The 55,965-nt window shown below is 73.9% G+C and carries 59 protein-coding genes and 1 tRNA gene (1 of these 60 only partly in view); 33 read left to right on the forward strand and 27 right to left on the reverse strand.

All coding sequences use genetic code 11. The features are described from left to right. Positions 1–174 precede the first annotated feature (174 nt). From FVA95_RS05385 to FVA95_RS05405, 5 genes are read left to right on the forward strand one after another with little or no spacing between them, the layout of a single operon-like run. A complete protein-coding gene (locus tag FVA95_RS05385; protein ID WP_149663218.1) occupies positions 175–567 on the forward strand; it encodes a cupin domain-containing protein in 393 nt (130 codons plus the stop codon). Further along, positions 564–2,039 carry an aldehyde dehydrogenase gene (locus FVA95_RS05390; RefSeq protein ID WP_240051292.1) on the forward strand — a complete coding sequence of 492 codons (1,476 nt, stop codon included), beginning with the start codon at positions 564–566 and terminating at the stop codon, positions 2,037–2,039. Before FVA95_RS05385 ends, FVA95_RS05390 begins: the two co-directional genes overlap by 4 nt. A gap of 29 nt (positions 2,040–2,068) precedes the next feature. Further along, entirely contained in the window at positions 2,069–2,458 is a 390-nt protein-coding gene (locus FVA95_RS05395; protein ID WP_370460831.1) for a carboxymuconolactone decarboxylase family protein, read from the forward strand. 37 nt (positions 2,459–2,495) lie between these two features. Beyond that, complete coding sequence (locus FVA95_RS05400; RefSeq protein WP_149663221.1) at positions 2,496–3,404, forward strand: NAD(P)-dependent oxidoreductase; 909 nt, start codon at positions 2,496–2,498, stop codon at positions 3,402–3,404. Then, positions 3,401–4,210 carry an N-acyl homoserine lactonase family protein gene (locus FVA95_RS05405; RefSeq protein WP_149663222.1) on the forward strand — a complete coding sequence of 270 codons (810 nt, stop codon included), beginning with the start codon at positions 3,401–3,403 and terminating at the stop codon, positions 4,208–4,210. The genes FVA95_RS05400 and FVA95_RS05405 overlap by 4 nt, the downstream gene beginning before the upstream one ends. 374 nt (positions 4,211–4,584) lie before the next feature. Here FVA95_RS05405 and FVA95_RS05410 read toward each other — a convergent pair. After that, a tRNA-Lys gene (locus FVA95_RS05410) sits at positions 4,585–4,657 on the reverse strand. Positions 4,658–4,884: 227 nt separating this feature from the next. Here FVA95_RS05410 and FVA95_RS05415 point away from each other — a divergent pair. The 7 genes from FVA95_RS05415 (at position 4,885) to FVA95_RS05445 (ending at position 11,690) form a co-directional block, all read left to right on the forward strand. Next, the gene (locus FVA95_RS05415; protein ID WP_149663223.1) at positions 4,885–5,433 is read left to right on the forward strand and encodes a superoxide dismutase family protein; all 549 of its coding nucleotides are present in this window, start codon (positions 4,885–4,887) and stop codon (positions 5,431–5,433) included. A gap of 108 nt (positions 5,434–5,541) precedes the next feature. Next, positions 5,542–6,663: a tRNA dihydrouridine synthase DusB gene (gene dusB / locus FVA95_RS05420; RefSeq protein WP_149663279.1), complete on the forward strand. Its 1,122-nt coding sequence runs from the start codon at positions 5,542–5,544 to the stop codon at positions 6,661–6,663. A gap of 157 nt (positions 6,664–6,820) precedes the next feature. Then, positions 6,821–7,711, forward strand: a complete 891-nt coding sequence (locus FVA95_RS05425) for a GGDEF domain-containing protein (protein WP_149663224.1) — start codon at positions 6,821–6,823, stop codon at positions 7,709–7,711. 106 nt (positions 7,712–7,817) lie between these two features. Then, the gene (locus tag FVA95_RS05430; protein ID WP_149663225.1) at positions 7,818–9,902 is read left to right on the forward strand and encodes an LCP family protein; all 2,085 of its coding nucleotides are present in this window, start codon (positions 7,818–7,820) and stop codon (positions 9,900–9,902) included. 98 nt (positions 9,903–10,000) lie between these two features. Beyond that, a complete protein-coding gene (gene phoU / locus FVA95_RS05435; RefSeq protein ID WP_060713545.1) occupies positions 10,001–10,657 on the forward strand; it encodes a phosphate signaling complex protein PhoU in 657 nt (218 codons plus the stop codon). Positions 10,658–10,755: 98 nt separating this feature from the next. After that, positions 10,756–10,956, forward strand: a complete 201-nt coding sequence (locus tag FVA95_RS05440; RefSeq protein ID WP_020626047.1) for a dodecin domain-containing protein — start codon at positions 10,756–10,758, stop codon at positions 10,954–10,956. Between the two features lie 71 nt (positions 10,957–11,027). Beyond that, on the forward strand, positions 11,028–11,690 hold the full coding sequence (locus FVA95_RS05445) for a PhoU domain-containing protein (RefSeq protein WP_149663226.1): 663 nt from the start codon (positions 11,028–11,030) through the stop codon (positions 11,688–11,690). A gap of 79 nt (positions 11,691–11,769) precedes the next feature. On the opposite strand, the gene pstB is transcribed toward FVA95_RS05445, so the two are convergent. The 6 genes from pstB to FVA95_RS05475 form a co-directional block, all read right to left on the reverse strand. Beyond that, positions 11,770–12,549 (reverse strand): phosphate ABC transporter ATP-binding protein PstB, encoded by a 780-nt coding sequence (pstB, locus tag FVA95_RS05450; RefSeq protein ID WP_149663227.1) that lies wholly within the window; start codon positions 12,547–12,549, stop codon positions 11,770–11,772. Positions 12,550–12,564: 15 nt separating this feature from the next. Beyond that, positions 12,565–13,680, reverse strand: a complete 1,116-nt coding sequence (gene pstA, locus FVA95_RS05455) for a phosphate ABC transporter permease PstA (RefSeq protein WP_149663228.1) — start codon at positions 13,678–13,680, stop codon at positions 12,565–12,567. Position 13,681: 1 nt separating this feature from the next. Next, the gene (gene pstC / locus FVA95_RS05460; RefSeq protein ID WP_043280504.1) at positions 13,682–14,626 is read right to left on the reverse strand and encodes a phosphate ABC transporter permease subunit PstC; all 945 of its coding nucleotides are present in this window, start codon (positions 14,624–14,626) and stop codon (positions 13,682–13,684) included. Between the two features lie 120 nt (positions 14,627–14,746). Beyond that, positions 14,747–15,850, reverse strand: coding sequence for a phosphate ABC transporter substrate-binding protein PstS (pstS, locus tag FVA95_RS05465; protein ID WP_149663229.1), 1,104 nt, complete (start codon positions 15,848–15,850; stop codon positions 14,747–14,749). A 200-nt stretch (positions 15,851–16,050) separates the two neighbouring features. Further along, on the reverse strand, positions 16,051–16,935 hold the full coding sequence (gene mshD, locus FVA95_RS05470) for a mycothiol synthase (RefSeq protein WP_149663230.1): 885 nt from the start codon (positions 16,933–16,935) through the stop codon (positions 16,051–16,053). A gap of 16 nt (positions 16,936–16,951) precedes the next feature. Beyond that, positions 16,952–17,740, reverse strand: coding sequence for a response regulator transcription factor (locus tag FVA95_RS05475; RefSeq protein WP_149663231.1), 789 nt, complete (start codon positions 17,738–17,740; stop codon positions 16,952–16,954). 201 nt (positions 17,741–17,941) lie between these two features. On the opposite strand from FVA95_RS05475, the gene FVA95_RS05480 reads away from it, so the two are divergent. From FVA95_RS05480 to FVA95_RS05515, 10 genes are all read left to right on the forward strand, one after another. After that, positions 17,942–18,781: a DUF2993 domain-containing protein gene (locus FVA95_RS05480; protein ID WP_161992204.1), complete on the forward strand. Its 840-nt coding sequence runs from the start codon at positions 17,942–17,944 to the stop codon at positions 18,779–18,781. Positions 18,782–18,793: 12 nt separating this feature from the next. Next, a complete protein-coding gene (locus FVA95_RS05485; protein ID WP_149663233.1) occupies positions 18,794–19,225 on the forward strand; it encodes a thioredoxin family protein in 432 nt (143 codons plus the stop codon). Positions 19,226–19,296: 71 nt separating this feature from the next. Continuing rightward, a complete protein-coding gene (locus FVA95_RS33815) occupies positions 19,297–19,371 on the forward strand; it encodes a putative leader peptide (RefSeq protein WP_350662235.1) in 75 nt (24 codons plus the stop codon). A gap of 63 nt (positions 19,372–19,434) precedes the next feature. Further along, positions 19,435–19,899: a DUF4395 domain-containing protein gene (locus FVA95_RS05490; protein WP_149663234.1), complete on the forward strand. Its 465-nt coding sequence runs from the start codon at positions 19,435–19,437 to the stop codon at positions 19,897–19,899. Between the two features lie 34 nt (positions 19,900–19,933). After that, the gene (locus FVA95_RS05495; protein ID WP_149663235.1) at positions 19,934–20,770 is read left to right on the forward strand and encodes a sulfurtransferase; all 837 of its coding nucleotides are present in this window, start codon (positions 19,934–19,936) and stop codon (positions 20,768–20,770) included. 1 nt (position 20,771) lies between these two features. Further along, positions 20,772–21,071 (forward strand): DUF1416 domain-containing protein, encoded by a 300-nt coding sequence (locus tag FVA95_RS05500; protein WP_149663236.1) that lies wholly within the window; start codon positions 20,772–20,774, stop codon positions 21,069–21,071. A 141-nt stretch (positions 21,072–21,212) separates the two neighbouring features. After that, positions 21,213–21,383 (forward strand): hypothetical protein, encoded by a 171-nt coding sequence (locus FVA95_RS30735; RefSeq protein ID WP_161992205.1) that lies wholly within the window; start codon positions 21,213–21,215, stop codon positions 21,381–21,383. After that, a complete protein-coding gene (locus FVA95_RS05505) occupies positions 21,380–22,024 on the forward strand; it encodes an FABP family protein (protein WP_020626033.1) in 645 nt (214 codons plus the stop codon). The genes FVA95_RS30735 and FVA95_RS05505 overlap by 4 nt, the downstream gene beginning before the upstream one ends. Beyond that, positions 22,025–22,639 (forward strand): allophanate hydrolase subunit 1, encoded by a 615-nt coding sequence (locus FVA95_RS05510; protein ID WP_149663237.1) that lies wholly within the window; start codon positions 22,025–22,027, stop codon positions 22,637–22,639. Then, positions 22,636–23,499: a biotin-dependent carboxyltransferase family protein gene (locus FVA95_RS05515; RefSeq protein ID WP_193564302.1), complete on the forward strand. Its 864-nt coding sequence runs from the start codon at positions 22,636–22,638 to the stop codon at positions 23,497–23,499. The genes FVA95_RS05510 and FVA95_RS05515 overlap by 4 nt, the downstream gene beginning before the upstream one ends. Positions 23,500–23,502: 3 nt before the next feature. On the opposite strand, the gene FVA95_RS05520 is transcribed toward FVA95_RS05515, so the two are convergent. Both FVA95_RS05520 and FVA95_RS05525 read right to left on the reverse strand, forming a co-directional pair. Beyond that, positions 23,503–25,053, reverse strand: a complete 1,551-nt coding sequence (locus FVA95_RS05520; RefSeq protein ID WP_149663238.1) for a hypothetical protein — start codon at positions 25,051–25,053, stop codon at positions 23,503–23,505. 43 nt (positions 25,054–25,096) lie between these two features. Continuing rightward, positions 25,097–26,839 carry an ATP synthase F0 subunit B gene (locus tag FVA95_RS05525; RefSeq protein ID WP_149663239.1) on the reverse strand — a complete coding sequence of 581 codons (1,743 nt, stop codon included), beginning with the start codon at positions 26,837–26,839 and terminating at the stop codon, positions 25,097–25,099. Between the two features lie 289 nt (positions 26,840–27,128). Between FVA95_RS05525 and FVA95_RS05530 the strand changes: the two genes are divergently transcribed. The 4 genes from FVA95_RS05530 to FVA95_RS05545 all read left to right on the forward strand — a co-directional run bounded on the left by FVA95_RS05530 (position 27,129) and on the right by FVA95_RS05545 (position 30,053). Further along, positions 27,129–27,569 carry a Fur family transcriptional regulator gene (locus FVA95_RS05530; RefSeq protein ID WP_149663281.1) on the forward strand — a complete coding sequence of 147 codons (441 nt, stop codon included), beginning with the start codon at positions 27,129–27,131 and terminating at the stop codon, positions 27,567–27,569. Next, positions 27,566–28,690 (forward strand): folate-binding protein YgfZ, encoded by a 1,125-nt coding sequence (locus FVA95_RS05535; RefSeq protein WP_149663240.1) that lies wholly within the window; start codon positions 27,566–27,568, stop codon positions 28,688–28,690. Before FVA95_RS05530 ends, FVA95_RS05535 begins: the two co-directional genes overlap by 4 nt. Positions 28,691–28,911: 221 nt before the next feature. Then, entirely contained in the window at positions 28,912–29,118 is a 207-nt protein-coding gene (locus FVA95_RS05540; RefSeq protein ID WP_043281081.1) for a DUF3073 domain-containing protein, read from the forward strand. Positions 29,119–29,312: 194 nt separating this feature from the next. Beyond that, positions 29,313–30,053 carry an NUDIX domain-containing protein gene (locus FVA95_RS05545; RefSeq protein ID WP_149663241.1) on the forward strand — a complete coding sequence of 247 codons (741 nt, stop codon included), beginning with the start codon at positions 29,313–29,315 and terminating at the stop codon, positions 30,051–30,053. 110 nt (positions 30,054–30,163) lie between these two features. On the opposite strand, the gene purM is transcribed toward FVA95_RS05545, so the two are convergent. From purM to purS, 6 genes are all read right to left on the reverse strand, one after another. Next, entirely contained in the window at positions 30,164–31,261 is a 1,098-nt protein-coding gene (purM, locus tag FVA95_RS05550) for a phosphoribosylformylglycinamidine cyclo-ligase (protein WP_020626716.1), read from the reverse strand. 43 nt (positions 31,262–31,304) lie between these two features. Next, entirely contained in the window at positions 31,305–32,891 is a 1,587-nt protein-coding gene (gene purF, locus FVA95_RS05555; protein ID WP_149663242.1) for an amidophosphoribosyltransferase, read from the reverse strand. 119 nt (positions 32,892–33,010) lie between these two features. After that, positions 33,011–33,349: a sterol carrier family protein gene (locus FVA95_RS05560; RefSeq protein ID WP_149663243.1), complete on the reverse strand. Its 339-nt coding sequence runs from the start codon at positions 33,347–33,349 to the stop codon at positions 33,011–33,013. Beyond that, positions 33,349–35,655 (reverse strand): phosphoribosylformylglycinamidine synthase subunit PurL, encoded by a 2,307-nt coding sequence (gene purL / locus FVA95_RS05565; protein ID WP_149663244.1) that lies wholly within the window; start codon positions 35,653–35,655, stop codon positions 33,349–33,351. Before purL ends, FVA95_RS05560 begins: the two co-directional genes overlap by 1 nt. A gap of 163 nt (positions 35,656–35,818) precedes the next feature. Further along, positions 35,819–36,493, reverse strand: a complete 675-nt coding sequence (gene purQ / locus FVA95_RS05570; RefSeq protein ID WP_149663245.1) for a phosphoribosylformylglycinamidine synthase subunit PurQ — start codon at positions 36,491–36,493, stop codon at positions 35,819–35,821. Further along, positions 36,490–36,723, reverse strand: coding sequence for a phosphoribosylformylglycinamidine synthase subunit PurS (gene purS / locus FVA95_RS05575; protein WP_043278022.1), 234 nt, complete (start codon positions 36,721–36,723; stop codon positions 36,490–36,492). Before purS ends, purQ begins: the two co-directional genes overlap by 4 nt. Before the next feature lie 60 nt (positions 36,724–36,783). Between purS and FVA95_RS05580 the strand changes: the two genes are divergently transcribed. Genes FVA95_RS05580 through FVA95_RS05590 form a run of 3 tightly spaced genes read left to right on the forward strand, consistent with a single transcriptional unit; the run spans position 36,784 to position 38,829 of the window. Then, positions 36,784–37,788 carry an NAD-dependent epimerase/dehydratase family protein gene (locus FVA95_RS05580; protein ID WP_149663246.1) on the forward strand — a complete coding sequence of 335 codons (1,005 nt, stop codon included), beginning with the start codon at positions 36,784–36,786 and terminating at the stop codon, positions 37,786–37,788. A 37-nt stretch (positions 37,789–37,825) separates the two neighbouring features. Further along, positions 37,826–38,458, forward strand: a complete 633-nt coding sequence (locus FVA95_RS05585; protein WP_149663247.1) for an MBL fold metallo-hydrolase — start codon at positions 37,826–37,828, stop codon at positions 38,456–38,458. After that, the gene (locus FVA95_RS05590) at positions 38,458–38,829 is read left to right on the forward strand and encodes a VOC family protein (RefSeq protein ID WP_020623699.1); all 372 of its coding nucleotides are present in this window, start codon (positions 38,458–38,460) and stop codon (positions 38,827–38,829) included. The genes FVA95_RS05585 and FVA95_RS05590 overlap by 1 nt, the downstream gene beginning before the upstream one ends. Before the next feature lie 77 nt (positions 38,830–38,906). Here FVA95_RS05590 and FVA95_RS05595 read toward each other — a convergent pair whose 3' ends face one another. The 6 genes from FVA95_RS05595 to FVA95_RS05620 form a co-directional block, all read right to left on the reverse strand. Then, complete coding sequence (locus tag FVA95_RS05595) at positions 38,907–39,665, reverse strand: DUF2334 domain-containing protein (RefSeq protein WP_226361252.1); 759 nt, start codon at positions 39,663–39,665, stop codon at positions 38,907–38,909. Between the two features lie 75 nt (positions 39,666–39,740). Continuing rightward, a complete protein-coding gene (locus tag FVA95_RS05600) occupies positions 39,741–40,463 on the reverse strand; it encodes a GolD/DthD family dehydrogenase (protein ID WP_149663248.1) in 723 nt (240 codons plus the stop codon). Further along, positions 40,463–40,969 carry a ribose-5-phosphate isomerase gene (locus FVA95_RS05605; protein ID WP_149663249.1) on the reverse strand — a complete coding sequence of 169 codons (507 nt, stop codon included), beginning with the start codon at positions 40,967–40,969 and terminating at the stop codon, positions 40,463–40,465. Before FVA95_RS05605 ends, FVA95_RS05600 begins: the two co-directional genes overlap by 1 nt. Continuing rightward, complete coding sequence (locus FVA95_RS05610; protein ID WP_149663250.1) at positions 40,966–42,693, reverse strand: dihydroxyacetone kinase family protein; 1,728 nt, start codon at positions 42,691–42,693, stop codon at positions 40,966–40,968. Before FVA95_RS05610 ends, FVA95_RS05605 begins: the two co-directional genes overlap by 4 nt. Further along, positions 42,690–44,021 carry an RbtT/DalT/CsbX family MFS transporter gene (locus tag FVA95_RS05615; protein WP_240051293.1) on the reverse strand — a complete coding sequence of 444 codons (1,332 nt, stop codon included), beginning with the start codon at positions 44,019–44,021 and terminating at the stop codon, positions 42,690–42,692. Before FVA95_RS05615 ends, FVA95_RS05610 begins: the two co-directional genes overlap by 4 nt. Further along, the gene (locus FVA95_RS05620) at positions 44,018–45,109 is read right to left on the reverse strand and encodes an alcohol dehydrogenase catalytic domain-containing protein (protein ID WP_149663251.1); all 1,092 of its coding nucleotides are present in this window, start codon (positions 45,107–45,109) and stop codon (positions 44,018–44,020) included. Before FVA95_RS05620 ends, FVA95_RS05615 begins: the two co-directional genes overlap by 4 nt. Before the next feature lie 152 nt (positions 45,110–45,261). On the opposite strand from FVA95_RS05620, the gene FVA95_RS05625 reads away from it, so the two are divergent. Then, positions 45,262–46,212 (forward strand): sugar-binding transcriptional regulator, encoded by a 951-nt coding sequence (locus FVA95_RS05625; RefSeq protein WP_149663252.1) that lies wholly within the window; start codon positions 45,262–45,264, stop codon positions 46,210–46,212. Between the two features lie 150 nt (positions 46,213–46,362). On the opposite strand, the gene FVA95_RS05630 is transcribed toward FVA95_RS05625, so the two are convergent. From FVA95_RS05630 to FVA95_RS05640, 3 genes are all read right to left on the reverse strand, one after another. Then, a complete protein-coding gene (locus tag FVA95_RS05630; protein WP_149663253.1) occupies positions 46,363–47,220 on the reverse strand; it encodes a phosphoribosylaminoimidazolesuccinocarboxamide synthase in 858 nt (285 codons plus the stop codon). Next, positions 47,217–48,635, reverse strand: coding sequence for an adenylosuccinate lyase (gene purB / locus FVA95_RS05635; RefSeq protein WP_205015767.1), 1,419 nt, complete (start codon positions 48,633–48,635; stop codon positions 47,217–47,219). Before purB ends, FVA95_RS05630 begins: the two co-directional genes overlap by 4 nt. A 67-nt stretch (positions 48,636–48,702) precedes the next feature. After that, on the reverse strand, positions 48,703–49,287 hold the full coding sequence (locus tag FVA95_RS05640; RefSeq protein ID WP_149663254.1) for a TetR/AcrR family transcriptional regulator: 585 nt from the start codon (positions 49,285–49,287) through the stop codon (positions 48,703–48,705). Between the two features lie 116 nt (positions 49,288–49,403). Between FVA95_RS05640 and FVA95_RS05645 the strand changes: the two genes are divergently transcribed. The 3 genes from FVA95_RS05645 (at position 49,404) to FVA95_RS05655 (ending at position 54,022) form a co-directional block, all read left to right on the forward strand. Beyond that, positions 49,404–50,564, forward strand: a complete 1,161-nt coding sequence (locus FVA95_RS05645; protein ID WP_149663255.1) for a low specificity L-threonine aldolase — start codon at positions 49,404–49,406, stop codon at positions 50,562–50,564. 333 nt (positions 50,565–50,897) lie between these two features. After that, positions 50,898–51,875 (forward strand): ATP-binding cassette domain-containing protein, encoded by a 978-nt coding sequence (locus FVA95_RS05650; RefSeq protein ID WP_193564303.1) that lies wholly within the window; start codon positions 50,898–50,900, stop codon positions 51,873–51,875. Then, on the forward strand, positions 51,872–54,022 hold the full coding sequence (locus FVA95_RS05655) for a YhgE/Pip domain-containing protein (protein ID WP_149663256.1): 2,151 nt from the start codon (positions 51,872–51,874) through the stop codon (positions 54,020–54,022). The genes FVA95_RS05650 and FVA95_RS05655 overlap by 4 nt, the downstream gene beginning before the upstream one ends. A gap of 7 nt (positions 54,023–54,029) precedes the next feature. Here the strand turns inward: FVA95_RS05655 and FVA95_RS05660 are convergent, their stop codons facing one another. The 3 genes from FVA95_RS05660 to purD form a co-directional block, all read right to left on the reverse strand. Next, on the reverse strand, positions 54,030–55,148 hold the full coding sequence (locus FVA95_RS05660) for a pyridoxal phosphate-dependent aminotransferase (RefSeq protein WP_205015769.1): 1,119 nt from the start codon (positions 55,146–55,148) through the stop codon (positions 54,030–54,032). A gap of 164 nt (positions 55,149–55,312) precedes the next feature. Continuing rightward, positions 55,313–55,522: a hypothetical protein gene (locus FVA95_RS31355; protein WP_075550151.1), complete on the reverse strand. Its 210-nt coding sequence runs from the start codon at positions 55,520–55,522 to the stop codon at positions 55,313–55,315. A 199-nt stretch (positions 55,523–55,721) separates the two neighbouring features. Next, on the reverse strand, positions 55,722–55,965 hold the 3' end of the coding sequence (purD, locus tag FVA95_RS05670; RefSeq protein WP_020627151.1) for a phosphoribosylamine--glycine ligase. 1,025 nt of this gene lie beyond the right edge of the window; only the last 244 of its 1,269 coding nucleotides appear in the window; the start codon falls outside the window, past its right edge; its stop codon occupies positions 55,722–55,724.

The raw sequence follows: 55,965 nt of genomic DNA on the forward strand, positions 1-55,965 counted from the left end.
ACGAAGGCCTCCGGTGGGTGAAGCGGTTCCTAGACAGCTCCACTTCACAACCGGAGGCCTTCGTCTGTCAGCCAGACTCACCGCCCCCGGACGGGACAACCTCCCTGGACATCACACCTAGGAGCAGGACACCACTGAGCACGAGACCTTCCATCCCACACAGAGGACGTACGCATGCACCTCATCCCGGCACGCGCGGGGACCCCCAGCGTCCGCCGCACCGACACCTTCACCGGTGAGGTCTGGGCCGATCCGGTCTTCGGCGACGATCCCGTCGTCAACCTGGTGGTCTTCGCCCCACGGGCCCGGACCTTCTGGCACCGCCACGACAGCGGTCAGCTCATCGAGGCCACCCACGGCCGCGGGTTCGTGGTCGGGGACGACGGGCACGGCGGTCCCGTCCTCGCCGATCAGGCCGTGTGGACCCCCGCGGGCGGGGTGCACTGGCACGGCGCGGGCCCGGACAGTCTCCTGACCCAGGTCGCCTACTCCTTCGGACACACCGAATGGCTCGGCGAGGTGTCGGAGCAGGACTACGAACGAGCACTCGTGGCGGCGTCGTGGTGACCGACCTCGAGTCACTGGGCCTGGTCATCGACGGCCGGATGGTGTCCGCCGGGGACGGCCGCACCTACGAGTCCGTCGATCCGTTCACCGGACGACCGTGGGCACGGGTCGCCGACGGGACCGCCGAGGACGTGGATCGCGCAGTACGGTCCGCGCGCACCGCGCTCGAAGGACCGTGGGGCGCGCTGACGCCACCCGAGCGCGGACGGCTCCTCGCGCGGCTCGCCGACCTGATCGAGCTGAGCGCCGAACGGCTCGGCCTCTGGGAGACCCGGGACTCGGGCAAGCTGCTGCGCGAGATGCGGGGGCAGGCCGAGGCGCTGCCCGAGTGGTACCGCTACTTCGCCGGCCTGGCCGACAAGGTGCAGGGCGACGTCATCCCCACCGCGAAGCCCCAGTTCCTGGTGTACACCCAGCGGGTCCCCGTGGGTGTGGTCGCCGCCATCACCCCGTGGAACTCGCCATTGCTGCTGCTGACCTGGAAGCTCGCGCCGGCCCTCGCCGCCGGCTGCACCGTCGTGGTCAAGCCCAGCGACCACACCCCCGCGTCCACAGTGGCGCTGGCACAGCTGGTGACCGAGGCGGGCTTCCCACCCGGAGTGGTCAACGTCGTGACCGGATGGGGCCCGGAGACCGGACGGGCGTTGGCCGCCCACCCCGGCGTCGACAAGGTCGCGTTCACCGGTTCCAACGAGGTGGGAAGGTCGGTCGCCCACGCCGCGGCGGAACGCTTCGCCCGGGTCGCTCTGGAGCTGGGTGGCAAGTCCGCCCAGCTCGTGTTCCCCGACGCCGATCTCGACGCCGCCGCCAACGGCGTCGTCTCCGGGATCTTCGCGGCCGCCGGACAGACGTGCATGGCAGGTTCCCGGCTCGTGGTCCACCGGTCGATCGCCGACGAGCTGGTGGACCGCATCGTGCGACGCGCGGAGTCGATCGTGTTCGGCGACCCCACCGACGAGTGCACCGAGATGGGACCGCTGGCCACCGACGGCCAGTACGCGAAGGTCCTCGACCACCTCGACGCCGCCCGGGCCGCCGGAGCGACCGTCGCCACCGGCGGCGGGGCCGTCCCCGAACTCGGCGGCTACTTCGTCCGGCCCACCGTGCTGCGCGACCTTCCCGACGACGCCCGCGCACTGAACGAGGAGATCTTCGGGCCCGTGCTCGCCGTCGTCACCTTCGACGACGAGGACGAGGCCGTCCGCATCGCCAACAGCACGCAGTACGGCCTCGCCGCAGCGGTGTGGACCCGCGACATCCACCTGGCGCACCGCACCGCCGGCCGCCTGAGGGTCGGCTCGGTCTGGATCAACGCCTACCGGACGGTCGCGCCGCAGGTCCCGTTCGGCGGCTTCGGTGCCTCCGGCATCGGCCGCGAGAGCGGGATCGACGCGGTCAAGGACTACCTCGAGACCCGGTCCGTCTGGGTCGAGCTCAGCGGGACCACCCGCGACCCGTTCACCCTCGGCTGAGACCCGCCGCGTCTCCGCACACGACAAGGATGGTCATGGACGACATGTACACGCAGGGCATGCAGATCCGCCGCGCAGTCGTCGGCGACGACCACGTCGACGGCGCCCTCGCTGCCGCGGGTGACCTCGGCGCCCCCCTGCAGGACCTGGTCACCGAGTACTGCTGGGGCGCGGTGTGGGGCCGCCCCGGGCTCGACCGCCGGACCCGCAGCCTCCTCAACATCGCGATGATCAGCGCCCTGAACCGACCCAACGAGCTCCGCGCGCACCTTCGCGGTGCGGTGCGCAACGGCGTCACGGCGGAGGAGATCCGCGAGGTGTTCCTACAGGTGGCAGCGTACTGCGGATTCCCGGCCGCGCTCGACGGCTTCAAGATCGCGCAGTCGGTCCTCGATGCCGAGACCGACTCCGCCCACTGATCCACAGCTCACGAACCGGAGGGGTGAGGACGACACGATGCAACTGGGCTTCATCGGCCTCGGCCGCATGGGATCGAGGATGGCAGGCCGACTTCTCGGCGCCGGGCACGACCTCGTCGTCCACGACGTCGAGATCGACGCGGTCGGGTCCCTGGTCGTCGACCGTGGCGCGACGGCGGCATCCTCGGCCAGGGAGGTCGCGGACCTGGCAGAGACGGTTCTCACCTCCCTCCCGACACCCGCGAGCGTCCTCGACGTCCTGCTCGCACCGGACGGCGTCGCTCAGGGAACCGCGGTCCGCCGCGTGGTGGACCTGTCCACGACCGGTACCCGCACCGCCCGCCGGTTGGCCGAGGAGCTCGGCCTCCGAGGCGTGGCCTCGATCGACGCCCCGGTGAGCGGAGGTACGAGCGGCGCGGAGAAGGGCACTCTCGCCGTCATGGCGGCGGCCTCGGCGGTCGAGTTCGATGCGGTGAGCCCGGTGCTCGCCACCCTGGGCAGGGTCTTCCACGTCGGCACGGAGCCGGGTCTCGGCCAGGCCATGAAGCTGGTGAACAACTACCTGTCCGCGGCGGCGCTGGCGACCACCTCGGAAGCGATGGTGGTCGGGGTCAGGGCGGGCCTCGACCCGCGGACGATGCTCGACGTGCTCAACGCCGGGTCCGGGCGCAACAGCGCCACACAGGACAAGTTCCCTCGCTCGGTGCTGCCCGGGACGTTCGACTTCGGCTTCGCCACCGCGCTCATGGAGAAGGACCTCGGGCTGTTCGCCGACGAAGCGGCAGCGCTGGCCGTACCGACCTGGGTCGGCGCGGTCGTGCACCAGATGTGGAGACAGACCAGAGATCGGCTCGGACCGGACTCCGACTTCACCAGCATCGTCCGGCTCGTCGAGGGCTGGGCGGGGATCGAGGTGCGTGCCGACGTCCAGGGCGGCCCGTCGTGAGCGCGGAATCCTATGAGGTCTTCGCGATCCGGTACGGGCATGTGGATCGACGCGCGTCGGAGAACTTCCTCGGTGGCTGCCCGTGTGACGGCCCGATGCCGATGGACTACCACCTCTGGGTCGCGCGGTCGGCGAACCGCACCGTCGTCGTCGACACGGGCTTCAGCCCTGCGGAGGGCGCCCGCCGCGGCCGGACCCTCGTGATCCCCGTCGGCGCGGCCCTGGCGGCGTTGGACGTCGATCCTGCGACGGTCGACGATGTCGTTCTGACCCACCTTCACTACGACCACGCAGGCAACCTCGGCCTGTTCCCCAGAGCCAGGTTCCACGTCCAGGAATGTGAGCTGCAGTTCGTGGCCGGGGAGGCCATGGCCGACCCGACCACGGCCGCCGCCTACGCCCGCGCCGACGTCCAGGAGACCGTGCGCCTCGTCCAGGCGAACCGAGTGAGGTTCGCGGGGGAGGACGAGGAGCTCCTTCCCGGCCTGAGCGTGCACCTCGTCGGCGGCCACACCGGCGGCACACAGGTGGTGAGGGTGACCACCGAGCGTGGCCCCCTCGTACTCGCCTCGGACGCCGCACACTTCTACGCCAACCTGGAGCGACGGCACGTCTTTCCCGTCACCTATGCGCCTGACGACCTCGTGGATGCGTACGACCGACGCCTTCCCGGGTTCGTCGCCGACCCCACCGACATCATTCCAGGACACGATCCACTCGTGCTCGCGCTGTACCCAGCCGCCGGTGAGGGACTCGAGGGACGGGTCGCTCTGCTGAGCCGGGGCCGGAGGTCGTCGCCCGGATGAGGGCAGACGTGGTCGAACAACGCTGAACTCAATGTCCTTGGACGACCAGGCCGGGTGCATGGCCGGCCCACGCGGGGGACTCTCCCCCACGTGGCCTGCCCGTGATCTCCCGCGTTTCCCCGGTCTCCGGGGTGTCGGTCCAGGCGTAGTCCGGGGCAAGTGTGCAGGCGGTCCTCGGCGAGTTCTCGAACGACCGACCTGTCCGGGCAGTACACCTGGTCGGCGCCGCTACCTCGGGCGCAGGCTCACCGACCGTGAGACGGCCGAGGTCCTGGAGGGCATGTTCGACAGCGACGGGGACGGGTAAGTGGTCCCAAAGTGGTACTGCGATCTTGGTGAGATGATCAGCGCGACGCTGTGAACTGGTGATTGTGTGGGCCCCCGGGGGATCGAACCCCGAACCCGCGGATTAAAAGTCCGCTGCTCTGCCGATTGAGCTAGAGGCCCCGGCCCTCCCCCGCGCCCCGTGCTCGCCCGGCGGAACCTGAGGAAATCCTACAGTCCGTGAGCATCGCCGCCCGCGCTCCACACCCCATGTCGCACAGGATCGTGAGGACGAACGGTCGACGGCCGTCGAGCGCCACGTGACGCCCCTTCCCGACCACGGCACCCGTCCGGGCGTACCGGCCCGCGACGACGCGCCCCGAAACCGCACATCTCCGACACTGACGATCATGAAGCGTCCCGTGCTCCTGCTCATGACCGTGCTCCTGCTCACCGCCTGCGGCGGGCAGTCACCGGCCGCGGAGACCCAGGTGTCCGCGAGCTTCGCCCGGGGCGGCGAGGGGCCGGCGTTCACCTACGACCCGAGGCTCGTCCCGGTCGGTGCGACCGTCGCGGTCACCGACGCCGAGCAGGACGGGGCCACCGTCGCCACCCTCCGGGTGACCGGGCTGCTGCCGAACCGGACCTATGGCGCGCACGCGCACACGCAGCCCTGCACCGCGGCCTCCGGTGCCGACGCGGGCCCGCACTACCAGTTCTCCGAGGACCCGGTGACGCCGAGCGTCGACCCGTCCTACGCCAACCCGATGAACGAGATCTGGCTCGACGTCACCACCGACGCGAACGGCGCGGGCGAGTCGACCGCCACCGTCCCGTGGGTCTTCCCGGACGACCGGCGCGCGGAGTCCGTCGTCCTGCACGAGAAGCCGACCGCCTCCCACGCCGGGCACGCGGGCACCGCGGGCGGACGCCCCGCCTGCGTCACCGTCGACTTCTGAACGACGCCGAGGTCGGCGCCCGTCCGCGCGCCTGGGACACTGGTGGGCGTGACCGTGTTGGACAGCGTCCGCGACGCACGGACGGACACCCCCGCCCGCCGTGACCGCGTGCTGCCGCCGTTGCGCATCGGCCCGTTCGAGGTCGACACCCCCGTGGTGCTCGCGCCGATGGCCGGCATCACCAACCCCGGGTTCCGTCGCCTGTGCCGTGAGCAGGGCGCCGGCTACTACGTCTGCGAGATGATCACTGCTCGCGGGCTGGTCGAGAAGAACCCGCTGACGTTCCGCATGATCGCCTTCGACGCGGACGAGCACCCCCGCTCGATGCAGCTCTACGGCGTCGACCCGGCGTCGATGCAGCACGCCGCGGAGATGATCGTCGAGCGCGACCTCGCCGACCACATCGACATGAACTTCGGCTGCCCGGTCCCCAAGGTCACCCGCAAGGGCGGCGGGGCGGCACTGCCGTTCAAACGGGAGCTGTTCCGGCGGATCGTGCGGGCCGCGGTCACCGGCGCCGGCGACCGACCGGTCACCGTCAAGATGCGGATCGGCATCGACGACGAGCACCACACCCACCTCGAGGCCGCGCGGATCGCCGTGGACGAGGGCGCGGTCGCCGTCGCGCTGCACGCGCGCACCGCCGCGCAGCGCTACTCGGGCACCGCGGACTGGGACGAGATCGCCCGGCTGCGCGACGCCGTCCCTGCGCACGTTCCGGTGCTGGGCAACGGCGACATCTTCTCCGCGCAGGACGCCCTGGACATGGTCGCCCGGACCGGCTGCGACGGCGTCGTGGTCGGCCGGGGCTGCCTGGGGCGGCCGTGGCTGTTCGGGGACCTGGAGGCCGCGTTCGCCGGCCGCGAGCTGCCGGCGCCGCCGAACCTCGGCCAGGTCGCGGCGACGCTGCGCCGGCACGCCGTCCTGCTGTGCGAGCACATGGGCGACCACAAGGGCATCCGCGACGTCCGCAAGCACATCGCGTGGTACCTCAAGGGCTTCCCGGTCGGCCCGGAGCTGCGGCGCAGCCTCGGCATGGTGGAGTCGATCGACCACCTCGACGAGCTGCTGTCCGGGCTGGACCCGGACGAGCCGTTCCCGGCCGAGGCCGACGGGCCGCGGGGGCGCCAGGGCTCACCCGGTCGCGTCGTACTGCCCGAGCACTGGCTCGACGACCCGGACGACCCGTCGATCCCCTTCGGGGCGGACGTGGAGCACTCCGGAGGTTGATCACGGCGACCCCGGGGCGAGAACGCGTTACCCCGACCCGGGGGAACCACGGCGCCGAACGGGTGCCGACGACCCCGTACGCCTCAAGCGTCCCAGGGGTGTCACCGATGAACAGTCCCAGTGGCGCCGGAACGGCACGACGACGGGGAGGTGGATCATGACCGACACCGCATGGACGGTGCGCAGGCTCGTGCGGTCCGCCCGCCGCGTCGGACCGACGCCGCCCGCCCAAGGGCCCGACGCCCCGGACGACGACGACCTCGCCCCCGCCTCGCCCGCGGCCCGCGCGGCCCTGCACACCGCGGCCGCCGAGCGGCTCGCCGAGCACCACCGCTACGAGCAGGCCTACCTGCACCTGCGCGAGGCCGTCCGGCTCCTGCACGGCCTCAGCGCGCCGAGCCCGGCCGACGAGCTCGACCGGCTCCGCCGCGAGCACGCCGAGGCCCGGGAGCAGAGCCGCCGCGACAGCCTGACGGCGTCGTACAACCGCCGGTACCTCGACGAGCGGCTGATCGACCTGCTCGCCGCGGGCACCGACCTGCCCGTCTGCCTGGCACTCGCCGACATCGACCACTTCAAGCTGGTCAACGACACCCACGGGCACCCGTTCGGGGACCGGGTCCTTCAGCGGATGGTGCTGGAGCTCGGCCGGGCCCTGCCACCCGGCGCGTTCTGCGCCCGCTACGGCGGCGAGGAGTTCGCGCTGGTGCTGCCCGGGCTGACCGCCGAGGAGGGCGTCGCGGCCTGCGAGACCGCCCGCGAGCGCGTCGCCGCGCACGACTGGACCGACCTGCACCCCGACCTGCGGATGACGATCAGCATCGGCGTCGCCCGGTCCAGTCCCGGCGACGACGACGTCGAGGCCCTCGTCACCGAGGCCGACGTGCTCCTCTACACGGCCAAGCAGGCGGGACGGAACGCCGTCGCCCACCGCGACGCCGACGGCCGGGTGACCTTGGCCGGGGCGGCAGCCGGACGCAGGTCGATCCCCCAACCGGAGCAGGGCGCGTCGCGCCCCGCGCCACCCGCGTCGGTCCGAGCCGAATAAGATCGGCCGTGCGGTCCCCGCGGCCGCACGATCCGGAAGGGCGCGTTCCCCCCACCCCGCGCCCCGTCACGCGCGTCCGCTCCGGCGGTCGCGACGAGGAGGCCCGGTGCAGGACGGCGACGACGAGGTGCGCCGGTCCCGGCGTACGCGTCGGCGCCCGGACGGCGCAGATCCACCCGCGTCCCCCGCACCGCAGGGCCCGCCCGGACCGCACGTCCCGCCCACCGGGGCGCACCCGTCGGGCCCGCAGCGACACCCCGGTGCGCACCCGTCCGGGCCACAGCCGTCCGGGGCCCAGCCGCCCGCAGCCCAGCCGTCCGGGGCCCAGCCGCCCGCAGCCCAGCCGTCCGGGGCCCAGCCGCGCCCCGGCTCCGGGCCGCACCCGTCCGGACCGCAGCCACGCCCGGCGACCGGCCCGCACCCGTCGCAGCCGCAGCAGCGACCCGCCGACGCCCCGCCGGGGCCGGTCCCCCCGACCGGCGTGCGCCGCGTGCGCGGCGGTCCCGTACCGCGCCGTCCCGGCGAGCCGCCCGCGCCGCAGCGTCCACGTCCGCGTGACGGTGCCGCGCCCGCCCCGTCGCGCGCCACCCCGGTACCGCCACCGAGCGGCGTCTCGCGCCCGCCGTCGCCCATCGCTCCCGGTGGCACCGACGCCCGGCCCGTCCGCACCCCCGCGGAGGCGCCGGAGACCGCGCGTCCCGCCACCCCGGTCACCGGAACCGGCCCGGGAACCCGGGCGACCCCGGCCGCCTCAGCGCGCCCGGGCTCCGGAAGCGGAGGGGCGGCCGGGAGCAGTGGGGGCCCCGCCGCGGACGCCGGACGGAGCGGGGCGGGCGCGCCGCCGCCGGCCCGGCTCGACCCCCGCGCCCGTGCGCTGCGGATCGGCGCGGCGGCGGCCGCGGTGCTGGTCCTGGTCACCACCGCCTTCGGGTTCGCCGGGCGCAGCGAGGTGCACGCCGGTGTCCGCGACGTCGTCGCCCTCGCCCCGGACACCGACGCGATCCTCGATGCCGACACCCAGGCCGATGACCAGAACGTCCTGGTGCTGGGTCTGCAGGCCGACCGCGCGAGCACCGCGGAGTCCGCGCGCACCGACACGGCGGTGCTGGTCCACCGGCCCGCGGGCGGCGGCCCGGCCGTCACCCTGTCGATCCCCGCGACGCTGGAGGTCTCCCGGCCGCCGTGCCGGCGCTTCGACGCCGCGACCGGCACCTACGGCGACACCGTGCCCGCGGAGTCCCGGACCGCCTTCGCCACCGCCTACGACGTCGGCGGCCCTGCCTGCAGCGTCGGCGTCGTCCAGCAGCTGACCGGCATGCCGGTGCGCGGTTTCGTCGCGCTCGACCTGGCCGGGACCCCGGAGCTCGTCGACGCCGTCGGCGGGATCGAGGTCTGCACCGAGCGCCCGGTCGTGGACCCGGTGCTCGGCCCGGTCGTGGAGGGCTCTGGCACCGTGGAGCTCGACGGGGCCACCGCGGTCCGCTTCGCCTCCGCCGCGGGCACCGCGGACAGCTCCCCGGCCAACCGGGTCCGGCGCCAGCAACGCGTGCTCGCCGCGGCGCTGGGCGATGCGCTCTCGACCACCTCGCTCCTGACCCCCGGTGCGCCGGGCCGCTCCGCGGCCGGGGTGTCGTCGGCGCTGTCGGCGGACGGGGTCGACGCCGGCGAGATCCTCACCCTCGCACGCGGGCTGGCCCGGTCGGGCGCCGCGGGCGACGGGGAAGCCCCGCTGTTCCTGTCCGTCCCGGTCAGCGACGCCCCGAACACCCGGGGCCAGCTGGAGCTGCGCCGCTCCGAGGCACGCGCGCTGTTCTCCGCGCTGCGCGAGCACGGACCGCTGCCCGAGAGCGCGACCGCGCCGGCCTCCCGCTCCGCGGGTGCTCCGGGGCCGGGCACCGTCGTGAACCTGGTCGACGCAACCGGCCGCCCCGGTGCCGTCGACCGGATCGCCGCGGACCTGCGCGACCGCGGCTACGAGATCGGCAGCGTCACCCCCGGCACGGCCGCACCGGGCGCGCAGGTCCGCTACTCCCCCGACAACACCGACGCCGCGGGCACCCTCGTGGAGGCGCTGCCGGGTGCCCGCCCCGTCCCGGACCCGACCGCGAGCCGGGTGCTGGAGCTCGTCGTCGGTGCCGGCGACGCGGCTCCGGTGCAGGCCGTCCCCTCCGACGACGCCGACTGCGACTGAACCGCTCGTATCCCCCGAACGGGGTATGTCGTCCAGCGTTCACGGCGGGTTCACCCGCCACGGCTGAACGTTGCCGCTCGGGGGCCTAGGCTCGGGACATGCGCGACACCTATCAGGAGCAGCTGGACGAGCTGGCCTCCGGCCTGGCAGACATGTGCGACGACGTCGCACGTGCCATGGCGCGCGCCACGACCGCACTGCTCGAGGCCGACCTCCAGCTCGCCGAGCAGGTCATCTCCGAGGACGTCAAGATCGACGACGTCCGTGCCGCCGCAGAGCACCGGGCCTTCGGCCTGCTCGCGCTGCAGGCGCCCGTCGCGACCGACCTGCGGGTCGTCGTCGCCGCGATCCACGGTGCCGGTGACATCGAGCGCATGGGTGACCTCGCCCTGCACGTCGCCCAGGCCGCCCGTCGCAGGCACCCGCAGTCCGTGCTGCCCGACGAGGTGAAGTCCTACTTCGCCGAGATGGGCCGGGTCGGTGTCGAGCTCGCGGAGAAGGCCGGGCGGGTCATCCGCACCCGTGACCTCGACGCGGCGAACGAGCTCGAGGCCGACGACGACGCCGTCGACGACATCCACCAGCACATGTTCACCGTGCTGATGGACCGCAACTGGACCCACGGGGTGTCCGCCGCGGTCGACGTCGCGCTCCTCGCGCGGTTCTACGAGCGGTACGCCGACCACGCCGTCGCCGTCGCTCGCCGGATCGTGTACGTCGTCACCGGCCAGATGCCCGGTCCGCTCGCCGTCTGAGAGCACCGTTGGCCCGTTCGGGGCAGTCGATACACCCCACTCGGCGAACGGTCGACCGATCGGGTTTGACGGTGAGACGCCGGGGGCACGTCTGCTGCATGGAACACGCGAGCTGCGTCGTCACCGAGGTCGTCGGGACCTCGGACGAGAGCGTCGAGGCTGCGATCCGGGACGCCATGAGCCGCGCCGGACACGCCCTCGAGTGGTTCGAGGTGACCGGGGTCCAGTCGACCGTCCTCGGCTCCACCGAGCGCTTCCGTGTCGGCCTGCGGGTCGGGCTGCGGGCCCGCGCCGCCTGACCCCGCCGTTCACCGAGCGTTCACCGGTCCCGGGCCGAAGCGGACGCGAACTCCGATCTAAGGTCGTCGCCATGCGCAGGGAGACGCTCGACGACAACCTCGCGCAGCTCCGGTCCATGCTCGACGAGATGGGTCCGCTCGTCGCCGCCGCGTTCCGCGACGCGTCCGACGCATTGCTGTCCGACCGCACCCGGCTCGCCGAGCAGGTCGTCTCCCGCGATCCCGTCATCGACGGTTACCGCGACGCGATCGAGCTGCTCGCCGTCGAGACCATGAACATCCACCAGCCGATGGCCGCTCCGCTGCGAGCGGTGATCACCGCTCTGCGGTGCGCCCAGCAGCTGGAGCGGATGGGTGACCTGGCCCGGCACATCGCCGCCACCGTCGTCCGGAGCGGGGACCACGTGGTGCTCGCCGAGCAGGCCCACCCGCTGTTCGCCGACTACGGCGCCCGGGTCGCGGCCATGGGCGACAAGGCCGTCGAGGTGCTCCGCACCCACAACGTCGTCCTCGCCGCCGAGCTGCGCGAGGACGACGACGTCGTCGACGCACTGCACCGCCAGGTCTTCGAGCTGATGTTCGGCCCGGACTGGACGGCAGGCGTGCCGGCCGCCGTCCACGCCGCGCTGCTGGCCCGCTTCCACGAGCGCTACGCCGACCACTGCGTGCACCTGGCCGACCACGTCGTCTACGCCGTCACCGGCGGCACCGTGGACGAGCTGCCGGTCCTCTGACCCGGCCCGCGACGACGGACGCCCTCGGCCCCCCGCGAGGGGCCGAGGGCGTTCGCGCCGTGCGGACGTGCTGCGAGGATCAGCCGAAGCGACCGGACACGTAGTCCTCGGTCGCCTTCTGCTTCGGCTGGGAGAAGATCGTCTTGGTCTCGTCGAGCTCGACCAGCTTGCCGGGCTTGCCGGTGCCCTCGATGTTGAAGAAGCCGGTGAAGTCGCTGACCCGCGCCGCCTGCTGCATGTTGTGGGTCACGATGACGATCGTGTAGTCGTTCTTCAGCTCGTTGATCAGGTCCTCGATCGCGAGCGTGGAGATCGGGTCCAGCGCCGAGCAGGGCTCGTCCATCAACAGGACGTCGGGCCGCACCGCGATCGCGCGGGCGATGCAGAGCCGCTGCTGCTGACCACCGGACAGGCCCGAACCCGGCTTCTCCAGCCGGTCCTTGACCTCGTTCCAGAGGTTCGCGCCGCGCAGCGACCGCTCGACGGTGTCGTCGAACTCGGCCTTCAACGCGCGCTTGTTGTTCAGCTTCATCCCCGCGATGACGTTGTCGTAGATCGACATCGTCGGGAACGGGTTGGGCCGCTGGAAGACCATGCCGATCTGGCGGCGGACGCCGACCGGGTCGACGTTCGCCCCGTAGAGGTCCTGGCCGTCGAGCTCGAGCCTGCCCTCGACGCGGGCGCCGGGGATGTTCTCGTGCATCCGGTTGATCGACCGCAGGAAGGTCGACTTGCCGCAGCCGGACGGACCGATCAGGGCCGTCACCGTCTTCGGCTTGATCGTCATGTTGACGCCCTCGACGGCGAGGAACGACCCGTAGTAGATGTTCAGGTCCTTGGCTTCGACACTCTTGCCCATGTCGCGGATTCCTTATCAGGTCTTCGGGGCGAAAATGCGGGAGATGATGCGGGCGACGATGTTCAGCACCATGACGACGAGCATCAGGACCAGCGCAGCGGTCCAGGCCCGGTCGAGGAACGCCTCACGCGGGATGCCGGGAACGGCGTAGGAGTAGTACGAGAACACCGGCAGCGTGGCCATCGGCCCCGAGAACGGGTTCAGGTTGACGCCGAGCGCGAGACCCGTGGTGACCAGCAGCGGGGCGGTCTCACCGATGACGCGGGCGACGGCGAGCATGACACCGGTCGCGATACCCCCGGCCGTCGTGGGGATGACGACCTTGAGGATCGTCCGCCACTTCGGCACACCGAGCGCGTACGCGGCCTCGCGCAGCTCGTTCGGGACGATCTTGAGCATCTCCTCGGTGGAGCGCACCACGATCGGGATCATGAGGACGGTCAGGGCGACCGCGCCGGCGAAGCCGAACCGCACCGCCGGGCCGACGAACAGCGCGAACAGCGCGAACGCGAACAGACCGGCGACGATCGACGGGATGCCCGTCATGACGTCGACGAAGAACGTGATCGCCCGCGCGAGCCGTGACCGGTTGCCGTACTCGACCAGGTAGATCGCGGTGAGCACACCCACCGGGATGGACATGATCGCGGCGAGTGCCGTGATGATGAGCGTGCCCTGGATGGCGTGCAGTGCACCGCCGCCGACCCCGACGACGCCGCGCATCGAGCTGTTGAAGAACGTCGGGTCGAACCGTGCCCAGCCGTTCGAGACGACGGTCCACAGCACCGACACCAGCGGGATCATCGCGAGCAGGAACGCACCCGTGACGATCGCCGTCACCAGCCGGTCGGCGGCCTTGCGAGCGCCTTCCACCGCGCGGGACACCGCGTAGGTGGCGACCAGGTACACGACCACGGTCAGGAAGACCCACAGCCCGATTCCGAAGCCACCCGTCAGGGCGGTCGCACCGGCCGCCACCACCGCCGATCCGGCGACCAGGGCCCACGGCGACCACTTCGGGAGGGAGCCCTTGCGACGCGGCAGAGCCGTCGTCGTGGCCGGGGCCTGCAGCGTGCTTCCGGTCACGGTCGCCTCGGTGTCGGTGCGGTTTCGTTCGGTCCCGGTGGACATCTCAGTTCGCTCCCGAGAACTCGCGGCGGCGCTCGACGATGTAGCGAGCGATCATGTTGACCAGCAGGGTGATCAGGAAGAGCACCAGACCGGACGCGATCAGGACGTTGACGTCGATGCCGGACGCCTCGGGGAACTGCAGCGCGATGTTCGCGGCGATCGTCGACGGGTTGCCGGAGCCGATCAGGTTGAACGTGATCCCGCCGGAGACCGACAGGATGATCGCCACCGCCATGGTCTCGCCGAGCGCGCGGCCGAGGCCGAGCATCGCGCCCGAGACGATCCCGGAGCGGCCGAAAGGCAGCACCGCGAGCCGGATCATCTCCCAGCGGGTGGCCCCCAGGGCGAGCGCGGCCTCCTCGTGCAGCTTCGGCGCCTGGAGGAAGACCTCACGGGCGACGGCGGTGATGATCGGCAGGATCATCACCGCGAGGACGAGGCCGACGACCAGCATCGTGCGGCCGGTGGCCGACGGCGGACCGGCGAAGAACGGCAGCCAGCCGAGGTAGGTGTTCAGCCACACCATCAGCCCGACGGTCGCCGGGGCCAGGGTGGCCATGCCCCACAGGCCGTACACGATGGACGGCACCGCGGCCAGCAGGTCGACGACGTAGCTGAGCGTCTGTGCGAGCCGGCGCGGGGCGTAGTGGCTGATGAACAGGGCGACCGCGATCGCCAGCGGCGTCGCCACGATCAACGCGATGACCGCGCTGACCAGCGTGCCGAAGATGAGCGGCGCGATGTAGAGGGCGAGTCCGCCGTGCACCTCGGACGCAGGGGCCACGACGGCCGGGAACGCCTCGCTGACGAGGAACGCCGCAACGCCCGCGAGGACGACGAGGATGAGGATGCCTGCACCCTTGGCCGACCCGGCGAAGATCCGGTCCCCGAGCTGGGTCACCGGCTTCGCGGGAGCGGGCGCGGGCGAGTTTTCCGTGGTGGTCACTGTGATCCCTGGGGGTGCGGAACGCGCTGGGCAGGGGACTCGAGCGGCCGGGAACCCCGGGCGGTCACCATGATGACGACCGCCCGGGGTTCCTGGCTAGATGACATCCGACTCAGACGCTCAGCCCTGGGCCTTGATCTGGTCGATGATCGGCGTGATCTGGCCGCGGAGGGTGTCCGACAGCGGCGCCGAGCCGGCGTTCTGAGCGGCGGTCTGCTGGCCCTCCGGGCTGACCACGTAGTTCAGGAACGCCTTGGTGGTGTCGGCCTGGGCGGCGTCCGGGTACTGCGGGCAGGCCAGCAGGTAGGACACCAGCACGACCGGGTAGGCACCGCCGGTGGCGGTCCGGTTGAGGTCGAAGGCGAACGAGGTGTCACCCTGGCCCTCGACGCGCTTCGACTCCTCGAGGATCTTGGCGGCGGCCTCGGCGGTCGGCTCGACCGCCTGGTCGCCGAGCTTGACCTTGGCCTTGCCGAGGTCCTTGGCCTGGCTGGCGTCGGCGTAGCCGATGGTGCCGTCGCCGCCGCCGACGGCGGTCACGACACCGGAGGTGCCCTGAGCGGCCTCGCCGCCCTGGACCGGCCAGGTCTGCGCGGCCTTGTCGGTCCACACCGCCGGGGCGGCCTTGTTCAGGAAGTCGGTGAAGTTCTGGGTGGTGCCCGACTCGTCGGAGCGGTGCACCGGGGTGACGCGGGTGGCCGGGAGCTGAACGCCCGGGTTGTCCGCGGCGATCTTCGGGTCGTTCCAGGTGGTGATCTGGCCCTTGAAGAGACCGGCGATGGTGGCCGGGGACAGGGTCAGGTCGTTGACGCCGTTCAGCTTGAAGACGACGGCGATCGGCGAGACGTAGCTCGGCACCTCGATGACCGAACCGCCGCAGCGCTCACGCGCCTTGGTCAGCTCGTCGTCCTTGAGGTAGGCGTCGGTACCGGCGAACTGGACACCGCCCTGGATGAACTGGGTGCGGCCACCGCCCGAGCCGACCGGCTGGTAGTTGACGGTGGCGCCCGGGTTCGCGCCGCCGAAGCCGGCGATCCAGGCCTGCATGGCCGCCTGCTGGGAGCTCGCGCCCGCACCGGAGATCTGGCCGGTGACGCCCGAACCCTGGGGGGCCGAGCCGCCGCCCTCGTTCGCCGCACCGCAGCCGGCGACGAACAACGCACAGGACGTGGCGATACCGACGGCAGCCAGGCGCGCCCGGGGCGCACGCCGCTTGGTCTTCACTGCAGTTTCCTCCGAGTCGGCAACGAGCCGGTTGCGGGACGGCGGTCTGGGGTGACCACTCGGCCGCAGACGCTAGGAGCCGCCGTTGGACGCCACCCCCACGGAAGATGAACGTGGGATGAACAGGGTCGGCGACCGGGTGGACCTGCATCACACGTTCGACGGAACATGGTCACCGGTAGTCGAACGGTGACAGGGTCTCACCGGGCGTAGTTGGCATCCGCGGCGTGCACGGCGAACCCGAGGCGCTCATAGACGCGCACGGCCGGGGCGTTGTCGGCCTCGACGTAGAGCAGCACGGTGTCCAGCCCGCGGTCGTGCAGGTGGTGCAGCCCGGCGAGGGTCAGGACCTTCCCGAGCCCGCGTCCATGGCTGGCCGGGTCCACGCCGAGGACGTAGACCTCGCCCATCGCCCGCTCGTCGCCGGTCGCCGGATGGACCTTGGTCCAGTGGTAGCCGAGCAGGGTGCCACCGTCGTCGACCGCGAGCAGGAACCCGGCCGGGTCGAACCAGTCCTCGGCCTCCCGGGCGGCGAGCTCGGCGCCGGTCCAGCCGCCCTGCTCGGGGTGCCAGTCGAAGGCCGCGTTGTTGACGCGGAGGAACTCGTCGTCGTCGCGGCCCGGTTCGAAGGCGCGGATCGTGACGCCGTCGGGGACGGTCAGGGCGGGCAGCGGGCCCGCCTCGGTGGTGCGGCGCATCTGCCACAGCACGCGGTCCCGGCGGTAGCCGCGGCCCGCGGCGAGCTCCTTCGCGGCGTCGAGGTCACCGTGCGCCCACACGTGCGGCTCGGCGGTGACCTTCTCGATCGCGGTGACGAGCCCGCCGCCGATCCCCCGCCGTCGCGCGTCGGGGTGCACCGCCAGCTCGGCGTAGGTGCCGTCGACCTGGGCATAGCCGACCACCGCGCCACCGTCACCGGCGACGACGAGGTGCGTCACGCCGTCGGCGGGGGTGTCCGGGCGCAGGTGCATCAGGTACTGCTCGGAGAGCGGTTCGGCGCCGTCGGCAGCGGTCGCCGCCCTCAGCAGATCCTGCACCGCGGAGACGGTGGCGGCGTCGAGACGGGAGTGCTGCTGCGGGTCCACGAGCGCCGACCCTAGGTCACCGCGGTGCCCACGCTCCACGTCCCGGGCCGGCCGCGGGCCGGGCGCCGGGCAGCGGCCGACGGTCCGGGACGGGCTCGGGGTCCGCGTCGTCCTGGTCGGGCGGCGCCGACAGCCCACCGCGCGACGGCCGGACGAACTTGTAGCCGACGTTGCGCACGGTGCCGATCATCTGCTCGTGCTCGCCGCCGAGCTTGGCGCGCAGCCGCCGGACGTGGACGTCGACGGTGCGGGTGCCGCCGAAGAAGTCGTAGCCCCAGACCTCCTGCAGCAGCTGGGCCCGGGTGAACACCCGGCCCGCGTGCTGCGCGAGATACTTGAGCAGCTCGAACTCCTTGTAGGTGAGTTCCAGCAGCCGGCCCTTGAGCCGCGCCGAGTACGTCGCCTCGTCGATGACGAGCTCACCGAGGACGAGCGCGCCCCCGCCGGACGCGGACTCGGCGCCGGGGCGCGATCGCAGCAGCCTCAGCCGCGCGTCCACCTCCGCCGGTCCGGTGTCGGGGAGCAGGATCTCGTCGACCACCCACTCGCCGGACACGGCGACCAGACCGCCCTCGTTCAGCACGGCGATCACCGGCGCGTCGGTCCCGGCGCTGCCCAGCAACCGGCACAGGCTGCGCGCGGCGACCAGGTCCGAGCGGGCGTCCACCAGGACGGCGTCGTGCGGACCGGCGTCGAGCAGTGCTGCCACCTCGGGCGCCGCGGTCCGCACGTTGTGCGGCAGCAACGACAGGGCGGGCAGTACGGCTGCCGCATCCGGAGCCGTGGTCAGCAGGAGCAGTTCCATGGACTCCCCCCTTCCCGCGATACGCAGACGATACCGGGACGTCACCCCACGGTCAGCCGCAGAGCGACGGGTTTCACGCCGCGATCTGGATCGTTCTCACCACCGATCGGGTCCGATCCGGGTCCCGGGGCCGCCCACCGGACCGGCGGCGGGGCTCTCTACCCTGGTCAGGACGTATTCCGATCCTGTGGAGGCCCGGTCGTGGGACGCCCCGTCCGTCGCGTGCTCGTCGCCGTCCTGGCGGTGGCCGCCGTGCTCGTCGTGGGTGATCTCGCCACCGGCGCGGCCGTCGAGTCGGGCATCTCGCGCGCATTGCGGGACCGGCTCGACCTCCCCGAGGACCCCCGTGTCCAGGTGCACGGCTTCTCGGTGCTCGCCCAGGCCGCGACCGGCCGCTACGACCACGTCGAGATGACGCTGCAGCGGGTCCCGGTCGGGCCGCTGCGCACCCCCGAGCTCCAGGTGCAGCTGTACGGCCTGCGCGGAGACCTGTCCGATCTCGTCGGGCCCGGCCCGGCCCGGTTCCGTGCTTCGGCGGCCGAGGGGATCGTCCAGATCAGCCCGAACGACGTCCGCCGGATGGTCGTCGACGCCGGGGGGCCCGCCGCCGGGGTGACGCGGCTGTCGGTCGAGGCGGTCGACGCGAACGCGATCGACTCGGTGATCCTGGCCGGCGGCGACCCGACGCTGCGCGGGCTCGACCCGCGCAACGCCGCACGGTTCGTCGCGGAGATGCCGGTGGACGGGGCCGACGCGCGGGTGGCCGTGCTGGCCGCGCTCGTCGTCGACCACGGCACCATGCGGGTCGTCCCGCGCGACGTCCGGCTCGACGGCTCGGACGAGCCGGTGCCGGACGCGGTGCGCACCTCGATGCTGCGCGCGCTCGCCGTGGACATCGACCCGGGTCCGCTGCCGCTGGGCGTCACCGCGACGTCGGCGAGCGTTCCGGAGTACAACGTGCTGCAGGTCGCCGGTTCCGTGCGCGACCTGAGTGTGGGCGCTGGACCGGGTACATCCCGCTCCGCGGGCCGAGTGGGCTGAGAGGAGGCGTCGGTGGACGTCACGGGTGCGGTGGTGCTGGTCGTCGTCCTGCTGGTGGCGACGCTCGTGGGGCTGGTGCTGCGTGCCCGCTCCGGGCGGCTCCGGCCCACCGGCGACGACCGCGGCGCGACCGACGGGGCCGGACCGGGCTGGGACCTGGCCGGAACCGGACCGGACGGCCGCCGGGCCCTGCTGCTGCAGCTGTCCTCGCCGGTCTGCGCGCCGTGCCGGCAGACCGCGCGCGTCCTCGGCGACCTGGCCGCGGCGGACCCGGGTCTGGCGCACGTGGAGGTCGACGTGGCCGAGCGCGTCGACGTGGCCCGGGCGCTGGGCGTGCTGCGGACCCCGACGACGGTCGTCTTCGACGCCCGCGGCGCGGAGGTCCTGCGGGTCTCCGGTGTCCCGCGCGGCGACGAGCTCGTCGCCGCCCTTCCCACCGGCTGAGAACGTGTGTGTGATGTCCGGTCGGCGCCGACCGCTGGGCTCCGCGCGGAACGTGAGCTAGGCTCGGTGACGTGAACTGGCCGCTGACCCGACGCCGCACGGTTGATCTGTGCCGCCTCGCCGGCTGCCTGTGTCTGGACTCCTGACCCGCGTGTCCTGAGCCCGGCGTCCCGCGACGCCGAGGTTCCCACCCCGGTTACTGGAGTCCCATGTCCGCCACGGACCACGGATCCGCGCACTCCGAGCCTCGGCTCGACCCGCGCGGGGTCCGCTTCTCCGCCGCGATCACCACCGTCGTGCTGGCGCTGGTGCTGCTGTCCGGCAGCGGCGTGCTCGTCACCGCACAGGCCGTCGTGTTCGCCGTCGCCTCGTTCGCCGGCATGCGGTTCGCGCCGTACGGCGTGGTCTACCGGCACCTCGTCGCGCCCCGGCTGGGTCCGCCCGCCGAGCGCGAGGACGCCGCCCCGGTCCGCTTCTCGCAGACCGTCGGGCTGGTGTTCACCGCCGTCGCGGCGGTCGGCTACCTGTCCGGACTGACCGTGCTGGGTGTCGTCGCCACGGCGGCGGCACTCGTGGCGGCCTTCCTCAACGCGGCCTTCGGCTTCTGCCTCGGCTGCGAGATGTACGGGCTCCTCGCCCGCCTGCGCGGTGGCACCGCCGCCGCGCGTTCCTGACCCACCCTCGACACGACTCAGGAGAGAAACGAACATGAGCCGCGAGGACGTCCTCGTCACCGCCGACTGGGCGGAAGAGAACCTGGAGACCGACGGGGTGGTGTTCCTCGAGGTCGACGAGGACACCACCGCCTACGACGGGGGCCACATCCCCGGCGCGGTCAAGGTCAACTGGACCGACGAGCTGCAGGACGCGGTCCGCCGTGACATCCCCACCAAGGAGCAGTTCGAGCAGCTGCTCTCGGCCAAGGGCGTCGCCAACGACGACCTGGTCGTGCTCTACGGCGGCAACAACAACTGGTTCGCCGCGTACGCGTACTGGGAGTTCAAGCTCTACGGCCACGAGAAGGTCGTGCTGCTCGACGGCGGCCGCAAGAAGTGGGAGCTCGACGGCCGGACCCTGACCACCGACGTCAAGGACCGCCCCGCGACCTCCTACACCGCCAAGGAGGCCGACACCTCGATCCGCGCGTTCCGCGACGAGGTCGTCGACGCGATCGACACCAAGAACCTGGTCGACGTCCGGTCGCCCGACGAGTTCTCCGGCAAGATCCTGGCCCCGGCCCACCTCCCGCAGGAGCAGAGCCAGCGTCCGGGCCACGTGCCGAGCGCGATCAACATCCCGTGGTCGAAGGCGGCCAACGAGGACGGCACGTTCAAGTCGAACGAGGAGCTCGCCTCCCTCTACAAGGAGGCCGGCTTCGACGAGGGCAAGGCGACCATCGCCTACTGCCGCATCGGCGAGCGCTCCAGCCACACCTGGGTCGTGCTGCACGAGCTCCTGGGCCACTCCGACGTCAAGAACTACGACGGCAGCTGGACCGAGTACGGCTCGCTGATCGGCGTGCCGATCGAGCTGGGAGCGAAGTGACATGTGTGCCGCACCTGACCAGAACCTGACCCTGCCCCCGAACACGGACCTCTCCAGGGAGACCGTGCTCGCCGGCCGCGTCATCGCCGGTGGCGACCCGGTGGCCGGGGCCTTCGTCCGGCTGCTGGACGGCACCGGGGAGTTCACCGCGGAGGTCGTCTCCTCGGCCTCGGGTGACTTCCGGTTCTTCGCCGCCCCGGGTACCTGGACCGTCCGGGCGCTGTCGCGCTCGGGCAACGGCCAGTCCGAGCTCGTCGCCGACGGGCCGGGCCTGCACCGCGCGGAGATCGCCGTCGCCTGACCGGTCCGCGGGGCGCCGCCCCCGACCGCACGAACGGGCCCCTCGTACGAAGCTTTCGTACGAGGGGCCCGTTCGTGCGTGGGGAGGGGCGTCGGCACGGCACTCGGTGCCCGGCCCGGGGCGGCGGTAGAGTCGCCGGTCGTGCACTGGTTCTCCACCGGGCTGTTGATCGCCCTGTCCGCGGGAACCGCCGCCTGGGCCGGCTGGTTGCTCCGTCGCCTGTTCGTCGTCGAGCCCGCCGCCGCGCCCGGGCCGGGTCCCGATCCCGAACGGGACCCCGACGACCACCACACCGAGGAGCAGATCCCGTGACCGACCCCGAGCCCGCCGCAGCCGCCGACGAGGAGCTGCAGACCACCATCACCGGACCGGAGAACGCGGCCCCGGACTCCCCGCAGCGCAACCGGCCGCAGTGGCCCGACCTGCCCGTCGACGACGACACCGCCAACCTGCGGCAGGGCCCCGACCTGCACGAGGCCTGCCTCGGTCTGCTCCCGCTCGTCGGGACCTGGCGGGGCACCGGCGAGGTCGTCTACCCGACGATCGAGGGCCCGTTCCACTTCGGCCAGCAGATCACCTGGGCGCACGACGGCCGCCCGTTCCTGTCCTACGAGGCACGCTCCTGGCTGCTCGACGACGACGGCGGCATCATCCGCCAGGCCGCACGCGAGACCGGGTTCTGGCGTCCCCAGGAGGACGGCTCGATCGAGGTGCTGATCGCGCACAACACCGGCATCGTCGAGGTCTACTACGGCCCCCGGGGCGACATGCGGTCCTGGCAGATCGAGACCGACGCCGTCGCCCGGACGCCGTCGGCCAAGGAGGTCACCGCGGCGAAGCGGCTCTACGGCCTGGTCAACCAGGGCGACCTCGCCTACGTCGACGAGCGCGCGATGGTCGGGCAGCCGATGCAGCCGCACATCTCGGCCGTCCTGCACCGGGTGGTCGGCTAGTTGGTCGCGCTCCGGGTCCGCCCCTGCGGCGGACACGCGGTGCTGCTGGAGGTCGACGACGCCGCCGGGGTGGCGGCCGTCGTCGCCGCCGTGCGGGACGCCGGGCTGTCCGAGGTGCGGGAGCTGGTCCCGGCCGCCCGGACCGTGCTCGTCGAGGTGGTGCCCGGGGCCACCACCGAGCGGGTCGTGCAGGTGGCACGGGCCGCGGACGCCGAGGCGGGCGAGGCGGGCACCGGCACGGTCCACACGCTGGCCGTGACCTACGACGGCGAGGACCTCGCACTCGTCGCCGGGACCGCGGGCCTGTCCGTCGACGAGGTGGTCGCGCTGCACAGCGGCGCGGAGTACCGGGTGGACTTCTGCGGCTTCGCGCCCGGCTTCGGCTATCTGTCGGGCCTCCCCGAGCCGCTGCAGCAGCCGCGGCTGGAGAGCTCGCGGACCGCGGTGCCCGCCGGCTCGGTGGGGATCGCCGACGTCTACAGCTGCGTCTACCCGCGCCGCTCCCCCGGCGGCTGGCGGCTGATCGGCCGCACCGACGCCGTCCTGTTCGACCCCGTCGCCGACCCGCCGGCGCTGTTCACCCCCGGCGACCGCGTCCGGTTCGAGCCCCGGTGAACGCGCTGCTGGTGGTGCGGGCCGGACCGCAGGCGCTGGTGACCGACCGCGGGCGTCCCGGGCATGCACACCTGGGGGTCCCGCCGTCGGGTGCGCTGGACCGGCCGGCCTACGAGCTGGGGAACCGCCTGGTCGGCAACGACGACGGCGCCGCCGGCCTGGAGCTGCTCGGCGGCGGGCTGCGGGTGCGCGCCAGGGGCGGCCGGACCGTCGCCGTCACCGGGGCACCCGCGCCGGTGCTCGTCGACGGCCGGCCTGCCGGGTCCCACCGGGCGCTGCACCTGCCCGACGGCGCCGAGCTCGCGGTCGGGACGCCGGTCGGCGGGCTGCGGTGCTACCTCGCCGTCGCGGGCGGGGTGGACGCTCCGGTCGCGCTGGGCAGCCGCAGCACGGATCTGCTGTCGGGGCTGGGCCCCGACCCCGTCGCCGACGGCGACGAGCTGCCGGTCGGCCCGTGGTCGGGCCGGGTCCCGGTGTCCGGGCCGGTCCCGGTGTCGGTGCCCGGTGCCGTGGTCGGGCTGCGGGTGTGTCGCGGCCCCCGCGACGACTGGTTCACCGACGCGCACGACGCCCTCTCCGGTCCGCTGTGGACGGTGACGGCGGACGGGAACCGCATCGGGGTCCGCCTCGACGGACCGTCCCCGGGGCGGCGTCCGGAGTGGAGCGCCCGGGAGCTCCCGAGCGAGGGGATGGTGACCGGCGCGGTGCAGGTCCCGCCGGACGGGCCGCCGGTGGTGTTCCTCGCCGACCACCCGACGACCGGTGGCTACCCGGTGATCGGCGTCGTCGATCCCGCCGACCTGCCGCTGCTCGCCCAGGCCCCGCCGGGGACGGGCGTGCGGTTCACCGTGCTGCGCTGAGGCTCAGCGCTCGGCGTCCTCACCGTCGAGGATGGTGCGGACCTCGTCGACGGCCATCCCGGAGAGCCGGCCGATCTGCGCCGGGTCGAGCCCGCACTCGTGCAGGCGCCGGACGGCGCCGGCCAGGTCGTCACGGCGGCGGCGCAGGACCTCGTCGAGCTCGGCGATGCGGTCGCGGGTGTCGTCGAGCCGTTCGGTCGCGTCGACGGCGCGGGCCGGGTCCTCAAGGAGCACCCCGAGCAGCCGGTCCTTCGCGTCGCCGGCCGCCGGAGTGCGGGCCCCCGCGGTCGGGACGACGGCGAGCGGCAGCTCCTGCTGCTCCCCGCCGGGGACGTCGGGCTGCGGGTCGACGACCGCGTCGGTGCCGCGCAGGCGCGCCCGCTGCACGGCCCGGGCCGCGAGGGCCTGCTGCACGGCCCGGGAGACCGGTTCGGGGGTCGGTCGGGACGTGGCCCCGGTGGGCGGGGTCGGTACGGCGGGTGGGACCGGTGTGGCCGGCATCGCGGACGTCGCGGGGAGGTCCTCGGACGCCGGTTCGGTGCGCTCGGCCGACCAGGGCGGCAGCGGACCGGTCGCGGTGTCCTGCCGGTCGGCCGTGGTCCGCTCCGTCGCCGGGGACACGGGGTCCTCTCCGGCGGCCGTGGGCTGCTCGGCCGCGGCGGGCGTGGCGTCCGGGCCGGGCGCGGCGACGTCGGTGAGGTCGTCGACGACGCGCAGCCGCGCGACCGGCCACTCCGGGGCCGACGGTGTCGTCGGGGAGTCCGAGGTCCCCGCCGCATCCTGGTCCGCGGTGTCCTGGTCCGTCGCGTCCCGGTCAGCGGCATCCTGGTCCGGCGCGTTCTGGTCCGCAGTGGACCGGTCAGCGGCGACCCGGTGAGCGGTGGCATCGGTCGGGGCGGCGGCATCGGTGTGCCGGGCCGGTCGCAGACCGGTCGACCGGGAACGCGGGGTCGGTCGTGGCCGGGGCAGCGGCTCCGCCGCGGCACCCGACGCACCTTCGCCCGACGCTCCGGCACCCGGCGCACCGGCCCCGGACGCCCGGGCACCGGACGCCCCGGCACCGGACGCCGGCGGCACCGCGGCGAGCGACACGGCGGCCGTCGTCTCCGGGGCGCGGCCCCGGGCGAGGGTGGCCGCGTCGGGCAGCTCGTCGGCCGGGGCGAACAGCGCCTCCAGCGAGCCGTCGCCCCTGTCGTCCCCGTCGTCGTCGGGAGCGGCGTGCCGCGCCGCACCGGACGCGACGGCCGAGCCGGCGTACGCGGGCACCCGCGGCAGCGGACCCGTGTCGGCGCCGCGCTCGGCGACCACGTCGGCGACGGTCCGTACACGCGCCGGAGGCGGCGGGTCGGCCGGACCACCGGCCGCCTCACCGGTCCAGTCCGCATAGGACGGCTGCGGGTCCGCGGCCGTGCGCGGGGGCTCGAGCGGCAGCGGCACGGGCGCGGAGGTGCGGCGCGCACGCCACACCCCCCACAGGACCAGTACCACGAGCACGCCCGCGCCCAGCACCGCCACGAGGGGCAGGACCGGGACCGTGAACGAGCCGAGCTGCATGGGCCCGGACCTTATTGGGGTCCCGGGCCCCGCGCGGGGAACCTCAGCTGCTGCGCGTCCCCGTCGAGGGCTGCGCCGCGTCCGTCCGGCCCTTGTCCCCGGCGGCCGTGCCGGAACCGTTGCGGGTCGCGCCGTTGCCCTTCCCGCCGCCCTGCGACGACGGCTCGGACTCCGACGACGCACCGTTACGACCGTTCTGACCGTGGCCGGCCTGGCCGGAGCCGTTGCGCACGCCCTCCGGACCGGGTCTCACCGGACCGCGCCCGGGGGCCGGGTTCGCGGTCGTCGCCGGCTCCACGTCGGCCTTCGCACCCTCGGCCGCGGTGCCCTCGTCCCCTGCCGGCGACTTCTGCGAACCATCCGTTGGGGTGTCACCGGAACGGCGGACGGCGCCGACCACGACCGTGCGCTCGGCGTCGCCGCCGGACTTCGGACGCGGGTCCTGGACCGGCACCACCGACGTCTTCGGCTCCGCCTCGGCCGGGCGGGAGTCCGACACGGGCCGGAACAGCTCGGCGGGCTCGGGCTCGTCCCCGGGGCGGGCGGGGGTGGCACGCTCGGCACCACCCTGCTGCCCGGTGGGGGCCGGCGACGGGCGAGGGCCCGGTGCGGGCCGCGGGCCCGGGCGCGGCCCGGACTTCTTGTCCCCGTCGGTCTTGTCCCCGTCGGTACCGGCCGGCCGCTGGCCCGCGCCGTCGGTCCGGGCGGGCTGCGGCGCGCCGGCCGGACGGCCGCCGCCCGATCCACCGGAGCCGGGCGAGGCCGGACCCGAGGCCGGCCGGGGCTGGGACCCGGAGTCCTGGCGGCCCGGGCCGGGGCCCGGCTGCGGACGCGGACCGGGACGCGGTGCCGCGTCGCCCGACGGCGACGCCTGAGCGGCCGCCGGTCGGGCGCCGTTCACGCCGGCACCGTTGACACCGGCCGCGGGCGCCTGCGGGCGGCCGTTCGGGGAGCTCTGCGGACGCGCAGGGCCCTGCTCCCTCTGACCGGGCCGCTCCTGCTGACCGGGCCGCTGCTCGGACCCCGGGCGCTCCTCGGCGCCGGACCGGGAACCGGGACGCTGCGGCTCCGGGACACCCGGGCGCTGGCCGGGACGACCGGGCCGCTGGTCCGCGGAGCCGGGACGGGCCGTGGCCTGGTCGGAGCGCCCCTGGGCGGAACGGTCGTCGGACGACGCCGCCTCGCCGGCCGGTCCGCCGGACTTCTGCGCCGGACCGGGGACCGGGCGGATCTCGTGGCGGGCCTTGTCCCCCGCGGCCGGGTCCTTCCCGACCTCGGCGCGCAGCTCGTCGCGACGACGGGTCAGCTCGCTGACCTCCGTGCGGAGCTTGTCGCCCTGCTCACGGGCACGGTCGGCGTCGGCACGGGCGCGGTCGACCTGCTTGCGGGCCTCCGCGACGACGCGCTCGGCGTCGGCACGGGCCTTGTTGCGGATCTCCTCCGCCTCCTCCTCGGCCTTCTGCAGGATCGCCTGCATGCGGTCGGAGAAGCTGTCGACCGCACCGTGCCGGTCGGAGTCCGACGGCCCCGGGACGGGGCGTGGACCGGGACGCGGCACCGGGCGGGGTGGCCCACCCGCCGGCCCGACGGCGAACCCGCCGGGCGGCGGCACCGGCATGGGCGGCGGGATCGGCCTGCTCCGCAGTGCCTCGAGGTCCGCCCGCATCCGGCCCATCACCCGCTGCATCCCGACGATGTGCTCGTCGACCTGCCGCCGGTCGTAGCCGCGGAGAACGACGTCGAACCGCGGGGAACCGCCCGGGCGGTCCGCCCCGTCTGCCGTCATCGCCTCTCCTCAGGTCGTCGACATGGGTGCCCTCGACGGGCACGTTCGAGGTCGGCGGACCGACGGTCCGGCGCGACCTCGCCGGTCAGGGTAGTCACGACGACGGGGTCGCGGCGAACCACGCAGCGTGCACCGGTCGTCCGTCGGCGTGGCGGGCCCCGCGACGGACGGTTCCGTGACACGATGTTCGGTCACCGTCCTCGTGGCCCGATCCTACCGGGCCATACCGAATACCATCGGCGGTGTGGACAGCACACTGAAGGGCACGTTGCACCGGCGTGGGCTCCGGATGACCCCTCAACGTCAGCTCGTGCTGGACGCGGTCAGGGAGCTGGGGCACGCGACACCCGAGCAGGTGTGCACCAGGGTCCAGGCGACGGCACCGGCGGTGAACATCACGACCGTGTACCGGACGCTGGACCTGCTCGAGGAGCTCGGCGTCGTCCGGCACGCCCATCTCGGGCACGGGGCGCCGACCTACTCCGAGCACCAGCACCGCCACGTCCACCTCGTCTGCCACCACTGCGGCCGGGTGGACGAGGCGCCGACCGAGCTGCCGTCCGATGTGGCGAGTCGCACGCTCGCCGACCTGGGCTTCCGCCTGGACGCGACGCACGTGGCCCTGTCCGGCACGTGCATCGACTGTGCGCACGACGACGAGGACTCCGCAGAAGGAGCCCCCCAGCAGGACGACACGGCGCCCCCCGAGGGCGCGGAGGGAGACCGGTGACCGTTCCCGGATCCGAGCAGACCCCGGACACCACCGACGCCGAGGGCTCGACCCCCGACCCGGACGACGCCGTCGCCGCGCACCACGGCGACCCGCCGGCCGAGCAGCGGGCGATGGCCCGCTCGGCGGCCGTCGTCGACCGCGGGCACCGCGCGGTGCTGGCGGTGACCGGCGAGGAGCGGCTGTCCTGGCTGCACCTGCTGCTCACCCAGCACGTCAGCGAGCTGCCGCCCGGCACCGGCACCGAGGCCCTGGTGCTCGACGCGCAGGGCCGGGTGCTGCACCACATGGCCGTCGCGTCCTCGGCGGACACGGTCTGGCTCGACACCGAGCCCGGTGAGGGCACCGCCCTGCTCGACTACCTGTCCAAGATGGTCTTCTGGTCGAAGGTCGAGCCGCGCGACGTCACCGCCGAGCTGGCCGTGCTGTCCGTCGTCGGCCCCGAGACACCCGCCGTGCTCGCCGCCGCCGGGCTCCCGGTTCCCGATGCGCCGAACGGCGTCACGGCCCTGCCGGACGGCGGGTTCGTGCGACGGATGCCGTGGCCGGGCCGGGACGCGGCGGACGTCGTCGTCCCCCGCAGCACGAAGGACGCCCACTGGGCGGACCTCACCGCCGCCGGGGCGCGGGCCGCCGGGTCGATCGCGTTCGAGGCGCTGCGGGTGGAGTCGCGCGCACCGCGCCTGCACCGCGACACCGACGACCGCACCATCCCGCACGAGGTCGGCTGGATCGGCTCCGCCGTGCACCTCACCAAGGGCTGCTACCGGGGGCAGGAGACCGTCGCCCGGGTGGCGAACCTGGGCCGCCCCCCGCGGCGCACGGTGCTGCTGATGCTCGACGCGGGCGACGAGGACCTGCCCCGCACCGGCGACCCGGTGGTGCGCGACGGCCGCACGGTCGGCCGGGTGGGCACGGTCGTCCAGCACCACGAGCTGGGCCCGGTGGCGCTCGCGCTGCTCAAGCGGTCGGTCCCGGTCGACGCCGAGCTGACCGCGGGCGTCGACGACCGGGTATCCCCGGCCACGATCGACCCGGACTCCTACGAGCCGGACCCGGACACCCCGCCGCCGGGCCGTGCGGCCCGGGAACGGACGGGCGGCGCCGCGCGCCGGGGGTGACGCGCGGCCCGGCCGGACCGCCGTGGGGTGCCCATCGGGTGAACACCCGGGTGTCCCGCACCGGTCCGCACCCGGGTCCGCCTGTGACGACGGCGGTGCCGCGTCGCATGTTCCGGGGTGAGCAGGGTACGGTTGGTCCCACGACATTGATGAGACGAGAGGGGCCGCCGGGTCGTGCGCAATGACCGGCCGCCCCTTCCCTGTTGTAAGGGGGACCTGCCATGGGGCGTGGACGAGCCAAGGCCAAGCAGACGAAGGTGGCCCGTGAGCTCAAGTACAGCTCCCCTTCTATGGATCTCGACGCCTTGCAGCGGGAGATCGGTAGCGCGACGGCGGTGACGACGACGGACAGCCGCGAGGACGACTACGGCGAGTACGACGACCTCGCCGCCAAGTACAACGACGAGGACGACGACCCTCGGCGTTGACGGCCACTTCGGCGCCCGGCCCCCGTCGTGTTGCGACGGTCCGGGCGCCGCGGCACGTGCCGACCCGGTGAGCCCGCTCGCCGGACCGGTCGCACCGGCCGGTTTCCCCTGGCCGCTCGGATAGGGCAAGATCACGACCTGTCTCCCGTGGGAGGCGTGGTCACCGGTCCCGTCACGTCCGAGGTGTTCAGCAGATGCGCGGCAACCTGTTCGCGGTCGCCGTCAACCTGGTCGTGTTGACCGTACGGTCGGACCGCCTGCACGTGCTGCTCATCGAACGGGGCGAGCCCCCGTTCCTCGGGCACTGGGCGCTGCCCGGTGGTTTCGTACGCCCGGAGGAGGATCTGGTCCACACCGCCAGTCGGCGGTTGGACGAGGAGACCGGGACCGACACCGGCAACGCCGTCTGCGGGCACCTCGAGCAGCTGGCGAGCTATGCCGCCCCCGACCGCGATCCCCGCGGCCGGGTCCTGTCCGTCGGCTACCTCGCGCTCCTGCCGGACATGCCGGAGCCGACGCCGGGCGGCGGGGCCACCGCGTCCGCGTGGTGTGCCGTCGACGACGTGCCGCAGCTGGCGTTCGACCACCAGCGCATCCTCGCCGACGGTGTGGAGCGGGCGAAGTCGAAGCTCGAGTACACGACGCTCGCCGTGTCGTTCTGTCCGGACGAGTTCACGGTGACCGACCTGCGCCGGGTCTACGAGGCCGTCTGGGAGACCTCGCTCGACCCGCGCAACTTCCAGCGCAAGGTGACCTCCACCGAGGGCTTCCTCGTGCCGACGACGACGCTGGTCACCGGTGGCCGCGGGCGTCCGCCCCGGTTGTTCCGCCGGGGTCCGGCGACCGCACTGCACCCGCCGATGCTGCGCGAGTCGCACCGCGCCGGGAACCGACCGACCGCGCACGACGCGGCGTCACCGCCGGGACCGGCGTAGCACACGGTCGGGCAGACCCGGACCAGGTCGCCGCCCGGCTGAGCTGCGCCACTCGCCCGACCGAGCGCACCGGACTGCCGGCCCCGGCGGAACTGGACGGCACAGTCCGCTCAGAAGCGGGGGTGCTCCCCGCGCAGCTGCACCCGGGCGCCGAGCTCGCCGGAACCGGCACCGTCGACGTCGCCGATCCGGCCGACCTCGCCCAGGATCCAGGCGGGCACGTGCCGCGCGGTGAGGACGGCCAGGGCGCGGTCGACGTCCTCGGGCGGGAGCACCGCGACCATCCCGACGCCCATGTTGAACGTCTTCTCCATCTCCGCACGCTCGACGCGGCCGCGGGACTGGATCAGCTTGAAGATCGGGGCCGGCGTCCAGGAGCCGCGTTCCACGGTGGCGGCGAGACCGTCGGGCAGCACCCGCTCCAGGTTGCGGGCCAGCCCGCCGCCGGTGATGTGGGAGAACGTCCGCACACCGGTCTCGGCGGTGATCGCCAGGCAGTCCTTGGCGTAGATCCGCGTCGGGACGAGCAGCTCCTCGCCGAGGGAGTGGTCGAACTCCTCCAGCTCACCGGCCAGCGGCAGCCGGGCGATGTCGAGCAGCACGTGGCGGGCCAGGGAGTACCCGTTGGAGTGCAGCCCGGAGGAGCCGAGCGCGACCAGCACGTCGCCGGGGCGGACCCGCTCGGGTCGCAGCATCTTCTCGGCGTCGACGACACCGACACCGGTCGCGGAGAGGTCGTAGGCGCCCTCCTCCATCAGGCCGGGGTGCTCGGCGGTCTCGCCGCCGAGCAGCGCGCAGCCCGCGGTCTGGCAGCCCTCCGCGATGCCGCGCACGAGTGTCGCCACCTTGTCGGGGACGATCTTGCCGATGGCGATGTAGTCCTGCAGGAACAGCGGCTCGGCCCCGCAGACCACCAGGTCGTCGACGACCATCGCGACGAGGTCCTGACCGATGGTGTCGTGCTTGTCCATCGCCTGCGCGATCGCGACCTTGGTGCCGACGCCGTCGGTCGAGGCGGCCAGCACCGGCTCGGAGTACTTGCCGAACTTCGCCGCGAACAGGCCGGCGAACCCGCCGATGCCGCCGCGCACCTCGGGCCGCGTCGCCTTCTCGGCGAACGGACGAAAACGCTCGACCGCCTGCTCCCCCGCGTCGATGTCCACCCCCGCGGAGGCGTAGCTGGCGGGGCCGGGCTCGGTCGAGGGCATGCGTGGTCTCTCCAGGTCGGGACGGGGTCGTGATCGGGTGCCGCTACGGGCGGGTCAGCGCTTCCCCGGCACCGTATCCGACGGACAACGGCCCCGGATCGCCAGAGGCCGCACCGGACGCCGTCGGCTCCGGGACGTCCTCCAGCAGGTGCTTGCCGAGCTGGGCCTCCTCCGGCAGCGGGATCGGGTACTCCCCGTCGAAGCAGGCGCAGCACAGCCGCGAGCGCGGCTGCTCGGAGGCGGCGACCATCTGGTCGACCGAGACGTAGCCGAGGCTGTCCGAGCCGATCGAGCGTCGGACGCCCTCGGTGTCGGCGCCGTTGGCGATGAGCTCGGCCCGGCTGGCGAAGTCGATGCCGTAGAAGCAGGGCCAGCGCACCGGCGGCGAGGCGATCCGCACGTGCACCTCGAGCGCGCCGGCCTCGCGCAGCATCCGCACCAGCGCACGCTGGGTGTTGCCCCGGACGATCGAGTCGTCGACGACGACCAGGCGCTTGCCGCGGATGACGTTGCGCAGCGGGTTCAGCTTCAGCCGGATGCCGAGCTGACGGATGGTCTGGCTGGGCTGGATGAAGGTCCGCCCGACGTAGGCGTTCTTCACCAGGCCCTGGCCGTAGGGGATGCCGGAGCCCTGGGCGTAGCCGATCGCGGCCGGGGTGCCGGACTCCGGGACCGGGATGACCAGGTCGGCCTCGACCGGGTGCTCCTCGGCGAGCCGGCGGCCGATCTCGACCCGGGTGTCGTAGACCGAGCGGCCGGCGATGGTGGTGTCCGGGCGCGCCAGGTAGACGTACTCGAACACGCAGCCCTTCGGCTCCGGGGCGGCGAAGCGCTGGCTGCGGATGCCGTCGGAGTCGATCGCGATGAGCTCGCCCGGCTCGACCTCGCGGACGAAGGAGGCACCGACGATGTCCAGCGCCGCCGTCTCCGACGCGACGACCCAGCCCCGCTCCAGGCGGCCCAGCACCAGCGGGCGGACGCCGTGGGAGTCACGGGCGGCGTAGAGGGTGTTCTCGTCGGCGAAGGTCAGCGAGAACGCGCCGCGCAGCCGCGGCAGCAGCCGCATCGCGGCCTCGTAGACGCCGAGGTCCGCCGCGCCCGCGGCGAGCAGCTCGGTGAGCAGGTCGGAGTCGGTGGTCGCGCGCAGCCCGGACCGCTTGCGGTTCTCCAGCTTCGCGACGGCGTCGCGCAGCTCGGCGGTGTTGACCAGGTTGCCGTTGTGGCCCAGCGCGAGGCCCGAGCCCGCGGCGGTGGTGCGGAACGTCGGCTGGGCGTTCTCCCAGGTCGTCGCACCGGTCGTCGAGTAGCGACAGTGCCCGACGGCGAGGTGCCCGCGCAGCGAGGACAGCGTCTGCTCGTCGAACACCTGGCTGACCAGGCCGAGGTCCTTGAACACCACGGTGCGACGGCCGTCGGACACGGCGATGCCGGCGGCCTCCTGGCCGCGGTGCTGCAGCGCGTAGAGGCCGTAGTAGGTCATCTTCGCGACGTCCTCGCCGGGGGCCCAGACGCCGAACACACCGCACTCCTCGCGGGGTCCTGACTCGTCGGGTTCGGGGGCGGAGGGGGCGGCAGGGGTGAGGGAGAGGGTTCGTTCAGGGCTGACGTGCTCGTTCCGGACGGAACTCAACGCGGCGCTCCTCGGCTGGCGGCGTACCGGGACCAGGGCACGACTGTACGCCCCGAGATCACCCATCCCCAGGTACGGGGACAGGGGTCACGTCGGCGTCGCACACCGCTCCCGTCCGGTCACGGCGTGCGCAGCGGCAGGAACGAGGCGATCTCCCCCGCCCGCGACCCCGACGCGGACACCCGCCCGGCGGCGACGGCGTCGGCCCAGCTCAGGCGGCCGATGGCGAGCGCGATCCAGGTCCGCGGATCGGCCTCGACGACGTTCGGCGGGGTGCCGCGGGTGTGCCGCGGCCCCTCGACGCACTGCACCGCACCGAACGGCGGGACCCGCACCTCGACGCTGCGGCCGGGGGCGCGCCGGGCCAGCTCGTCCAGTGACTCCCTGACCGCGGCCTTGCGCACCGCCCGCTCCGGCTCGACGTCCCGGTCGACCCAGTCCGCGAGGAGGTCCGACATCAGACCGAGACGGCGCCGAACCGCGCGGGGAGGGTGCCCTCCCAGGCGGTGCGCAGCTCGTCGAGCGGCACCGCGCCGACGGCGTCGCCCAGGTCGAGGGCGTCGCCACCGGTCTCGCCGAGCCGTAGCGCCGGGACGCCGGCCTCGGCGGCGCGGACGAGGAACGCGTCGGCCCCGTCGGCGGGAACGGTGACCAGCACCCGTCCGGCGGACTCGGCGAACAGCGCGGTGAAGGAGTCCTCGTGCACCCCGGCCAGGTCGACGCGGGCGCCCCGGCCCCCGGCGAGTGCGGCCTCGACCAGGCCCTGGGCCAGGCCGCCGTCGGACAGGTCGTGGCTTCCGGTCAGGGCCCGGTCCGCGGCCGCGGCCGCGAGGAGCTGCGCGAGGCGCCGCTCGTGCTCCAGGTCCACGGCGGGCGGCCGTCCGCCGAGGTGCCCGTGCACCTCGTGCGCCCACTCCGACCCGCCGAACTCGGCGGCGGTGGTGCCGAGCAGGACGACCGTGTCGCCGTCGGCACCGGCGAACCCGGACCGGACCGCGGTGGTGACGTCGTCGATCACGCCGAGCACGCCGACGACCGGGGTCGGCAGGATCGCCGTCGTCCCGGTCTGGTTGTAGAAGCTCACGTTGCCGCCGGTGACCGGGGTGCCCAGCACCGCGCAGCCGTCGGCGAGGCCGCGTACGGCCTGCTCGAACTGCCACATGACGTGCGGGTCCTCCGGCGAGCCGAAGTTCAGGCAGTCGGTGACGGCGAGCGGGACGGCGCCGGAGGTCGCGACGTTGCGGTAGGCCTCGGCCAGCGCGAGCTGCGCACCGACGTACGGGTCGAGCGCGACGAAGCGGGAGTTGCAGTCGGTCGCGACGGCGATGCCGCGGCCGGTGGACTCGTCGACCTGCACGACCCCGGAGTCGGCGCCGTGCGCGGCGACGGTGTTGCCGCGGACGTAGCGGTCGTACTGGTCGGTGACCCAGGCCCGCGACGCGAGGTTCGGCGCGGCGGCCATCCGCAGGATCTCCGCGCGCAGCTCGGACGGGGTCCCCGGGCGGGGCAGCGCCTCCGGCGAGTCCGCGTTCAGCGCGTCCTGCTTCGCGTCGTCCCGGGCGACCGGGCGGGTGTAGACCGGGCCCTCGTGGGCGACGGTGCGCGGCGGCACGTCGACGACGGTCTCGCCCTGGGAGGTGATCACCAGGCGGTCGCCGTCGGTGACCTCGCCGATCACGGTGGCGATGGTGTCCCACTTGCGGCAGACGGCGAGGAACGCCTCGACGTTCTCCGGGGTCACGACCGCGCACATCCGCTCCTGGGACTCCGAGGAGAGGATCTCGGCGGCGGTCATGCCGGTGGCGCGCAGCGGGACGGCGTCGAGGTCGACGCGCATGCCGCCGTCGCCGGCGGAGGCGAGCTCGGAGGTCGCACACGACAGCCCGGCACCGCCGAGGTCCTGGATGCCGACGACCAGCCCGGCCGCGAACAGCTCCAGGCAGCACTCGATGAGGACCTTCTCGGTGAACGGGTCGCCGACCTGGACGCTCGGGAGCTTCTTGCGCCCGGTGCCACCGCTCTCGGCGTCGAAGGTCTCCGACGCCAGCACCGACACGCCGCCGATGCCGTCCAGCCCGGTCGTCGCCCCGAACAGGATGATCTTGTTGCCGGTGCCGGAGGCGAACGCGAGGTGCAGGTCCTCGGTCTTCAACGCGCCCACGCACAGGGCGTTGACCAGTGGGTTCCCGGCGTAGGACGGGTCGAAGACGACCTCGCCCGCGACGTTCGGCAGACCGAGACAGTTCCCGTAGCCGCCGACCCCGGCGACGATGCCGGGCAGCACCCGGCCGGTGTCGTCGGCGTCGAGCGGGCCGAAGCGGAGCGGGTCGCCGACGGCGATCGGTCGCGCGCCCATCGCCATGATGTCGCGGACGATGCCGCCGACACCTGTCGCCGCGCCCTGGTAGGGCTCGACGTAGGACGGGTGGTTGTGCGACTCGACCTTGAAGGTGACCGCCCAGCCGTCGCCGACGGACACGACACCCGCGTTCTCGCCGATCCCGGCGAGCATCGTCGAGCGCATCTCGTCGGTGGTGGTCTCACCGAAGTAGCGCAGGTGGACCTTGGAGGACTTGTAGGAGCAGTGCTCGCTCCACATCACCGAGTACATCGCGAGCTCGGCGTCGGTGGGCCGGCGGCCGAGGATCTCCCGGATGCGGGCGTACTCGTCGTCTTTGAGCCCCAGCTCCCGGAAGGGCTGCGGCTGCTCCGGAGTGGCCTCGGCGTTCTTGACGGAATCGACCGGCACCTGGGACTGCGTCACGGGGCCAGGGTAGACGGACCGCCCCGGTCCACGTCCCGGCACGGTGCCGGGGCCCACAGGCGGGGTTCCCCACAGCGGGCCCCGGGGGTCGGAGACGGAGACGGCCGGTGGTCCGCGGGGACCACCGGCCGGGCCGTGCGTCGACGGTGGGTCAGGCGCCGGGTCAGGCGGTGGCCCGGGCCAGCACCGAGGTGAACAGGCCGAGGCCGTCGGCGGACGGGCCGGTCAGCCCGCTGGTCGCGTGCTCCGGGTGCGGCATGAGGCCGACGACGTTGCCCGCCGGGTTGGTGATGCCGGCGATGTCGCGCGTCGAGCCGTTGGGGGCGGGCTCGCTGTAGCGGAACACCACGCGGCCCTCGCCCTCCAGCTCGTCGAGGGTCGCGGCGTCGGCGACGTAGCGCCCCTCCTGCGACTTCAGCGGGATCGTCAGCCGGTCCCCCGCGGTGTAGTCGCTGGTCCACGCGGTCTGCGCGTTCTCCACGGTCAGCTCGAGGTCGCGGCACAGGAAGTGCAGCCCGGCGTTCGCGACGAGCGCGCCCGGGAGCAGGTGCGCCTCGCAGAGGATCTGGAAGCCGTTGCAGATGCCGAGCACCGGCAGACCGCGCCCGGCGCCCGCCACGACCTCGGTCATGATCGGCGCCAGGCTCGCGATCGCCCCGGCGCGCAGGTAGTCGCCGTAGGAGAACCCACCCGGCACGACGACGGCGTCCACACCCTGCAGGTCGTGGTCGCCGTGCCACAGCGGGACGGCCTCGGCGCCGGCGCGGCGGACCGCGCGGGCGGCGTCGGCGTCGTCCAGGGTCCCCGGGAAGGTGATCACACCGACGCGGGTGCTCACAGCCGGGTCACCGTCCAGTCCTCGATCACCGGGTTCGCCAGCAGCGAACCGGCGAGCCGGTGCAGGGTCTCGTCGTCGACGCCGTCGGAGACCTCCAGCTCGAAGTGCTTGCCCTGCCGCACCCCGCTCACCCCGGACACACCGATCCGAGCGAGCGCCCGGGTCACGGCCTGACCCTGCACGTCGAGGATCTCGGGCTTGGGCATCACGTCCACCACCACTCTGGCCACGGGGTCAGCCTACGGTGAACAGGGGCGACGGCTCGACGTGCGTGCCCTCACCATCGGCCCATGCAGGTGCTCGTCCTGGGTGGCACGGTCTTCCTCTCCCGCGCGGTCGCCGCGGCCGCGCTCGCCGCGGGACACGCGGTGACCTGCGTGTCCCGTGGTGTCTCCGGGGCGCCACCGGGCGGCGCGGAGGCGGTGACGGCCGACCGGTCCCGGCCCGGGGCGCTGGCCGCGGCGCTGCACGGACGCACGTTCGACGCCGTCGTGGACGTCGCGACGATGTCGGCGCCGTGGGTCCGCGACGCCCTCGACGCGTTGCACGGCCGGTTCGGGCACTGGACCTTCGTCTCCTCGATCAACGCCTACGCCGACCTGTCGCTGCGCGGCGGGACCGTGGCGCAGCCGACCCTGGCACCGCTGCACGACCAGCCCGACCAGGACCTCACGAACCGGGACCCGGACGTCTACGGCGCCGCGAAGGTCGCGAGCGAACAGGCGGTGCGGGAACGGGCGGGCGACCGGGCGCACGTGGTGCGCGGCGGGCTGATGTGCGGGCACGGCGACCTGTACGACCGCTACGGCTACTGGGCGGACCGGTTCGCCCGTGGGGGCCGGGTGGTCGTCCCGGACGTGCCCGCCCAGCCGATGCAGCTCGTGGACGTCGACGACCTCGCCGCCTGGATCGTGGCCTGCGCGGCCGACGGCACCACCGGCACCCACGACGGCACCGGCCCGCGGTCCACCCTGGACCGGGTGCTCGCCGCGACCGCCGCCGCCGTGGGCGCCGACGACCTGGAGCTCGTCCGGGTCCCGGAACCGACGCTGGCGGAGCAGGGGGTGGGGAGCTGGGCCGGCCCGCGGTCGTTGCCGCTCCGGCTGCCGGAACAACTCTGGGGCATGGTCGACCGGGACGTCACCACGACGCTCGCCGCAGGCCTGACACCCCGCCCGCTCGCCGACACCGCCCGCGCCGCCCTCGCGTGGGACCGTGGGCTCGGCGCCGGTCGGGAGCGCCGGGCCGGGCTCACCGACGCCGAGGAACGGGCCGTGCTGCAGGCGCTCGGCTGAGCGGAGCGACGTGCCCCCGACCGGGCATGCTGGTCCCATGCACCTGACGCACTACGGCCACGCCTGCGTCCTGGTCGACACCGGGTCGGCCAGGCTGTTGTTCGACCCGGGGACGTTCTCCACCGGCTTCGAGACCCTCGACGGCCTGGACGCGATCCTGGTCACCCACCAGCACTTCGACCACGTCGACGCCGACGCGCTGCGCACCCTGCTGCGCGCCAACCCCGACGCCGCCCTGGTCACCGACGGCCAGACCGCCGAGCAGCTGGACGGCATCGACGCCCGCACCGCCGCCCCCGGCGACGTGCTGGCCCTCGGTGGCGCCGAGGTGACCGTCGTCGGGTCCGGGGACCATGCGCAGATCCACCCGGACATCCCGCTGGTGGCGAACAACGGCTACCTCGTCGACGGCGCGCTCCTGCACCCCGGTGACGCCTACGTCCCGCCGGGCGTCGAGGAGCTGGCGACGCTGCTGCTCCCGAGCGGCGCGCCGTGGTTGAAGGTGTCCGAGGCCGTCGACTACCTGCGGGCGGTCGCGCCGCGCACGGTCGTCCCGATCCACGAGGGCACCCTCGCGAACCCGGCGCTGCACTACCGGTTCTTCGACGACCTCGGTCCCGCCGCCACCACGCTCCTGGTCCCCGACCGGGAGAAGGCGATCACCGTCTGATGGCGCTGCAGTGGGAGCAGGTCGTCGTCGACGCCCGGGACCCGATCCGGCTCGGCCGCTGGTGGGCCGAGGCCCTGGACTGGACGGTGGCGAACGCCTCGGCGGCGGAGTTCGAGATCCAGCCGGCCGCGGGTGTCACCCCCGGGCTGATCTTCGTGCCGGTCGCGGAGGGCAAACGGACCAAGAACCGGCTGCACATCGATCTGCGACCGGACGGCGTGCGCGACTCCGAGGTCGCCCGGCTGCTCATGCTGGGCGCGACCCGGGTCGACGTCGGCCAGCACCGCGTCCCGGCCGACGAGGTGTCCTGGACGGTGCTCGCCGACCCCGAGGGCAACGAGTTCTGCGTGCTCGGCGAGCGGCGGACCTGACACCTGTCCACAGGTGGCACCGGTTGTCCACAGGAGAGCACACACTGTGGACAACCGGGCCGATCGCCGGGGAGCTCCTAGGCTGCCGGGGCGGCGGCGGGGAACAGCGTGCGGTGCACGGCGCCGACGGCGCCCGCCCCGCGCGCCGCGTCGACGGCGGCCAGCGCGGCCTCGACGCGGTGCTCGCGGCGCAGGTCCTTGGCCCGCAGCGCGAGCCGGACGAGCCCTCCGCGCTCGGCGGTACGCACGGCCTGCTGCTCCAGCGCCCGTCCGCGACGGCGTTCCCCCGCGCGGCGCTCGCCCCGCCAGGGCTCGGACGAGCGGAAGGTGAGCACCCGCGAGCGCAGCACCGGACCGCCGGTCGCGCGGACGGTCGTCTCGTCGGCGCACAGACCGAAGCCGAGGTCGGCGAGCGCGTCGAGGGTGCCCTCGGAGGCGATCCAGCCGGGCGGGGCGAAGCCGTCGGTGGACAGCCCGGTCGCGAGCAGGATGCGCCGGGCACCGGTCAGCCGCAGACCCGCTTCGTGCCGGGGCAGCGCGCCGAACTCGGTGCGCCGCCCGATCCGTGGGACGGTGCCGTTCTGCCAGGCACCCACCGGGTCGCTCGTGTGGTCGAAGCCGTGCAGGAGCAGGTCGTCCCCGGCGCGGACGCGGCCGGCGATCCAGCGGACCAGGTCGTCGCCGCGGCGCAGCGGTCCGTCGGGACCCTTGGGCTGCACGAGGTGGGTCAGCGGCACGCCGCGCCGGTCCAGCTCCGCCGCGAACGCGGCGGCGCGGGCGCGGTCGGCGTCGTCGGAGTCGGTCAGGCCGGACAGCGAGACCAGCAGCGTGCTCATGGCCCCATCCGACCCGACCGAGATGAACCCCGTGTGGAGCCGCCGGATCGCGCGGACGACGATCGGCGGGCGTTCTCAGCGGGCCGTGAACCCGCCGTCGACCCGCAGCTCGGCCCCGTTGACCATCGCGGCCTCGGCCGAGGCCAGGTAGACGACGGCCGCGGCGACCTCCGACGGCTCGGCGAAGCGTCGCGCCGGGATCTCGGCGCGGTGCGCGTCCCCGGCCGGGTTGTCCCACGCCGCGCGGCCCAGGTCGGTGAGCACGACCGTCGGCGAGACGGCGTTCACCGTCACCCCGTGCGGCCCCCGCTCGACGGCGAGGGTGCGGGTGAGCCCGTTGATCCCCGCCTTGGACGCGCAGTAGGCCGCGTGCTGCTCCAGCCCGCTGCTCGCCGCCTGCGAGGCGAGGTTCACGATCCGCCCGTACCCCTGTCCGACCATGACCCGGCCCGCGGCGCGGGCCATCAGCCAGGATCCGGTGAGGTTCACGTCCAGGGTGCGGCGCCAGTCGTCGACCCCCAGCTCCAGGGCGGGGGCGAGCCGCGCGATCCCGGCCGAGTTGACCAGCACGTCGACCCGGCCGTGCCGGGCGACGACCTCGTCGACGCAGGCCGCCGCGGCGTCGGGGTCCGCGACGTCGACGACGTGGCTCGACGCGCGGACGTCCGGGACGCCGTCGGTGCGCAGGTCCGCGGCGGCGACCACCGCGCCCTGCCCGGCGAGCGCCCGGACCACCTCGGCGCCGATCCCCGACGCGGCCCCGGTGACGAGGGCGACCGACCCGGTGAAGTCGAACATCAGCAGTCCGTCCCGACGGTCTCCGCCTCGGCGAGGCGCTCGCCGTCGCGCCGGTCGTAGGAGTCGAGCGCGGCGACCTTCTCCGCCGACGCGCTCGCCGGGTCGAAGCGGTGGTCGAGCCAGCCGTCGACGAGCGTGCGCGCGAGCTCGATCCCGACCACGCGCTGGCCCATGCAGAGGACCTGCGCGTTGTTGGACTTCACCGAGCGTTCGACGGAGAACGGGTCGTGCGCGGTGACCGCACGGACACCCGGCACCTTGTTCGCCGAGATCGCCACGCCCAGCCCGGTCCCGCAGATGAGCAGGCCACGGTCGGACTGCCCCTCGGCGATCCGGCGGGCCGCGGCGACGCCGATGTGCGGGTAGGCGGTGTGCCCGTCCGCGCCGACGCCGATGTCGACCACCTCGGCGACGCGGTCGTCGGCCTCCAGGTCGGCCTTCAGCTTCTCCTTGTAGTCGTAGCCGGCGTCGTCGGCGCCCACCACGATGCGCAGCTTCTCGCTCACGTCTGCTCCTCCTGCGACGTCAGGACGTCGGCGACGGCCGTGACGATCAGGCCGAGGCTGGTCGCCCCGGCGTCGGGTGTGCCCACGCTCTTCTCGGCCAGCGGGCGGGCCCGGCCGATCCGGGGCCGCAGGTCGGCGGTCGCGGCGGCGGCCTCGACGGCCGTGCGGGCGGCGGCGGTCCAGGCGGCGGCGAGGCCCTCGCCGTCGCCGACCCGGCGCTCCAGCTCGTCGACGAAGGGCAGCAGCGCGTCGAGCAGGGTCTTGTCCCCCGCCCGCGCCCCGCCGAGCTGCTCGATGGTCGTCGCGAACGTGCGGACCCCGGCGGCGACGGTCGCGGCCGGGTAGCCGTCGGCGGTGTCACCGAGGTGGCGCCCGAACGCCTCGAGCGCGGCACCCCACAGCACCCCGGAGGTGCCGCCGGCACGTTCGGCCCAGGCCTGCCCGGCCTGCTGGAGCACCCAGCCGCCGCCGACGTCGTCGCCGAGCTCGGCGACCCGGGCGGTGGCGGCGGTGATGCCCTTGAGCATGCCGCGGCCGTGGTCACCGTCGCCCGCGACGGCGTCGATCCGGCCCAGCTCGTGCTCGTGGGAGCGGATCGTCGACTCCGTCGCTGCCAGCGCGGCGCGGACGGTGCCCGCCAGCTCCCGGCCCGAGGCGCTCGCCGCGGGCGCGGTGAGGACCGCGTCGGCCTCGGCGAGCTCGTCGGCGGTCGGCTCGCGCAGCGCCGCCAGCGGCGCGGCGGTCTTGCGGTAGGCGGGGGTGTAGGCGTCCGCCCGCCACAGCGGCTCCAGCTCGTCGTCGAGCCACATCAGGGTGAGCGAGCAGCCGCCCATGTCGAGGCTGGTCACGAGCTCGCCGACCTCCGGGTCGACGAGCTCGTACCCGGCGGCGCGCAGCCGCGGCGCGACGTGGCGCCACAGCAGGAACAGCTCCTCGTACTTGGTGGTGCCCAGCCCGTTCAGGATCGTCCCGACCCGGGCGGGGGCTCCCGGGGGAGCGTGCTTCAGCACGTCGTCGACCAGCAGCTCCGCCAGCTCGCGGGCGGGCAGCATCGGGACGTCGCGGATGCCGGGCTCGCCGTGGATGCCCAGGCCGAGCCCGAGGTGTCCGGCCGGCACCGAGAACAGCGGCTCGTCCTCGCCGGGCATCGTGCAGCCGGTGAACGCGACGCCGAGGCTGCGGGTGGCGGCGTTGGCCGCCCGTCCGAGCCGTTCGACCTCGTCGATGTCCGCGCCGCGCGCGGCGGCGGCGCCCAGCGCCTTGAACACGGTGAAGTCGCCGGCGATCCCGCGGCGCCGTGACTCCTCGTCGGCGGAGGCGACGTCGTCGGTGACGACCACGATGCGGGTGTCGATCCCCTCCTCGCGCAGCCGGTCGGCCGCGATCCCGAAGTTGATGTTGTCACCGGCGTAGTTGCCGAAGCTGAACACCACGCCGCGGCCCTGGTCGGCGGCCTTCGCGACCGAGTACGCCTGCGCGGCCGACGGCGAGGTGAAGATGTTGCCGACGACGGCGCCGTGCGCGAACCCCGGCCCGACGGTCCCGCAGAACGCGGGGTAGTGCCCCGACCCGCCCCCGATGACGACAGCGACCTGGGGGTCGCCGTCGCCACGGTGGGCGACCACACCGCCGTGCACCCCTCGGACACGGTCGGCGTAGAGGTCGAGGAAGCCGTCAAGCTGGTCGTCGGCGAACGTGGCGGGGTCGTCGTAGATCCTGGTCACGAGGTCTCCTTCACCGGGGTCGCGACGGCGGCGCGCGGCGTGGGGGCGTCCTGCGGGACGTTGAGGAACGAGACCATCACGAACGCGGCCGCGTAGAGGGCGACGAAGGCCCACACGACACCGACGTTGCCGGCCCCGATCCCCAGCATCAGCGCGACGACGCCGGACCCGAGGAACGCGGCACCGCCCGCGGCGGTCGTGTACATGGCCATCGCGGCGCCCTCGTGGTCGGGTGCGAGCGCGGGCATGATCGCGCCCATCGGGACGAACCCGGCGAGCAGGCAGCCGAACACGCAGCCCGCGGCGACCGAGACCCAGAACCCCCAGGTCGATCCGGCCGGGACGGCGTGCGGCACGTACCACCAGAGCAGCAGGCCGACGGCGGAACCGAAGACGCCGAACCACTGCACGGTGCGACGCCAGCCCCACCGGTCGCCCACGGCCCCGAACACCGCGTTGACCAGGATGTTCGTCGCGTAGACGAACACGGTCATGGTCAGCCAGCGGCTCTGGCCCCAGCCGAGGTCCACCGCGATGACGGTCGGCAGGATGATGAACATGCCGTACTGCGGCGCGGTGTTGATCAGCCGGACCAGGAAGCCCATGAGGATCTTCGGGTTGGCCGCGGTCAGCCGCAGCCCCGCGGTCAGCACCTGGCCGGTGGTCTCCCCCGCCGGCGCGAGGCGCCGGGTGGCGTGCGGCTCGTGCACCCCGAACCGGGCGATCAGGAACCCGGCGACGACGAGCGCGGTCGAGCCGACCATCGCGGCGGTCTCGCCACCGGTGCCGCCGCCGAAGGCCGGGATCATGCCGAGCGCGAACAGCGAGCCCAGGGTGGGCAGGCCGCCGGTGAACATGACGTAGAACCAGCCGACGGCGACGCCGTTGCGCGAGTACGGCGTGACGACGTTGATCCACACCAGGAACGCGAACGCGAAGAGCGGGTAGCCGAAGCCGCGCAGGAAGTAGGTGGCGGCGACCAGCGGGAGGCTGCCGACCTGCAGGCTCAGCAGGAACAGCACCTCGAACACGACCCAGACGACGACACCGAGGGTCATGACCCGGCGCGGCCCCCACAGGTCGGCGAGCGCGCCGGACAGGTAGCTGCCGATCAGCACGGCCAGGCTGTAGCCGGTGATGATCGTCGCGACGGTGGCCTCGGGCGAGCCGAGCACCGCCTCGATGTGCGGGGAGATGAAGTTGGACTCGGTCCCGTTGCCGGTCATGAAGACCAGCACGCCGAGGAAGCCCCAGCGCAGGGAGTGCGGGATGCCGATGCGGTCGAGGAAGGTCTCACGCGATGTCGTCGTCGACATGGCGGCGCTCACGCGTTCGGGAGGATCGAGACCTTGACCGACGCACCGGAGGTGTCGCCGACCAGGTCGAGGGCCTTCTGGAACTCCGCGAGCGGCACCTGGTGGGTGCAGATGTCGTCGATCGGGAGCTTGCCGTCCTCCAGCATCTTGATCGCGGCGGGCCAGCAGTGCGGGCCGAGGTGGGCGCCGCGGACGTCGAGCTCCTTGTCGTCGGAGATGATCGACCAGTCGACGGTGACCTCGGAGCCGAAGACCGAGTACTCGACGTAGGTGCCGAGCTTGCGCAGCAGGTTCAGCCCCTGCGCGACGGCCGGCACGGCGCCGGAACCCTCCAGGTAGACGTCGGCGCCGTAGCCCTCGGTGAGCTCCTTGACCCGGGCGACCGCGTCCTCGCGGGAGATGTTGATCGTGAGGTCGGCACCGGTGCGGCGGCCGAGCTCCAGCTTCTCGTCGTCGAGGTCGAGTGCGATCAGCAGGCGGGGGTTCTTCGCGCGGGCGCCGGCGATCAGGCCGAGGCCGATCGGGCCGCACCCGGCGACGACCACCACGTCGTCGAAGGAGATCGTGGCGCGCTCGACGGCGTGCAGCGCGCACGACAGCGGCTCGGCGAACGCGGCGTGCTGCGGCGCCAGGCCCGGGGAGACCCGGTGCACCCTGGCGCGGGTCGGGACCAGCATGTACTGGGCCATGGCGCCGTCGAAGTTGCGGAAGCCGAACATGTCGTGCGGCCCGCACATCCAGTACTGGCCGCGCAGGCAGTAGCGGCACTGCTCGCAGGGGACGATCTGCTCGCAGGCGACGCGGTCGCCGACGGACACGCCGTGCAGGGCGAGGCCCTCGTCGTCACCGGACACGATCCGGCCGACGAACTCGTGGCCCGGGGTCACGCCGGTCTGGGCCCAGGCGGGGCGGTTCTCGTCGCCCCAGAACTTCGCGGCGCCGTGGTAGCACTTCAGATCGCTCGCACACACGCCCACGGCCTCGACCTGCATGAGCAGCTCACCGGGGCCGGGCTTCGGGACGTCCACCTCCTCGAGGCGGTAGTCCTCGGGGCCGTGCACGACCACCGCCTGCATCCGGGTGGGGATGTTCTCTGCCACGGCGAAACCTCCATTGGTGCCATGCGGGCTGCTGCATACGTCTGTCGGTGAGCATGCGTTCTCCCGTGAACATCCGTCAACACATCCGTTCCTGATTGAACAAACGTGCAGTAGGCTGGACCGACACCGGTCCGACGCAGTGGAGGATGGCGATGGCGCCGAACGATGTCTCCGGACGCGACCTGGGGCTGATGCACCGGGCCGCACGGCTGTACTACGTCGACGAGCTCAACCAGGCCGCGATCGCCGAGCGGCTCACCGTGTCGCGCCCGACCGTCTCCCGGCTGCTCGCCGAGGCCCGCCGGGTCGGGATCGTGCAGATCACCGTGCACGACCCGGACTCGCTGCACACCGGCGACGACGACGCGCCCCGGCTCGCCGCCGCGCTCGGGCTGGACCGGGTGTGGCTGGCCCCGGTCGTCACGGGTGACCTCGGCCGGTCGCTCGCCGAACCGGTCGGTGAGGCGCTGCGGGAGGCCGGTCTGCGCGCGGGCGACGTCCTGCTCGTGTCCTCCGGGCGCACCGTGTGGGAGCTGAGCCACACCGCGCTGCCCACGCTGGCCGGCTGCGAGATCGTGCCGACCGTCGGCGGGGTCGCCGAGCCCGAGGCGTGGCACCAGACCAACGAGATCGTCCGGTCGGTCGCCGAACGCGGGCACGGGCGCCCGCACTTCCTGTTCACCCAGGCCATGCCGTCACCGGCGATGAGCCGCACGCTCGCCGACGACCCGGAGTTCCGCAGGGTCACCGGGTTCTGGTCGCGGGCGCAGGCCGCCCTGGTCGGCGTCGGCGCACCCCCCGCGGGCCGCGACTCGATCTCGACCTCGGTCCCCCTCGACGACGAGGGGCTGCGCGCCGGCGTCGGCGACGTCTGCCTGAACTTCTACCGCGCCGACGGACGCCCGATCGCCTTCCCGGGCAGCGACCGGATGGTGCGGATCTCCCCGGACCAGCTGCGCCGGGTGCCGCGGACGATCGCCGTCGCCGTCGGGGAGGAGAAGGTGCCGAGCATCGTCGGCGGGGCCAGGGCGGGCCTGTTCAACCGCCTGGTCACCGACGCCCCGACCGCCCGGGCCCTGCTCGACGCCCTGCCCCCGGCCTGACCAGCACCTCGGCGCAGCCACCACGGCGGCCCGCGGCCTCCCCGGCGCCCCACGCGTGGGTCGCCCCGCCCGTCGCACCCGGCCGGTGGTCGTGCGACGTACCGCGCTGCCGCCCGAGGACCGGTGGCACGGCGCGGTGACGACGCGGGGTCAGGCGGTGGGTGAGGTCCAGGGGGTGCCGGTGATCCGGCGGTAGACCTCGGCGTAGCGGTCGTGGACGACCTTCACGACGTCGTCGGGGACCTCGGGGCCGGGAGCGGTGCGGTCCCAGTCCAGCCCGGCGGACCAGTCACGGACGTACTGCTTGTCGAAGGAGAACTGCACGCGACCGGGCTCGTAGGAGTCGGCGGGCCAGAACCGCGACGAGTCCGGGGTGAGCACCTCGTCGCCCAGCACGATCTCGCCGGAGGCGTCCCGGCCGAACTCCAGCTTGGTGTCGGCGACGAGGATCCCGCCCTGCGCGGCGGACTCGGCGCCGCGTCGGTAGACCTCCAGGGTCAGGTCCCGCAGCCGGGCCGCGGTGTCGGCGCCGAGCAGGGCCACGACGTCGTCGAAGGTCATGAACTCGTCGTGCTCGCCGACCGGCGCCTTGGTGGTCGGGGTGAAGATCGGCTCGGGCAGCTTCGAGCCCTCGACCAGGCCGGCGGGCAGCGTGACGCCGGAGACGGCGCCGGTGCGCTGGTACTCCTTCAGCCCGAGGCCGGTGAGGTAGCCGCGGGCGATGCACTCGACCGGCAGCATCTCCAGCGGGCGGCAGCGGACGGCGCGCCCGGCGAACTCGGCGGGGATGTCGTCGGTGCCGATGACGTGGTTGGGCACGAGGTCGCCGGTGCGCTCGAACCAGTACAGCGACAGTGCGGTGAGGATCGCGCCCTTGTCCGGCACCGGAGTCGGGAGCACCACGTCGTAGATCGACAGCCGGTCCGAGGCGACGAGCAGCAGCTGGGCCGGGTCGCGCGACTCGTCGAGGTAGAGCTCGCGGACCTTGCCGGAGTGGACGAGCCTCACAGGATCCCTCCGGGGGTGTAGGCGGCGGCCTCGGGGTGCTTCGCGGTGATCGCGGCGATCTTCTCCGTGACCGTGGTGACCTGCGCGGACGCGGCGCCGGTGAAGCGCAGCGGGTCCTCCAGCAGCCGGTCCAGCGTGCCGACGGGCAGGCCGAGCCGGTCGTCGCCGGCGAGGCGCTGGAGCAGGTCGTTGTCGGCCTGGCCCTGCTCGCGCATCGCCAGCGCGACGGCGACCGCGTGCTCCTTGATGACCTCGTGCGCGGTCTCCCGGCCGACCCCGGCCCGCACCGCGGCCATGAGCACCGCGGTCGTGGTGAGGAACGGCAGGTAGCGGTCGAGCTCGCGGGCGATCACGGCCGGGTAGGCGCCGAACTCGTCGAGCACGGTCAGGGTGGTCTCGTAGAGGCCGTCGAGGGCGAAGAACGCGTCCGGCAGCGCGACGCGGCGCACCACCGAGCAGGAGACGTCGCCCTCGTTCCACTGGGACCCGGCGAGGTCGGCGGTCATGACCGACAGGCCGCGCAGGATCACCATGAGGCCGTTGATGCGCTCGGCGGAACGGGCGTTCATCTTGTGCGGCATCGCGCTCGAGCCGACCTGGCCGGGGGCGAAGCCCTCGGTGGCGAGCTCGGCACCCGCCATCAGCCGGATCGTCGTGGTCAGCGACGACGGCGCCGCCGCCAGCTGCACCAGCGCGGTGACGACGTCGTGGTCGAGCGAGCGCGGGTAGACCTGCCCGACGCTGGTGAACGCCTCGGCGAACCCGAGGTGCGTGGCGACGCGCCGCTCCAGCTCGTCGAGCTTGGCCGCATCGCCGTCGAGGAGGTCCAGCATGTCCTGGCTGGTGCCCATCGGGCCCTTGATCCCGCGCAGCGGGTAGCGCGAGCGCAGGTCCTCCAGCCGGGCGTGCGCGACGAGCAGCTCGTCGGCCGCGGAGGCGAACCGCTTGCCCAGGGTGGTCGTCTGCGCGGCCACGTTGTGGCTGCGCCCGGCCATGACCAGCTCGGCGTACTCCGACGCGCGACGCCCGAGCCGCGCCAGGACCGCGACGGTCCGGTCGGCGACGAGCTCCAGCGACAGCCGGATCTGCAGCTGCTCGACGTTCTCGGTGAGGTCGCGGCTGGTCATGCCCTTGTGCACGTGCTCGTGGCCGGCGAGGGCGTTGAACTCCTCGATGCGGGCCTTCACGTCGTGCCGGGTGACGCGCTCGCGGGCGGCGATCGAGCCCAGGTCGACCTGCTCGACGACGGCCTCGTAGTCGTCGATCACCGACGACGGCACCTCGATGCCCAGGTCGCGCTGGGCCCGCAGCACCGCGATCCACAGCCGTCGCTCCAGCTGGATCTTGTACTCCGGAGACCAGAGGCGGACCAGCTCGGGGCTCGCGTAGCGCGCGGCCAGCACGTTGGGAATCACGTGGCGCGATGGTAATGGCTGCTCACGGCCCCGCCACGGTCGGGAGCACAGGCTCACACCCGGGGGCTCACGTCCGGGGCAGCGCGTCCAACGCCTCGCGCAGGGCGACCCGGCCGACCGCACGCGGGTCGGGGTCGGCCTCGATCAGCGCGGTGAGGACGACGCCGTCGACGAGCGCGGTCAGCCGGCGGACCTCCCCCGGCCCCGGGCGACGGCCAGTCGCGCGGGTGAGGGCCTCGTCGAGCAGGGCGTCGAACTCGACGCGCTGGGCCCGCAGCAGCCCGGCCAGGAACGGGCGCCTGCCGGAGCCGATCAGCCGCTCGAACCGGCACAGGACGGCGTCGAGGCCGTCGGTGCGCGAGCGCGGCCCGAGGAGCAGGTCGAGCACGATCTCGGCCGGATCGTCGCGCCGGGCGAGGCAGTCGTGGGCGTCCGCGAGCTCGGTGCGGGCCAGCCGGTCGAGCGCAGCTGACACCAGGTCCTCCAGTGAGGAGAAGTAGTACGTGGTGGCGGCCAGCGGCACCCCGGCGCGCTCGGCGACGGCGCGGTGGCGGATCGCGTCGAACCCGCTCTCGGCCAGCAGCTCCGCTGCCGCCGCCACCAGCAGGGCGCGGCGCCGTTCACCCTTCTCGGTCTGTTTCGGGGCCGCCATCGCCACATAGTGCCAAGACCGGCCCCATCCGGACGAGTGAGATACCGGACTCGACGCCCAGGTGGGACGGGGGACCGTGACCGTTTCGTGACCCTGCCGTTCTCACCGTGACCGGTATGGAACACACTGGAGGCGTGCGCCCGTCACCCAGAAGCCGCTGGTCGTCGCGTGGTGGCACGCGCGGCGCGGCGGCCGCCCCGGCCCCCGGTGAGCCCGTCGACCTGCGGTCGGACACCGTCACGCTGCCGACCGAGGCAATGCGTCGGGCGATGGCCGAGGCCGAGGTCGGCGACGACGTGCTCGACGGCGACCCCACCATGCGCGAGCTGGAGGAACGGGTCGCCGGCCTGCTCGGCGCCGCCGACGCGCTGTGGACCCCCACCGGGTCGATGGCCAACCTGATCGCGCTGATGAGCAGGCTCGGCCGGGGCGAGGCGTTCCTCGCCCCGCAGGGCGCCCACGTGCTCGACTTCGAGCTGGGCACGGCCGCCTGGCTGGCCGGCGGGATGCCGCGGCCGCTGCCGCACGACGCGGGCCCCGGCAAGGTCACCGCCGCGGCGGTGCGCCGGGCCGCCGTCGACGACGGCTCCTACGCCGCGCTGCGCCCGGTGCTGCTGTGCCTGGAGAACACGCACAACTCCGCGGGCGGCACCGTGACCGCTCCGGAGGAGCACGCCGCCGTCGCCGCAGCGGCACGGGCCGCCCGGCTGTCGGTGCACCTCGACGGCGCCCGGTTGTGGAACGCCGCGGTCGCGCTTGGGGTCCCGCCGGGCGCGCTGACCGTCGGCGCCGACACGGTCGCGGTGTGCCTGTCCAAGGGGCTGGGTGCACCGGTCGGATCGGTCGTCGCGGGGTCGACGGAGTTCGTCGAGCACGCCCGCCGGCTGCGCAAGATGCTCGGCGGCGGCGTCCGGCAGGGTGGGGTGCTGGCCGCGGCCGGACTCGTCGCGCTGGAGGAGATCGACCGGCTCGCCGAGGACCACGACCTCGCGACGCGGCTCGCCGCCGGGCTGCGCGAGCGCGGTTGGCGGGTCCGCGAGCCGCAGACCAACATCGTGCTGGTGGACGTGGCCGACGTGCGCGGCACGATCGCCACGTTCGCCGAGGCCGGGGTCCGCGCAGGTGCCATCGCGGGCAAGCTGCGGCTGATGACCCACCGCGACGTCGGCGACAAGCACATCAAGGCGGCACTGGACCGGATCGGCGAGGTCGGCCCGGCCAGCACCGGCTCCCCCGGCGGTCCCGGGATGCTGCCCCGCACCGTCCTCGGCAGCTGAGGCCGCCGCCCCGCTCCACCGTCGATCCGGTCGGGAACCCGTCGGGCGGCATCGGCGACGGGGCGCGTCGGAGGCCCGTCGCCGCCGTCACAGTGTCGCGCAGAGTCAACTCACTGTCGTCCGAGGTCAAGTCGGCCCGCACGATCGGGTCCACACTGGGCGACGGCCGGACGCCGGAGCAGGCGTCGGCCTAGGCTTCCGCCGCCGTCGCGCCCGTGCGTACGCACCGCTGCGCGCCGGTGGCCCCGACCCCCGACCGGTGCCGGTGAGCTGCGCGGACCCGCGATCGCCGGGACTCGCGCGGCCCGTGGCGCCCAGGACAGCAGGACCGTCATGACCAGCTCCGCCCCCTTGTCCGCCCCCTCCTCCGCATCCGATCCGGAGGCGGCCCTCGTCGCCGAGGGCGTCGCCGTCGACGGCGCCCACGGGGTGCTGCTCGCGCCGACCTCGCTGCGCGCCGTCCCCGGCTCGGTCCTGCTGGTCGCGGGCACCCCCGGGTCCGGGCACACCGCGCTCGCGCTGGCGCTCGCCGGGCGGATACGGCCCGACCGGGGCACCGTCACCCTCGACGGCGACGACGCCCCCCGCCGGCTGCGCCGGGCCGTTGCCGTCGTCGACACTCCGGGGGTCAGCGAGCCGGAGCCGGTGCTGCCGCTGCGGACCGTCGTCGGCGAGGAGCTGGCGATGGCCGGGCGCGGCACCACACCGCGGGCGGTGACCGAGTGGCTGTGCGCGCGGGGCGCCGAGAGCTGGGTGCGCTCGCGGTTCGAGGACGTGCCCGCACCCGTGCGGATCGGGCTGATGACCGCCCTCGCCGCGTCCCGGCCCGGGGTGCGGGTGCTCGTCCTGACCGCGCCGGACCGGCACGGCGGCTCTCCGGTGACCTGGTGGCAGGTGGCCTCCGAGCACGCCCGTGCCGGGTTCACCGTGGTCGTGACCTGCACCGAGGGGTCGGCGGCGCTGCTGGGGGTGCCGGCGGTCCGGCTCGGCGGCGGCGACGCCGGCGCGTTCCCGGAGCCGCCCGGGCGGCACAGCAGGCCGGAGGACCCGACGGGGCCGCTGACCGTCGTCGCGCCGCAGGGGGCCGACGACCTGCCGCAGGGCTGGACCCGGCGGCTGCTGCGCCGCCCGTCCGGGGCCGCGCCGGCCCCCGACCCGGGCACAGCCACCGGCACCGGCACGGAGGACGCCGGTACGGCGATCCTGCCCGGCGCGGAGCCCGCCCCGGAGCCGCCCGACGCCACCGAACCCCCCGGGACCACGGCCGACAGCGGGACCACCGGGAACGACACCACGGAGAGGACCTCATGAGCGCGGTCAGGATGGCGATCAGCGAGCTGAGGCGGATCACCGCCGGGCGGCTGCCGGTCCTGGCGGTGCTCGCCCTGCTGCTGATCCCGATGCTCTACGCGGGCTTCTACCTCTACGCCAACGGCGACCCCTACTCCCGTCTGGACCAGGTGCCTGCCGCGCTCGTCGTCGAGGACACGGGTGGCACCGACGCCGACGGGAAGGCCCAGAACGTCGGCCAGGACGTCGCGACGGAGCTGACCGAGTCCGGCTCGTTCGACTTCCACCGGGTCTCCGCCGCCGAGGCCGACCGCGGTGTGCGCGACAACGTCTACACCTTCGCCCTGACGATCCCGCGCGACTTCACCGCGGCCCTGCAGTCCTCCGGTGAGTTCACCCCGCGCCAGGGGATCCTCGTGCTCACCACGAACGACGCCAACAACTACCTGGCCCGCACGATCGCCGACACCCTCACCACCCGGGTCCGCGAGTCGGTCGCCAAGGAGGTCGGGACGCAGGCCGCGGACCGGTTCCTCACCGGCTTCTCCACCATCCACACCAAGACCCAGGAGGCCGCGGACGGCGCCGGGAAGCTCGCCGACGGCGCGGCGACCGCCCACGACGGGGCGGGGCAGCTGACCTCCGGGGCGGGCGAGCTCGCGTCCGGGCAGCGCCGGCTCCTCGACGGCGCGACGCAGCTCTCCGGCGGCGCCGAACGGCTCGCGACCGGGGCGGGGACCCTCGCCTCCGGTGCCGGGACCGCGGCGACCGGGGCGGACCGGCTGTCCTCGGGCGCGGGTGAGCTCGCGACCGGGCTCGGCACCCTCCGCAGCGCCACCGCGGACCTGCCCGCGCAGTCGCGCAGGCTCGCCGACGGCGCCCGCCAGGTCGCCGACGGCAACGCGCAGCTGGCCGCGGCCGGGGACCGGGTCGCGCAGGAGAGCGCCCGGCTCGCCGACCAGCTCGACGCCGCGGACGGCACCATCGCCGCGTCGCTGCGCGAACGCGGTTTCACCGACGAGCAGGTCCAGCAGGCCCTCGCCGCGCTGGCGACGGCCAAGCAGCCGCTCGTCGACGGCAACGCCCGCGTCCAGCAGGTGTCCGGGCAGCTCGACCGGCTCGGGTCCGGCGCCGGGCAGGTCGCCGACGGCGCCGAGCAGCTGGCCGCGTCCGCGCCGCTGCTCAGCCAGGGCATCGCGAGCGCCGCCGACGGGGCCGGGTCCCTGCGCGACGGCGCGAGCGAGCTGTCCGGCGGCGTGCGGAAGCTCGCCGACGGCGCCACGCAGCTGTCCACCGGTGCCACCGCGCTGCGGACCGGGGCGGACCAGCTCGTCGCCGGGGAGCGCACCGCCGTCGACGGCACCGACCGACTCGCCGACGGGGCTCGCCGGCTCGACGCGGGCACCGGCGAGCTCGCCGGCGGTGCGACGCAGCTGCACGACGGCCTGGCCTCGGGACTGGGGGACATCCCGAACCCGGCGCCGGGAGTCCGGGAGGCCACCGCCGCGAACATCGGCGACCCGGTCGCCACCCGCGACGTCGCCTACTCCCAGGCCGACACCTACGGCGCCGGGCTGGCCCCGTTCTTCATGGCGCTGGCCACCTGGATCGGTGGCTACGTGCTGTTCCTGCTGGTCCAGCCCCTGTCCCGACGGGCGATCGCGGCCGGGCAGAGCCCGTTGAGAATCGCGCTGGGCGGCTGGATCCCGGCCGGCCTGCTGGGGATCGTGCAGGTCACCGGCATGTACGCGGTGGTGTCGCTGCTGCTGGGGATCACACCGGTGCACCCGGTCGCGACACTGGCCCTGCTGTGGCTGACCTCGATGACCTTCACCGCGATCGTGCACGCCCTCAACGCGCTGCTCGGCGCGGTCGGGCAGTTCCTCGGGCTGGTGCTGATGGTGCTGCAACTCGTCTCGGCGGGCGGCACGTTCCCGTGGCAGACCATCCCCGCGCCGCTGTACCCGGTGCACCACGTGATGCCGATGGGCTACGCCGTCGACGCGCTCCGGCACCTCATGTACGGCGGCGAGCTGGCCGGTGTCGTGGGCACGGCGGTGCCGGTGCTGCTGGCCTGGTTCGTCGGCGCGCTCGCACTGGCGACGTTCGCGGCGTACCGCAAGCGGGTGTGGACGGCGACGGCGGTGAAGCCCGAGCTGGTGCTCTGAGAACCGTTCAGCCCCAGGCCCGCAACCGCTCCAGCGCCTCGGTGATGGCCTCCGGCGTCCCGGCGCCGGAGAAGCGGACGTAGCCACCGCCGTCGACCGGGTCGAAGTCCTGCCCCGGTGCGACGGCGATGCCGGTCTCGTCGAGCAGCCGGTAGGTCAGGCCCATCGAGTCCTCGCCGTCGCGCAGCAGGTGCGCGATGTCGGCGTAGACGTAGAACGCGCCGTCGGCAGGGGCGAGCCGGGTGGTCCCGAGTGCGCGCAGTCCGTCGAGGAGGAGGTCGCGGTTGCGGCCGTAGCGCACGACGTGGGCGTCGGCCTCGGCGTAGCTCGCCTCGTCGAACGCGGCGAGCGCGGCGTGCTGGGGCAGCGCGGGCGGGCAGACGGTGAAGTTGCCGGCGAGGCCCTCGACGGTGCGCCGCAGCCGCGGGGGGCAGACCAGCCAGCCGAGCCGCCAGCCGGTCATCGAGAAGTACTTCGAGAAGGAGTTGACCAGCACGGCCTCGCGGGAGGTCTCCCAGGCGCAGCTCGTCGCGGGGCTGCCCGGGAAGGTGATGCCGTGGTAGATCTCGTCGCTGACGAGCTGGATGCCGCGGTCCTCGCAGTAGGACGCGAGCGCGGCGAGCTCGGTGGGGTCGAGGACGGTGCCGGTGGGGTTCGCCGGGCTGGCCACGATCAGGCCCTTCACCGGCTCGTCGAGCGCCTCGAGCATCTCGACCGTGGGCTGGAACCGGGTGGCGGGACCGCACGGCAGCTCGACGACCTCGCAGCCCAGCGCGGCGAGGATGTTGCGGTAGCAGGGGTAGCCGGGACGGGCCATGGCCACGCGGTCGCCCGCGTCGAACGCGGCGAGGAAGGCCAGCAGGAACCCGCCGGAGGAGCCCGTGGTGAGGACGACGTCACCCGGGTCGACGTCCAGGTCCCGGGTCCGCCGGTAGTGCCCGGCGACGGCCTCGCGCAGCTCGGAGATGCCGGGGGCGACGGTGTAGCCGAGCACCTGGGACCCCAGGGCGGCGACGGCGGCCGCGCGGACCGGTTCCGGCGCCGGGGTCGAGGGCTGCCCGGCCGAGAGGTTGATCAGGTCGCCGTGGGTGCGGGCCCGCTCGGCGGCGGCCGCCCAGACGTCCATGACATGGAACGGGGCGACGGCGGCGCGGGCGGCGACGGTCAGGCGGGTCACCCCGCCGAGCCTAGGCGGCGGCCCCCTGGGGACCGGACCGCGCGCCCGGGCGGGAGCCCCTCCCGGGCGCGCGGTCAGTCACGAACCGGGGCGGGCACGGGGCCCGCCCGGTGTCACTCGGCCTCGAAGCCCAGGGCGTCGACGACCGCGCCGACCTGCGCGTCGGTGGCGGCGACGGTCTCGTCGAGGTACTCGGCGACCGGGGTCAGCTCGGCCGCCTGCGCGGTACCGGTGAACGCCAGGGCGGCGAGCGGCGCGGCGACGACGCCACCCACGAGGGCGAGGGCGCGACGACGACGGGCCTGCTGGGGAGCGTGGGCCATGATGATCCTCCTGAGGTTCAGGGGCACCGGCTGTGCCCCTGTGCCACAGGACGATTCCCCGCCGCACCGGTGGAGATCAAACCCTGGTGTCCGTTTTAACCGGCTCTTCATGATCATCGAACAACCGGCTTTCGAATGCCCAGGTGGGCCCATTCGGACTAATCGCGCTAGGCCATACGGGCGTTACGCGGCGGTAACATCAACCCTGCGCAACCGGGACGCTGACCTCGCCCCGCTCGGCCTTGAGACCGATGTCGGTGCGGTGGTGCGAGCCCGCGAGGCGGACCGGCGCCAGCCGCGCGTAGGCCTCGGCCCGGGCGGCGGCGAGGTCGGAGCCGGTGCCCACGACCGACAGCACGCGCCCGCCGGAGGAGACGACCGCGCCGTCGTCGCGGCGACGGGTGCCGGCGTGCAGCACGCCGTCGCCCTCGGCGCCGGTGATG

The sequence above is a fragment of the Pseudonocardia sp. EV170527-09 genome, from assembly GCF_008369905.1.
Taxonomy (GTDB): Bacteria; Actinomycetota; Actinomycetes; order Mycobacteriales; family Pseudonocardiaceae; genus Pseudonocardia.

Coding starts and splice junctions, on each gene's coding strand:
- FVA95_RS05385 (WP_149663218.1), top strand. CDS start 175: ATGCACCTCATCCCGGCACGCGCGGGGACCCCCAGCGTCCGCCGCACC.
- FVA95_RS05395 (WP_370460831.1), top strand. CDS start 2,069: ATGGTCATGGACGACATGTACACGCAGGGCATGCAGATCCGCCGCGCA.
- FVA95_RS05400 (WP_149663221.1), top strand. CDS start 2,496: ATGCAACTGGGCTTCATCGGCCTCGGCCGCATGGGATCGAGGATGGCA.
- FVA95_RS05415 (WP_149663223.1), top strand. CDS start 4,885: ATGAAGCGTCCCGTGCTCCTGCTCATGACCGTGCTCCTGCTCACCGCC.
- FVA95_RS05425 (WP_149663224.1), top strand. CDS start 6,821: ATGACCGACACCGCATGGACGGTGCGCAGGCTCGTGCGGTCCGCCCGC.
- phoU (WP_060713545.1), top strand. CDS start 10,001: ATGCGCGACACCTATCAGGAGCAGCTGGACGAGCTGGCCTCCGGCCTG.
- FVA95_RS05440 (WP_020626047.1), top strand. CDS start 10,756: ATGGAACACGCGAGCTGCGTCGTCACCGAGGTCGTCGGGACCTCGGAC.
- FVA95_RS05445 (WP_149663226.1), top strand. CDS start 11,028: ATGCGCAGGGAGACGCTCGACGACAACCTCGCGCAGCTCCGGTCCATG.
- pstB (WP_149663227.1), bottom strand. CDS start 12,549: ATGGGCAAGAGTGTCGAAGCCAAGGACCTGAACATCTACTACGGGTCG.
- pstA (WP_149663228.1), bottom strand. CDS start 13,680: ATGTCCACCGGGACCGAACGAAACCGCACCGACACCGAGGCGACCGTG.
- FVA95_RS05475 (WP_149663231.1), bottom strand. CDS start 17,740: ATGGAACTGCTCCTGCTGACCACGGCTCCGGATGCGGCAGCCGTACTG.
- FVA95_RS05490 (WP_149663234.1), top strand. CDS start 19,435: ATGTCCGCCACGGACCACGGATCCGCGCACTCCGAGCCTCGGCTCGAC.
- FVA95_RS05495 (WP_149663235.1), top strand. CDS start 19,934: ATGAGCCGCGAGGACGTCCTCGTCACCGCCGACTGGGCGGAAGAGAAC.
- FVA95_RS05500 (WP_149663236.1), top strand. CDS start 20,772: ATGTGTGCCGCACCTGACCAGAACCTGACCCTGCCCCCGAACACGGAC.
- FVA95_RS05520 (WP_149663238.1), bottom strand. CDS start 25,053: ATGCAGCTCGGCTCGTTCACGGTCCCGGTCCTGCCCCTCGTGGCGGTG.
- FVA95_RS05525 (WP_149663239.1), bottom strand. CDS start 26,839: ATGACGGCAGACGGGGCGGACCGCCCGGGCGGTTCCCCGCGGTTCGAC.
- FVA95_RS05530 (WP_149663281.1), top strand. CDS start 27,129: ATGACCCCTCAACGTCAGCTCGTGCTGGACGCGGTCAGGGAGCTGGGG.
- FVA95_RS05540 (WP_043281081.1), top strand. CDS start 28,912: ATGGGGCGTGGACGAGCCAAGGCCAAGCAGACGAAGGTGGCCCGTGAG.
- FVA95_RS05545 (WP_149663241.1), top strand. CDS start 29,313: ATGCGCGGCAACCTGTTCGCGGTCGCCGTCAACCTGGTCGTGTTGACC.
- purM (WP_020626716.1), bottom strand. CDS start 31,261: ATGCCCTCGACCGAGCCCGGCCCCGCCAGCTACGCCTCCGCGGGGGTG.
- FVA95_RS05560 (WP_149663243.1), bottom strand. CDS start 33,349: ATGTCGGACCTCCTCGCGGACTGGGTCGACCGGGACGTCGAGCCGGAG.
- FVA95_RS05580 (WP_149663246.1), top strand. CDS start 36,784: ATGCAGGTGCTCGTCCTGGGTGGCACGGTCTTCCTCTCCCGCGCGGTC.
- FVA95_RS05585 (WP_149663247.1), top strand. CDS start 37,826: ATGCACCTGACGCACTACGGCCACGCCTGCGTCCTGGTCGACACCGGG.
- FVA95_RS05590 (WP_020623699.1), top strand. CDS start 38,458: ATGGCGCTGCAGTGGGAGCAGGTCGTCGTCGACGCCCGGGACCCGATC.
- FVA95_RS05595 (WP_226361252.1), bottom strand. CDS start 39,665: ATGAGCACGCTGCTGGTCTCGCTGTCCGGCCTGACCGACTCCGACGAC.
- FVA95_RS05600 (WP_149663248.1), bottom strand. CDS start 40,463: ATGTTCGACTTCACCGGGTCGGTCGCCCTCGTCACCGGGGCCGCGTCG.
- FVA95_RS05625 (WP_149663252.1), top strand. CDS start 45,262: ATGGCGCCGAACGATGTCTCCGGACGCGACCTGGGGCTGATGCACCGG.
- FVA95_RS05640 (WP_149663254.1), bottom strand. CDS start 49,287: ATGGCGGCCCCGAAACAGACCGAGAAGGGTGAACGGCGCCGCGCCCTG.
- FVA95_RS05645 (WP_149663255.1), top strand. CDS start 49,404: ATGGAACACACTGGAGGCGTGCGCCCGTCACCCAGAAGCCGCTGGTCG.
- FVA95_RS05650 (WP_193564303.1), top strand. CDS start 50,898: ATGACCAGCTCCGCCCCCTTGTCCGCCCCCTCCTCCGCATCCGATCCG.
- FVA95_RS05655 (WP_149663256.1), top strand. CDS start 51,872: ATGAGCGCGGTCAGGATGGCGATCAGCGAGCTGAGGCGGATCACCGCC.
- FVA95_RS05660 (WP_205015769.1), bottom strand. CDS start 55,148: ATGGACGTCTGGGCGGCCGCCGCCGAGCGGGCCCGCACCCACGGCGAC.
- FVA95_RS31355 (WP_075550151.1), bottom strand. CDS start 55,522: ATGGCCCACGCTCCCCAGCAGGCCCGTCGTCGTCGCGCCCTCGCCCTC.